Annotated in this window: 38 protein-coding genes; 10 read left to right on the top strand and 28 right to left on the bottom strand. The window is 48.1% G+C overall.

Going from position 1 to position 49,302, the window contains the following annotated elements; all coding sequences use genetic code 11:
- The coding region (locus tag Q366_RS15475; RefSeq protein ID WP_051958028.1) for an IS982 family transposase at window positions 1–793 on the bottom strand (793 nt) is incomplete at its 3' end.
- A 190-nt stretch (window positions 794–983) separates the two neighbouring features.
- Here Q366_RS15475 and Q366_RS15480 point away from each other — a divergent pair.
- From Q366_RS15480 to Q366_RS15505, 6 genes are all read left to right on the top strand, one after another.
- Complete coding sequence (locus Q366_RS15480) at window positions 984–2,423, top strand: alkaline phosphatase (protein ID WP_035240654.1); 1,440 nt, start codon at window positions 984–986, stop codon at window positions 2,421–2,423.
- Window positions 2,424–2,627: 204 nt separating this feature from the next.
- Entirely contained in the window at window positions 2,628–4,643 is a 2,016-nt protein-coding gene (locus Q366_RS15485; RefSeq protein ID WP_156968192.1) for a methyl-accepting chemotaxis protein, read from the top strand.
- Between the two features lie 118 nt (window positions 4,644–4,761).
- The gene (locus Q366_RS15490; protein ID WP_051958095.1) at window positions 4,762–5,925 is read left to right on the top strand and encodes a YibE/F family protein; all 1,164 of its coding nucleotides are present in this window, start codon (window positions 4,762–4,764) and stop codon (window positions 5,923–5,925) included.
- A gap of 126 nt (window positions 5,926–6,051) precedes the next feature.
- Window positions 6,052–6,912, top strand: a complete 861-nt coding sequence (locus Q366_RS15495) for a polyphosphate kinase 2 family protein (RefSeq protein WP_035240655.1) — start codon at window positions 6,052–6,054, stop codon at window positions 6,910–6,912.
- A gap of 73 nt (window positions 6,913–6,985) precedes the next feature.
- On the top strand, window positions 6,986–7,813 hold the full coding sequence (locus tag Q366_RS15500; protein WP_051958096.1) for a SulP family inorganic anion transporter: 828 nt from the start codon (window positions 6,986–6,988) through the stop codon (window positions 7,811–7,813).
- A gap of 195 nt (window positions 7,814–8,008) precedes the next feature.
- Window positions 8,009–8,872, top strand: a complete 864-nt coding sequence (locus Q366_RS15505) for an adenine nucleotide alpha hydrolase family protein (RefSeq protein WP_035240656.1) — start codon at window positions 8,009–8,011, stop codon at window positions 8,870–8,872.
- 67 nt (window positions 8,873–8,939) lie between these two features.
- Here the strand turns inward: Q366_RS15505 and amrB are convergent, their stop codons facing one another.
- From amrB to Q366_RS15535, 6 genes are read right to left on the bottom strand one after another with little or no spacing between them, the layout of a single operon-like run.
- On the bottom strand, window positions 8,940–9,824 hold the full coding sequence (gene amrB / locus Q366_RS15510; RefSeq protein ID WP_035240657.1) for an AmmeMemoRadiSam system protein B: 885 nt from the start codon (window positions 9,822–9,824) through the stop codon (window positions 8,940–8,942).
- 48 nt (window positions 9,825–9,872) lie between these two features.
- Complete coding sequence (gene hypB / locus Q366_RS15515) at window positions 9,873–10,538, bottom strand: hydrogenase nickel incorporation protein HypB (protein ID WP_035240658.1); 666 nt, start codon at window positions 10,536–10,538, stop codon at window positions 9,873–9,875.
- A 27-nt stretch (window positions 10,539–10,565) separates the two neighbouring features.
- Window positions 10,566–10,916 (bottom strand): hydrogenase maturation nickel metallochaperone HypA, encoded by a 351-nt coding sequence (gene hypA / locus Q366_RS15520; protein WP_035240659.1) that lies wholly within the window; start codon window positions 10,914–10,916, stop codon window positions 10,566–10,568.
- A 2-nt stretch (window positions 10,917–10,918) separates the two neighbouring features.
- On the bottom strand, window positions 10,919–12,049 hold the full coding sequence (tgt, locus tag Q366_RS15525) for a tRNA guanosine(34) transglycosylase Tgt (RefSeq protein WP_035240660.1): 1,131 nt from the start codon (window positions 12,047–12,049) through the stop codon (window positions 10,919–10,921).
- A 21-nt stretch (window positions 12,050–12,070) separates the two neighbouring features.
- Entirely contained in the window at window positions 12,071–13,174 is a 1,104-nt protein-coding gene (gene queA, locus Q366_RS15530) for a tRNA preQ1(34) S-adenosylmethionine ribosyltransferase-isomerase QueA (protein WP_035240661.1), read from the bottom strand.
- The gene (locus Q366_RS15535) at window positions 13,174–13,365 is read right to left on the bottom strand and encodes a DUF2065 domain-containing protein (RefSeq protein ID WP_035240662.1); all 192 of its coding nucleotides are present in this window, start codon (window positions 13,363–13,365) and stop codon (window positions 13,174–13,176) included. The genes queA and Q366_RS15535 overlap by 1 nt, the downstream gene beginning before the upstream one ends.
- A gap of 143 nt (window positions 13,366–13,508) precedes the next feature.
- Here Q366_RS15535 and gatB point away from each other — a divergent pair, with 143 nt between their 5' ends.
- Together gatB and Q366_RS15545 are read left to right on the top strand one after the other, a co-directional pair.
- Window positions 13,509–14,933, top strand: a complete 1,425-nt coding sequence (gatB, locus tag Q366_RS15540) for an Asp-tRNA(Asn)/Glu-tRNA(Gln) amidotransferase subunit GatB (RefSeq protein ID WP_035240690.1) — start codon at window positions 13,509–13,511, stop codon at window positions 14,931–14,933.
- 12 nt (window positions 14,934–14,945) lie between these two features.
- The gene (locus Q366_RS15545; RefSeq protein WP_035240663.1) at window positions 14,946–15,578 is read left to right on the top strand and encodes a hypothetical protein; all 633 of its coding nucleotides are present in this window, start codon (window positions 14,946–14,948) and stop codon (window positions 15,576–15,578) included.
- An 83-nt stretch (window positions 15,579–15,661) separates the two neighbouring features.
- Here Q366_RS15545 and Q366_RS15550 read toward each other — a convergent pair whose 3' ends face one another.
- The 5 genes from Q366_RS15550 to Q366_RS15570 all read right to left on the bottom strand — a co-directional run bounded on the left by Q366_RS15550 (window position 15,662) and on the right by Q366_RS15570 (window position 26,255).
- On the bottom strand, window positions 15,662–17,614 hold the full coding sequence (locus tag Q366_RS15550) for a flagellin N-terminal helical domain-containing protein (RefSeq protein WP_035240664.1): 1,953 nt from the start codon (window positions 17,612–17,614) through the stop codon (window positions 15,662–15,664).
- A 61-nt stretch (window positions 17,615–17,675) separates the two neighbouring features.
- Window positions 17,676–21,860, bottom strand: coding sequence for a flagellar hook-associated protein FlgK (flgK, locus tag Q366_RS15555; RefSeq protein ID WP_035240665.1), 4,185 nt, complete (start codon window positions 21,858–21,860; stop codon window positions 17,676–17,678).
- On the bottom strand, window positions 21,857–22,330 hold the full coding sequence (locus Q366_RS15560) for a hypothetical protein (RefSeq protein WP_035240666.1): 474 nt from the start codon (window positions 22,328–22,330) through the stop codon (window positions 21,857–21,859). The genes flgK and Q366_RS15560 overlap by 4 nt, the downstream gene beginning before the upstream one ends.
- A gap of 20 nt (window positions 22,331–22,350) precedes the next feature.
- Window positions 22,351–25,068: a flagellar hook-basal body complex protein gene (locus Q366_RS15565; RefSeq protein ID WP_035240667.1), complete on the bottom strand. Its 2,718-nt coding sequence runs from the start codon at window positions 25,066–25,068 to the stop codon at window positions 22,351–22,353.
- 71 nt (window positions 25,069–25,139) lie between these two features.
- Window positions 25,140–26,255 (bottom strand): FlgD immunoglobulin-like domain containing protein, encoded by a 1,116-nt coding sequence (locus Q366_RS15570; protein ID WP_035240668.1) that lies wholly within the window; start codon window positions 26,253–26,255, stop codon window positions 25,140–25,142.
- A gap of 594 nt (window positions 26,256–26,849) precedes the next feature.
- Here Q366_RS15570 and fliD point away from each other — a divergent pair.
- A complete protein-coding gene (gene fliD / locus Q366_RS15575; protein WP_035240669.1) occupies window positions 26,850–28,898 on the top strand; it encodes a flagellar filament capping protein FliD in 2,049 nt (682 codons plus the stop codon).
- Between the two features lie 142 nt (window positions 28,899–29,040).
- Here the strand turns inward: fliD and Q366_RS21610 are convergent, their stop codons facing one another.
- From Q366_RS21610 to Q366_RS15650, 15 genes are all read right to left on the bottom strand, one after another.
- On the bottom strand, window positions 29,041–29,199 hold the full coding sequence (locus tag Q366_RS21610; protein WP_169742976.1) for a hypothetical protein: 159 nt from the start codon (window positions 29,197–29,199) through the stop codon (window positions 29,041–29,043).
- Between the two features lie 14 nt (window positions 29,200–29,213).
- Complete coding sequence (qrcD, locus tag Q366_RS15580; protein ID WP_035240670.1) at window positions 29,214–30,470, bottom strand: menaquinone reductase integral membrane subunit QrcD; 1,257 nt, start codon at window positions 30,468–30,470, stop codon at window positions 29,214–29,216.
- A gap of 31 nt (window positions 30,471–30,501) precedes the next feature.
- Window positions 30,502–31,359 carry a menaquinone reductase iron-sulfur cluster-binding subunit QrcC gene (qrcC, locus tag Q366_RS15585; protein WP_035240671.1) on the bottom strand — a complete coding sequence of 286 codons (858 nt, stop codon included), beginning with the start codon at window positions 31,357–31,359 and terminating at the stop codon, window positions 30,502–30,504.
- 31 nt (window positions 31,360–31,390) lie between these two features.
- Window positions 31,391–33,511, bottom strand: a complete 2,121-nt coding sequence (gene qrcB / locus Q366_RS15590) for a menaquinone reductase molybdopterin-binding-like subunit QrcB (protein WP_035240672.1) — start codon at window positions 33,509–33,511, stop codon at window positions 31,391–31,393.
- A gap of 44 nt (window positions 33,512–33,555) precedes the next feature.
- Window positions 33,556–34,227 (bottom strand): menaquinone reductase multiheme cytochrome c subunit QrcA, encoded by a 672-nt coding sequence (qrcA, locus tag Q366_RS15595; RefSeq protein ID WP_035240673.1) that lies wholly within the window; start codon window positions 34,225–34,227, stop codon window positions 33,556–33,558.
- Window positions 34,228–34,876: 649 nt separating this feature from the next.
- Entirely contained in the window at window positions 34,877–35,215 is a 339-nt protein-coding gene (locus tag Q366_RS15605; protein WP_035240675.1) for an STAS domain-containing protein, read from the bottom strand.
- A gap of 281 nt (window positions 35,216–35,496) precedes the next feature.
- Complete coding sequence (locus Q366_RS15610) at window positions 35,497–36,312, bottom strand: hypothetical protein (RefSeq protein ID WP_035240676.1); 816 nt, start codon at window positions 36,310–36,312, stop codon at window positions 35,497–35,499.
- A gap of 207 nt (window positions 36,313–36,519) precedes the next feature.
- Entirely contained in the window at window positions 36,520–37,287 is a 768-nt protein-coding gene (locus tag Q366_RS15615; protein ID WP_035240677.1) for a succinate dehydrogenase/fumarate reductase iron-sulfur subunit, read from the bottom strand.
- Window positions 37,287–39,200, bottom strand: coding sequence for a fumarate reductase/succinate dehydrogenase flavoprotein subunit (locus Q366_RS15620; protein ID WP_035240678.1), 1,914 nt, complete (start codon window positions 39,198–39,200; stop codon window positions 37,287–37,289). Before Q366_RS15620 ends, Q366_RS15615 begins: the two co-directional genes overlap by 1 nt.
- A gap of 32 nt (window positions 39,201–39,232) precedes the next feature.
- Complete coding sequence (locus Q366_RS15625; RefSeq protein WP_035240679.1) at window positions 39,233–39,871, bottom strand: succinate dehydrogenase cytochrome b subunit; 639 nt, start codon at window positions 39,869–39,871, stop codon at window positions 39,233–39,235.
- 522 nt (window positions 39,872–40,393) lie between these two features.
- The gene (locus tag Q366_RS22420) at window positions 40,394–42,658 is read right to left on the bottom strand and encodes an NADP-dependent malic enzyme (RefSeq protein WP_035240680.1); all 2,265 of its coding nucleotides are present in this window, start codon (window positions 42,656–42,658) and stop codon (window positions 40,394–40,396) included.
- Window positions 42,659–42,741: 83 nt separating this feature from the next.
- On the bottom strand, window positions 42,742–43,560 hold the full coding sequence (locus tag Q366_RS15635) for an OmpA/MotB family protein (RefSeq protein ID WP_035240681.1): 819 nt from the start codon (window positions 43,558–43,560) through the stop codon (window positions 42,742–42,744).
- A gap of 28 nt (window positions 43,561–43,588) precedes the next feature.
- Window positions 43,589–44,350 carry a motility protein A gene (locus Q366_RS15640; RefSeq protein ID WP_035240682.1) on the bottom strand — a complete coding sequence of 254 codons (762 nt, stop codon included), beginning with the start codon at window positions 44,348–44,350 and terminating at the stop codon, window positions 43,589–43,591.
- 5 nt (window positions 44,351–44,355) lie between these two features.
- A complete protein-coding gene (locus Q366_RS15645; RefSeq protein WP_035240683.1) occupies window positions 44,356–45,738 on the bottom strand; it encodes an HD domain-containing phosphohydrolase in 1,383 nt (460 codons plus the stop codon).
- 25 nt (window positions 45,739–45,763) lie between these two features.
- Window positions 45,764–46,315, bottom strand: coding sequence for an HD domain-containing protein (locus tag Q366_RS15650; protein ID WP_035240684.1), 552 nt, complete (start codon window positions 46,313–46,315; stop codon window positions 45,764–45,766).
- 107 nt (window positions 46,316–46,422) lie between these two features.
- On the opposite strand from Q366_RS15650, the gene Q366_RS15655 reads away from it, so the two are divergent.
- Window positions 46,423–47,454, top strand: coding sequence for a LysM peptidoglycan-binding domain-containing protein (locus Q366_RS15655; RefSeq protein WP_035240685.1), 1,032 nt, complete (start codon window positions 46,423–46,425; stop codon window positions 47,452–47,454).
- Window positions 47,455–47,464: 10 nt separating this feature from the next.
- Here the strand turns inward: Q366_RS15655 and Q366_RS15660 are convergent, their stop codons facing one another.
- Window positions 47,465–48,976, bottom strand: a complete 1,512-nt coding sequence (locus Q366_RS15660) for a GspE/PulE family protein (RefSeq protein ID WP_211251906.1) — start codon at window positions 48,974–48,976, stop codon at window positions 47,465–47,467.
- Window positions 48,977–49,302 lie beyond the last annotated feature (326 nt).

Raw genomic sequence — 49,302 nt, forward strand, 5'->3', positions numbered from 1 at the left:
TTGTCAGATGCCACAAATCTCTTGCACGCACTTTCTCAATATTAAAGCGTTCGCAAAGTTGTCCGATTACTGTTTCGACTTCTCTGCGAACCGATGTCATAATTCGGACGGATTCTGGAGGACGGTCATCTTTCATATTCGAACGAAAAGGTGTCTGCAGATCAATGCCGTACAAAAGCAATTCGTTATGTAGAAAGTCGCTTATATAACCTTTATCCCCAATGACGAGCCCCCGGATGCCGCAAAGCATTTCCCACAAGGCATCCCGTTCCTCGGCGTTGGCAGCAGTCAGGGTGAAGGACGAAATTACACCAGAAAGGCTGATCAGCACATGGCCTTTGAATCCGTAATATTTTTCATCTTTGGCGGCACAATATCCGTATGTGGCATCACCTTTGAAAATTCGGGAAAAATAAGCCCGTTTGAAATGACATACAGGTAATGGAAAACCGTCAACAAGATGAATATTGTCATCAAAGGCTCCACATTCTTTTGCAAACCTGCGCTGAAGTTTTAATTTCCAATACCAGAGATTTGCGGCTTGGCGCGCAAAGGTTGTCCGGCAACCAAGATCGGGAAAAAAGTGTAGCCAATGACGCCGAAAGTATTCCCATATCCCCTTATCGGTGTCAATTCCGATGTATTCACCCACAATTTCCATGGTAATGACCTCGCTATCGGATAGCGAAGGAGGAAAACCCCGGCTGCGTAATTTTATACCCCGGGAAATTTCTTTCAAAGAATCATCTGTCCGACAATATATTTCAATTATAAAATCTTCTATTGACAACATAACTCTATCCTCCCTGTCTGATATTATCAGTGCCTATCGGGAATATAATCATGTTGTCAAAAAAAGTTGCACATCACGTTTGATCTAACAATTTTTTATTAAGTTTCACAAACAATCCTAATCCAAATACAATAATTTATCTGCGTCAGTTTTTCCACGGTGTTTAACAATTATTAAAGGAGAAATATCCATGCAGTTTTTCAAACAGATTAAATCTATCTTGGCCGTCAGCCTGGTACTGCTTTTCATGGCGGCACCGGCTATAGCCGGACAACCCAAGTACGTATTTTATTTCATCGGCGATGGATTAGGCGCTGCCCAGCGCCAGTTCAGTGAATTTTTTCTTCAGGATCAACTTAAAAACCCGAACAGCCAACTGGTCATGGACACCTTTGAAGTCGCTGGCATTAATACAACGTATTGTGCAGATACGCTGATCACAGACTCAGCAGCCGCTGCAACTGCCTTGGCTTCCGGCGTTAAAACCAACAAAGGGGTCATTGGAAAAGATGTCAATGGCAACAATGTCAAAACCCTGGTCGAAGAAGCAAGGGACCATGGTATGAAAACCGGTCTGATCACCACCACCCGCCTGACCCATGCCACACCGGCTGCCTTTGCATCCCATAATATTTCCAGAAATAATGAGAATGAGATTGCCGATGATTTCCTCAATTCCGGTGTGGATTTCTTCGCAGGCGGCGGTATCCGCCATTTCATTCCGGCATCCATGAAAATTGAAAACGCAGATGCCCTGGGTAAAACCATCAAATCCAAACGCAAAGACGAAAAAGATCTGGTGAAAGGATTTGAGGGCAAGGGATATTCTACCTTTATCGGAATGAAAGGGGCAAAAGCGTTCAAATCAACCGATTTTTCAAAACAAGACAAAGTATTTGCAGCGTTTACCTATACCCATATGCCCTATGAAGTCGAACGGATGAACCAGTATAAGAATGTGCCCTCAATTGCAGACATGACCAGGGCAGGCATTGATGTTCTGGCCCAGGGTGACAAGGGATTCTTCCTGATGATTGAAGGCGGCAGAATCGACCATGCGGCCCATGCCAATGATCCGTCCGGCGTTATCTGGGATACCATTGCCTTTGACGATGCAATTAAAACAGCCTATGAATTTTTTCAAAACCACAAGGACCAGACCCTGATTGTGGTTGTGGGTGACCATGAAACCGGCGGCATGGGACTTGGCATGGACAGCATGGGTTACAAACTGAACATGGCGGCCCTGAATGATGTCCATGTTTCCGTGGAAGACACCCTTAACGATGGTGCAGGTCAGTATAAAGGGGATAAGGCTGCCTACCTAAGCTATCTTTCTAAAAATTTCGGTCTGTCCAACTTAAGCGATGCTGAAGCCGCAAGCCTGAACAAAGCCATGGTGTCAGCCGATGCCGGGGAAACACTGGGATATTATAAACTGAACCCGGCTGCACTGACAGCCGCCCACATTTTATCAACCCGGGCCAATATCAACTGGACCACCACCATCCACACCGCCACCATGATCCCCATGTCTGCCACCGGTGCGTATGCCGGCAGGTTTGGCGGATACAAGGACAATACACAGATTGCAAAAGCAATGGCCCAGACGCTAGGTTTCACCCTATAAGCTTAGGATCGCAAATTTTATAAATTAAACGAAATGACCTGCCCTCTGGCTCATCTGCTGCGTTGCATCAAAGACCTGATCTTTGCCTGCTATTGAACCTTTGATGCGCCTTGTATATGAGCCAGAATCCGGCACAGTTAAGGAATAGCTGCTAAAATAAAGGAAGCAACATTGTTCAAGAATTTAAAGTTAACGAGTAAGTTAGTGGCTTCCATCGGATTCGTGGTGGTGATCTCATTTGCCATCACTGTCAGCCTAATTACCACAAAGACTGCAAACCTTTCCAATAAAGAGGCCCTGGATAAAATGGATTCCCTTTCCAGGGAATATTCCAATCAGATCCGGGTGAATATTGAAAATGCCCTGGATTCGGCAAGGACTCTTTCCTATTCCATCCAGAATATGGAGAAAACCCGCACACTGGTAAAAAGAGACAGCATTCTGACCATGATACAAGGAATATTGATTAACAATCCAGAATATCTGGGCATGTGGACGGTGTGGGAACCCAATACCCTGGACAAACTTGACAACAATTTTCAAGGGGCAGCCGGCCATACGGACAAGGGGAGATTCGCTCCTTACTGGAACCGGGTGGGCGGGATTCACCTGGAAACATGCATTGACTTGGATGGGGAATGGTATACACGGGCCAGGGACACCCAAAAAGAAGTGATCATGGACCCCTTATCCTATGAGGTAGGTGGAAAAACCGTTATGCTGGTCAGTGTCTGCGTTCCCATCATAGTTGATGGAAAGGCGCTTGGTGTGGTGGGCGTGGACTTTTCCATGGATCAAATCGCAAATTTGGTAAACACGGTCACCCCCTATGAAGAGGGATATGCCATCCTGGTGACATCCAGCGGTATGATTGCCGCCCATCCGGATAAAGAAAAGGTGGGAAAACTGATCACAGATCAGTATCCGGAGGCCGTATCCGGGGCAGTCAATAAATCAGATACCAGTCATATTGATTTTGTACTGGAAACTACCGGAAAAAAAGGCATACTCACCATTTCCCCCATAACCATCGGGACAACCCAAACCCCCTGGTCCATTCTCATCACCGCTCCGGTAAGCCGTATACTGGAAGGGGTGTATAAGATGAAAAATATCAGTATTATGGTTTCCGTTTTTTTTCTGGTGCTGTTGGGTGTTTTGATCTTTTTTATCTCCCGCGTCGTTATTGTGGGACCGGTGAATAAAGTGATCGAAAGCCTGCGCGATATTTCCGACGGCAAAGGGGATCTGACCAAGCGGCTGGCGGTTCAAAATCGGGATGAACTGGGGCAGTTAGCAGATATTTTTAATGGGTTTATCGGTAAGTTACAGCAAATGATAACAGACATTACCCAAAGCGTGAACACCCTTTCGGACTCGTCCACGGAATTGTCATCCATTGCAGAGTGTATGTCCGTGGGGTCAGCCCAGACATCTGAAAAAGCAGGAACTGTGGCAAGGGCTGCCGAAGAGATGACCGCCAGCATGAATTCCATATCAGCGGCCATGGAAGAATCCAGCACCAATACCGGCACGGTTGCAACGGCGGCCGAGGAGATGAATGCCACCATTAATGAAATTGCACAACATGCAGAAAATGCAAGACAAATATCCGGCCAGGCTGTATCCAAGGTTACGGATTCCACCCGGAAGATGAATGAACTGGGGGACGCTGCTCAATCCATTGGAAAAGTGGTTGAAGCCATCACCGATATTTCCGAACAGGTCAACCTGCTCTCCTTGAACGCCACCATTGAAGCAGCCAGAGCCGGTGAAGCAGGAAAAGGCTTTGCCGTTGTCGCCAATGAGATAAAGGATCTGGCAAACCAGACATCCAAAGCATCCATGGATATCAAAGAGAAGATTGGCCATATTCAAGGAAGTGCCGCAAGTACCCTGGGCGGGATTACTGAAATCAGCGAAGTGATCAATAATGTTGACCAGATCGTATCAACCATTGCCACGGCGGTGGAAGAACAATCTGCCGCCACCCGGGAGATTGCCGAAAATATCAACCAGGCATCCTCCGGTATCCAGGAGGTAAACCTGAATGTCAGCCAGAGTTCCGCTGTGGCTGATGAGATCACCAAAGATATTTCAGAGGTGAATCAATCTGCCGCCGACATGGCAGGCAGAAGCAACCAGGTCAAACTAAGTGCAAAAAATTTGTCGGCCCTGGCAGAGGATCTCAACAATATGGCCAGCAGATTCAAAATCTGAAAAAAAGCATGATAATACCAGCGCCCCCCTGCCAGGGGCACGGCTTCAAAAGATATTCCAGACGTTAGTCATTACCTATTAAACTGAACCTGAACCCTTGGAACCCTTGCATTCTACCATGGATAAATCTTTCATTTTTTCGACGCTGACGCTGGCTGCACTGACGGCAGCCATTTTTTTTTACTTCTGGGCCCGGGAACCTGCCATGGACCCATCCACCATGGAAGCCCGGGCCAGGGTCATGGCTGTTGATGATTCCGAAGTTCATACCTCATGTCTTTCACACATAGGGTTTCAGACCCTTGAGATTGAAATTTTAAACACACGGTTTAAAGGATTGAAAACCCAGGCTACCAACAGCCTTAACGGCCAGATTGACCTTGAAAATCTGTACCATGTTGATGATACCATCATTGCAGCAATCATCATGGATAAAGACGGAAAAATTGAGCATGTCAAAGCAGTTGACCTTTACCGGCAGGACAGCCTTTTGTACATGTTTATGGTTTTTACCATTGCATTGCTGGTCTATGCCGGGGCCATTGGTGTCAAGGCCCTTCTTTCTTTTGTTTTGTCCATCTTCATTATCTGGGAGATTCTGGTTAAACAGATCCTTGCCGGTCATCCGCCCCTGATCACAACCACCTTCACCCTTATCCTGCTGTCCGGGATCATCATTTTCATGGTGGCCGGATTCAACCGGAAAGGCCTGACCGCATTTTTAGGCACCATTGCGGGCCTTGCCGTGACCCTGGGGGCCACACTTGTTTTCGGAAAAGGGGCAGGTCTTTTAGGAATGACCCAGCCCTATGTGAATGCGCTGATCTTTTCCGGGTACTACAATCTTGACATCCAGCAGATTTTTTATTCCGCCATTGTCCTTGGAGCGTCGGGGGCAGCCATGGACATTGCCATGGATATTGCCGCATCCATGGATGAAATCAGAATTAAAAAACCGGATATCCGTGCAAAGGAACTGATAAAATCCGGATTTACAGTGGGACGCCAGGTGATCGGGACCATGACCACCACACTGCTTTTAGCTTATTCAGGCGGGTATTTGACGCTATTGATGATTTTCAGGGTTAAAGACCCAAGTTTCATGCGCATGATCAACCTGAAAATCGTGTCCGCTGAAATTATGAGAACCCTGATCGGCAGTATCGGCCTGGTCATGGTGGCACCGATTACCGCTGTACTTGGCGGGATTATCATTGCAGGTATTACCACATCCGCCAACGATGGGCACAAAAAGCGTGCCCACCCTGCCGGCCCGGATTGATTTTTTACCATAACGTTTCCATCAAATTTAGAATTGCGCGTCTGTTGGGACTGTTCTTGACAAAAGGCATGGTTCTGTTTTACCTCCTATTCTGAAGCATCATTTAAAACTGCTAGGGGGATCGTCATGAATTATGTCAAGAGGTTTCAGGTTAAAGCGGGGGACAAGGTAAATTTAAAGGAGATAGATGCCGGGTTCAGGGATCGGCACAGATCCCATGAGCATGCATTGGCCGAAATTGAGGTGTACAACAATAAACTGAGAAAACTTCAGTATCTGCTGTACGCGGAAAACAAGCACTCCCTGCTCATCTGCCTCCAGGGCAGGGATGCCGCCGGGAAGGACGGCACCATTAACCACGTACTCGCGACCCTGAACCCCCAGGGCTGTACCGTGAACGGGTTCAAGGTTCCCTCTACCGAAGAGGCTGCCCACGATTTTCTCTGGCGCTATCACAAGGCAGCGCCCGCACGGGGACAGATCGGCATTTTCAACCGCTCCCACTATGAGGATGTGCTGGTGGTGCGGGTGCATGACCTTGTGCCCAAGGAGGTCTGGTCAAAGCGTTACGACCAGATTAACGATTTTGAGAAAATTCTTCAGGGCAACGGCACCCACATACTCAAATTTTATCTGCACATTGACCCGGACGAACAACTAAAGCGGTTCAAAAAGAGAATTGATGATCCCCGGCGCCAATGGAAAATCAGCGAAAGCGACTACACGGAGCGGCATTACTGGGACGATTACACCAGGGCATTTGAAACTGCCATGGAAAAATGCAGTACCAAACAGGCCCCGTGGTTCATTATTCCTGCCAATTACAAGTGGTTCCGCAACCTTGCCATATCCAGAATCATTGTCGAAACCCTGGAGTCTCTGCACATGAAGATGCCGGATCCCACCGTTGACATTAAGGATATCAGGAAAAAATACCACGAAATCCTGAAAAAAGAGGGAGAGGGCAAGCCGGAGAACGGGAGCTGAAACGGCCGTGGCAACAAGGCGGGCAAAGGGGTCTGAAAGGATTTGTGGATGTGCATGGTTTCAGGGGTGCTGAATGATACAAAAACAAGAGGGCCCGGGCAGATTTAAGATCTTACAAGGTATTCTGCCGGTCCATCGGCATCAGATTCCCGGGGAAATTATCGCCGGAATCACCTTGGCGGCCCTGGCTATCCCGGAAGTCATGGGCTATACCAAAATCGCTGGTACGCCCGTGATCACAGGGCTCTACACCATGCTTTTGCCCCTGGGCATGTTTGCCGTATTCGGATCATCCCGCCACCTGGTCGTGGGGGCGGATTCCGCGACTGCGGCCATGCTGTCAGTCGGCCTTGCAGGTCTTGCCCCTGCAGGCTCCGCAGACTATGTTGCCCTGGCCGGGGTTCTATCCCTGATGGTTGCCGGTTTTTTGCTGATTGCCCGTGTTTTTAAACTGGGATTTCTGGCAAATTTTCTCTCCCGGACCGTACTGGTTGGATTCCTGACCGGTATCGGTATCCAAGTTGCCCTGGGGCAGATTCCGGGAATGCTGGGTCTCAGCTATGCGGGACATGCCCCTGTTTCCAGGCTTCTTGAAAGCTGGCGGCAGTTCGGGCATGCCCAGCCCTATGACCTGGGAATGTCCGCCGGAGTGCTTGTTATCATCATCGTTTCAAAACGGCTGTCCAAAAAGATTCCCGGTCCCCTGATAACAAGGAGCTGGACCGCTCCGGCCTGTCCCAATGCATGGATAAGGATGCATACGCTGCGTTCATTGGCGATGTTGTGGACAACTATACCCGGTGGGCAAGCTGACATCCGGGGAATCATCCACTGGGAATTTCATTTTTCATTACACCGGCCTTCCCGGACTCCTTTGGCATATCCATATCGAAATGCGTAAAAGATACAAACAGGCCGGTGATGAGAATATTTTGTTCTAATATGGACTGGAAAATCCTTTCATTTCAGCAAAAGCTGTATATTATAATGCCGTAACGTTTTTAAAGACGGCCAGCTTGTTTGATATCGGGGAATCCGGTTTTTGTCAAAGATTTTCCCGTCATTTAAATATTAATTGAAACAGGAAGGAAAAAAGATGGACAGACATTTTTTAATTACCGTTTCAGATCAGAAAAGCGCGCTATACGGTGCGCGTTTTATTGGTGATTTTTTTCCGGATAAAACCCATATCAAATCCACCCTTTTTTACTCAGCATCCCAGGCGCGTCTGCCTGGAGAAAAAGAGCAAAGCCCGGAATCCATAATCCTGCAGCAGAACCAGAAAAAGGAACTGCAGGCAAAGGGGCAAGAGGCACTCAAACATGCCGGTGCCATTCTGATGGAAAAAGGATTTTTGAAAGAAAATGTAATTTATCAATCCCACACCCCGGTGTTTTCAAAGGTGGCGGATATTATTCAGGAGGGGGAAAAAGGCGCCTATGATGCTGTGGTCCTAGGCCGAAGTGGGATCTGTATGCTTGAAGAGGCCTTTGAAGAAAGCGTCACTGCAAAGCTTTTTGAAGAAAAAGCAGCGTTTCCGCTGTGGCTGTGCAACACGTCGGAAGGGGTTGGGAAAGATGTTTTATTGTATCTGGACGGTTCTCCCGCCTCTTTTCAGATGGCGGATCATGTCGGATTTATCCTGGCTGACAGCAAAGAGCACTGCATTGACCTTTTGGCACCTGAATCTGTATTTTTAGAGCCCTCTTTAATGGATCAGTATATACAAAATTTATCGAGAAACAACCTGGATATAAACCGGGTCAGAACGCAATTGCCTGTTTCAAGCAATCCTGCCCAGCAGATTTTGAAACTAACTGAAAAAAAGGCTTATGCCTCTGTTGCACTGGGGAGGACCGGAAGCCAAAGCAATAATTTACTGTCTCGTCTGTTCAAAGGTCCGGTTTGCTCTGTTTTGTTCAAGGAAATGAAGCATGCTTCTTTATGGCTGTGCGGGTAAACCGGAAAATCATTTTTATGCAGGCGGACAGCGGAACATATTCTGAATACATTATCGCACAATCTCTTTATGCACCAAAAATCACGCTGCAATATCCCACAAAATCGGCGGTGGGCTGTAACGGATCAAAACTTGAGGCGTAGTCAAGGCAGACACCTTTGACCGCGCCCATTTCTTTTGCCGCAACGGCAGCCGCACAGGCAGCCCCGGCACAGCACATATTGTGACGGGACAGTCCCTGGTGAATAATCTGCTTTTCATCCATGGCTGTTAACGCTTTAATGGCAGCCGCATCATTTTCCTTGGCAACCCATTCAAATGCAGCCTGACCTGATCCAGCCGGTTCAAATCCGAATCGCGGACCGTAATGGGTCATGTCTGTGGAACCGATCACAGCCAGGGACCGGCCCAACGATTCTGCGGCCCCGACGACGGCAATTCCCAATGCTTGCGCCGCATCCGAGGGCGGCACGGCGCATACCACAATCCGGGCCGCGGGAAAAAAATATTTTATAAACGGATATTGCAGTTCCAGGGTATTTTCTTCGGGGAAGCGGTCAAGTGTCAATTGTTTCAGGTTCTCCCCTGCGTCTGCGGCTCGCCGTACCAGAACATCTGTAAGTTCCCGGTCAATCTCAATGGCTCCCAAAGGCGTATCAACGGCCGTGCAGTCCAGAACACAGGCCGGGGAAGCAGTATGCATGTGAACCCCGAAAAGAATAATGGTATCCACGACCCGGATGCCATGGGCCAGTGCAGAAAATACCCGGCAGGCAAGTTTTCCGGAATAGGCCCAGCCGGCATGGGGAACAATGCCCGCCACAGGCGCATTCAATATTTTTCCATCCTCTCCTGCCCCCGGATCATCGTCATACCGCTTAATGGCAGACCGGCACTGTTCAGCTGATCCCGGATACCAGGATCCGGCAAATGCCATTTTCTTTACACCCATAATTTTCTCCAAATCTAAAAAACCATTCTTTTGTATGAACCGGCGCGATCACCCCAGTTTTTCCTTGACCCTGGTGCGCAGCCATAAAAGCCAGGGCTCAAAGCCTTCCCGGGTCTTGGCGGACAGCTCAAACACCGGCATGCCCGGATGCACCTTGCCCATATTTTCCACAGCCAGGGCCGCATCAAAATCCAGATAGGGCAAAAGATCGATCTTATTTAAAATGGCCGCATCAGCCACCTGGAACATGAGCGGGTATTTTAAAGGCTTGTCCTCACCTTCGGTGACGCTTAAAACCACGGTTCTTGCGTCTTCGCCAATATCAAATTCCGCAGGACAGACCAGGTTGCCGATATTTTCCACGATGAGCAGGTCAAGATCATCGCAACCCATGGCCCTGGCCGATGAGTCAATGAGATGGGCAGCCAGGTGGCAGTCTCCCCCGAACTGGTCCGTGTTGATCTGGGTCACCTTGGCGCCGGTTACAGAAAGCCGGTCCGCATCATTGGTGGTGCAGATATCACCCACAATCACCCCTACCCGGATATCGGGCATCAGCTTTTCCAGGGTCCGGCACAGGGTTTCGGTTTTGCCGGATCCCGGCGATGACATCATGTTCAGCACAAATACCTGTTTCTCTTTAAAAAAGGCTCTGTTTCTATCTGCATCGGATTTATTTTTTTCCAGTATGCGTCTTTGTATTTTGATCTCCATGGATTATTCCTCTTAATTTAGCGTATTTTAATCGTCGGCCAGTTCTATGGATGAGATCTCAATTTCCCGTCCCGAAATCAGGGTCACCTGCCCGGTTTTGCATGCAGGACACCCAAAGGCAGGGGTGTCGGTCTGCCATTCATGTTTGCAGCTTTCACAGCGCAGACACACCGGCACCTGTTCAATAACCAGTTCAGCGCCTTCAAGGGGCGTGTCCTTAGTGATCACTTCCAGGCAGAAAGAGAGGCTATGTTCCACCACGGCAGCCAGTTTGCCGATCCTTAAATTCAGCGTCTCCACCCTGGGATTTTTAATATCATCGGGAATGGCATCCAGGGCGATGGTTACCAGCTGTTGGGCAATACCCATCTCATGCATGCTTATTGATCCTGCCTTGCCTTAAAAAACTGCTGTTTAAATTCAGGGAACCTGTCTTCCTGTATGGCTTGGCGCATTTTAGCCATCAGGCCAAGGTAATAATAGAGATTATGAATGGTGTTCAACCGGTAGGACAACAGCTCCCGGGATTTATACAGATGGCGCAGATAAGCCCTTGAATAATTGCGGCAGGTGTAACAGGTGCATGCGTCATCAATGGGACGTGCGTCTGTCTTATATCCGGCATTGGAGATATTGATGGTGCCGGTATGGGTAAAAAGCTGGCCGTTTCTGGCATTTCTGGAGGGCATCACACAGTCAAACATGTCGCAGCCCATACCCACCAGGGTCACAAGATTTTCAGGCGTTCCCACCCCCATAATGTACCGTGGCTTTTGTGACGGCAGAAGCGGCAGGGTGTGATCGGCCATCTCATACATCACTTCGGTGGGCTCTCCCACGGAGAGACCGCCAATGGCAAAGCCGGGAAAATCAATGGCGGTGATCTGTTCGGCGGATAAAGAACGAAGTGCCTTGACCATGCCGCCCTGGACAATGCCGAATAGATTATTGACCGCGCCGTTTTCCTGCCAGAAGTCAAAGCCTCTTTGGGCCCAGGCCGTGGTTTTGTTCAAGGCCTCAGCCACCTGCTGATCCGTGGCCGGGTGACCCTGGCACCAGTCCAGGGACATCATGATATCCGATCCCAGAATCATCTGGATCTCAACGGCCCGTTCCGGGGAAAAAAAATGCCTGGAACCGTCAATATGGGATTGGAAATAAACCCCTTCATCGGTGAACTTGGCCAGTTTTGCCAACGAAAAAAACTGGAATCCCCCGGAATCGGTGAGCATGGGTTTATCCCAGGCCGTAAAGGCGTGAAGCCCTTTCATGGTTTCAATGACTTCGACGCCTGGCCGCAAATATAAATGATAGGTATTGCCAAGAATAATCCGGGCCCCGCAATGTTCCAGGTCTTCCTTTGATACGGCCTTCACTGATCCCACAGTCCCCACGGGCATGAAAATAGGGGTTTCAATCACACCGTGATCCGTGATGAGCCGCCCCAGACGGGAACGGTCCCGGCCGTCACCTTTTGTATAATTATCTTTTATCAGGTCAAATTTAAGCATTTTTTGTAAGCATTTTAATTTTTACTCAATAAACATGGCATCGCCATAACTGAAAAACCGGTACTTTTCAGCCACAGCAACTTGATAGGCATCCAGAATCCGTTCCCGGTCATAAAAGGCGGAAATCAACATGAGCAGCGTGGATTCAGGCAAATGAAAATTGGTGATCATGGCATCCACGCATTTGAACCGGTAGCCTGGATAGATAAACAGATCACACCGGCCCTGGCCGGGGCAAATTCTGCCCCCATCGCCGGCACAGAACTCCAGGGTCCGTACCGCCGTGGTGCCCACGGCAATGATCCTGCGCCCTTGCCTCCGGGCCTGGTTGATCTGTTCAGCCGTCTGCTCAGTTACAATAAAATATTCCGAGTGGATCTGATGATCCCGGATATCCTTTACCCGCACCGGTACAAAGGTGCCATACCCCACATGCAGGGTAATCCGGGCCAGGTCCACGCCCCTGGCACAAAGCGTTTCAAGAAGATCTTGTGTAAAATGAAGCCCTGCCGTGGGCGCGGCCACAGCTCCCTCGGCTGCGGCATAAACCGTCTGGTAATCCTGCCGGTCTTTTTGCTCATACAATTGCGCATCCGTTTGGGCCTGTGTGCCGCCCCCTTGACCCGGATTCTGATCCCGTCTTATATAGGGCGGCAGGGGCATCTTACCTGCTTTTTTCAACCGGGATAAAAATTCATTGCCCCCGTCAAAGGAGACCACAGAAATCCGGTCCCGGTGTTCAATCACCGTGGCCTTGATATCTTGACCCAGATCAAGCACAGTGCCCGGTTCCGGCCTGCGTGACGCCCGGATCAGGCAGTCACACTGAAACCGTCCTGTATCAGTCAGGTGTTTCATGCCGGCAGCATAATCAATAATAAGAACCTCTATACGCCCCCCCGTGGGTTTATGGCCTAAAAGTCTTGCCGGCACCACCCGGGTGTCATTGACCACCAGCAGATCACCGGGACGCAGCAGATCGGATATATCAAGAAACCTGTGATGGCTGATGCTGTGGCGCCTGCGGTTCAGGTGCATGAGCCGGGACAGGCTTCTGTGTTCGCAGGGTGCCTGGGCAATCAGGGATTCGGGCAGGCCATAGCCGTAATCAGACAAATTGTACATCAGCCGGCCCCCATGGAAAGATAGACCACGGCCAGGCCCGCCAGCATCATAAAGAAGCCGAACCGCCTCAGGGTGCCTTCGGGCATTTGCAGGATCATCGTTATCATCTGCCGCATCTTGTGCGGCGCGATGAAATAGGGCACGCCTTCCACAATCATGACCATGCCCATCACACCGAAAAAAAATTTCATTGAAATGATTTCCTTTTGTCCTTTATTATTAGAGGTACCCTTGATAATTAAAAATATCAAGGTTATAAAGGAAGGCTGGTAAGAACTCAACCCCGGACATGGACATCTTCATGCGCCGGGTACCCAAAGGAACCAAACATCACATGATATTTGAACCTGTTATCGGACTTGAGGTCCACGCCCAGCTTAAAACAGAGACTAAAATTTTCTGCAACTGCTCAACCGCTTTTGGCCAAGCCCCCAACGCCAACACCTGCCCGGTATGCACAGGCATGCCAGGGGTTTTACCGGTCCTGAATAAACAGGCCGTCACCTTTGCAGTCAGGGCCGGCCTTGCCACCCACTGCACCATCAACCGGGAAAGCCGGTTTGACAGAAAAAATTATTTTTACCCGGATCTTCCCAAGGGTTACCAGATCACCCAGTATGCAAAGCCCATTGCAGAACACGGCTTCTTGGATATTGAAGCAGAGGCAGGGCAGAAACGCATCGGCATCACCCGCATTCACATGGAGGAAGATGCCGGAAAACTGATCCACGATTCCCTGCGGGGAAAAAGTATGGTGGACTTGAACAGAACCGGGGTGCCCCTCATCGAAATTGTCAGTGAACCCGACCTTCGCACGGCGGCCCAAGCCGGGGCATACTTAAGAAAACTGCACGCCATTTTAAAGTACATTGACGTATGTGACGGAAACATGGAACAAGGCTCATTCAGATGCGACGCCAATGTCTCCCTGCGGCCTGCGGGCCAGGCGCAATTCGGCACCCGGGCCGAGCTTAAAAATCTGAACTCCTTTAAAAATGTGGAAAAAGCCATTCTATACGAAATTCAGCGTCAGACCTACGTACTTGAAGAGGGAGGACAGGTCATTCAGGAAACCCGTCTGTGGGATCCTGACAAAAACCGCACCGCATCCATGCGGGGCAAGGAAGAGGCCCATGATTACAGATATTTCCCGGATCCCGACCTTGTGCCGCTGATTGTGGATGATGCCTGGATCCAGGAAGTGAGCACCAGCATGCCGGAACTTCCGGATGAAAAAAAACAGCGGTTTATCCGGGAATACAGCCTGTCTGAGTATGATGCCGGTGTTTTAACCGCCGGACCGGACATGGCCAATTTTTTTGAGGATACCATTAAACCATTAAAAAACATCAAGCAGGCCGCCAACTGGACCATGACCACACTCATGGGCATGCTTAATGCCAAGGGCATTGAAATCTGTGATTCACCTGTGTCCGCCCATGGCTTTTCAAAACTTCTCGGACTTCTTGAATCCTCCCGGATCAATGCCAATGCCGCTAAAACGGTTTTTGAACAAATGGTTGAAACCGGTAAAGATCCTGAATCCATAGTCAAAGACAAAGGCCTTGAACAGGTCTCGGACCAGGGTGAGCTCGAAGCAATGGTGGATGCGGTTATTCAGGAAAACCCGGAGGAGGCAAAAGCGTACAAAGAAGGAAAAACCAAGCTGTTCAGCTTTTTCATGGGTCAGGTTATGAAAAAAACCCGGGGCAAGGCTGACCCCAAAGTGGTCACGCCCATGCTCAAATCAAAACTGTAGCGGGAGAAGCAAATGAAAAAATCGCCTACATTTTTCAAAGGCATGATGTCCGTTTTTATCCTTGCCGGATTGATCTTTGCACATACAGCCTTTTCAAACACCCCTGAAACCCTTGCAGTCCTCTCTTTTAACATCAATGCTGACAAGAATCTGGACTATCTTAAAAAAGGCATCTCAACCATGCTCTATTCCAGGCTCACCTGCCCTGAAAAAGTCGCTGTTGTGCCGCCCCAAAAAATGGCAGCCCTTGAAGCCAAATTAAAAAAATTTTCCGGCAAAGACCTGGTCCATGAAACTGCCCGGAGAACCGGATCCAGATATGTGCTTTACGGCACCATCACCAGCCTTTCAGGCGCTTTCAGCATTGATGCCAAGGTATTTGACACCACTGAAAAACAGTACATGGCGTTTTTTGAACAATCCCAAAACAGTGACGACCTGATAAAAAAGATGGACTGCATTGCCGCAGCCATTAATCACAAGGTGTTCGACCGCACAACCGTCACCTGGGAACAGATGGAACAGGAAAAGCAGAAAAATCTCAATAAACTGAAAAATCAAAATCCGGAGAACCTTATGCAGATGCCGGCCGGGTGGCAGCCCGAAGAAAAGGTGGGCTGGAAAGTCTGGAAATATCTGTTCTAACGCGTGAAACCCGCAACCCAATTGCCCCTCCTCATTTTCTTGTTTTTTTTTGACAGAAACTGGGGAGTAAGGCACTAAAGCGATTACATATAATCCATCAAACTTCTTAGGCTCATAACAGAGGAGGTCGAACTCAACGCCGCTTCATAAATGGTCTGGGTGGATTTAAGCTCCATAATGGCCTCCACGGTATCTGCATCCCGGACCGTGGAGCGATGGGTGGTCAGTGTCAAATCCGATTTCGAGATAGTGGCTTCGGCAGTGGTGGTGGTGTCATATGTTGTTCCGATGGAAGAGACGGCAGAGGTAATGCTCTCATAATGGTTTTCCAGCCGGGTCATGGCCCGCTCGATGCCGTCCACATCGTCATTTTCCAGCGCCTCTTTCAGATCAAAAACAGTATCCCAGATACTCCAGGAGGCAGCGGCGCCTTCCACGGGACCGGATGAGACATCTTTGTCACTAAAACCAAGATCCGATGCGGCACTGGAACCGGTATGGGTGCCGGATGAGAAGCGCAATTCAAAGGATTCAAGCTGGCGGCCGGTATCAAGATCCTCGCTGATGGTAAAGGTTTTTCTGTCTTCGTCATATTCAACCGAGTAATTAACCCGGTTGCCGTTTTCAGCAGATGCGCTTTCAAGGGCTTCTTCCACGGCCTTGGCATAGGATTCGGAATCCGCGTAACTGCCGGCTTCTATAGTCGCTGTCAACTGTACGCTGGTATCTTTGTCCTCGGTAGTTTCGATGAAATCAATGGTGTCATTTTCCCCGGCCACCACCGTAACACCACCACCCACTGGCGTATCGCTGGACACCGGTGAAAGCGTCACGGTTTCCGAATCAAATCCAAGATCCGCCAGGATGCTTGCGTTTTCATACCCTTCCACAATGTCAAAGGAGATGCTGGTACCCTGTTCCGGGGTTTTATTCAGATCAATGACAATATCAGACTCCCCGTCATCATCCACATCTATTTCTATGGTATCGCCGCTGGCCTCAATTTCAGCAGCAAGTCCGTATCCGGGGTCATTGGTGACCTCCCAGGAGCCGTCTTCGGTGTAGGTCAACGTCAAGGGTTCCGAATCATCATCCGGTGTGTATTTGGTCAGGGCTGAATCATTTATAATTTTAATTTCAACGCCATCAAAGTCCTGGCTCGTGGATTCAAAGTTGGAGACCCTTGCTGTTTCGGTCTCAATGTTCTCAAAGGTCACTTTGGCGGTGGTATCACCGCCGTTTGTACCCATGGAAAAAGTATTGGTATCTTCATCATATTTCACTTTATACACAACACCGTGTCCATATTCTTCGGACGCGTCATTCAATGTATCTTCCACAACGGCAGCAAGTTCTTCTTTGCTGTAGGTACCGCTGGTAATTGTCGCCTCAATGGTGAGAATATTATCTTCTCCGGCACCGGAATCTTCGGTAAAACGGATCTGGTTATTGGTGGTATCCACAATGATTTCATCTTCATAAAACAAATCACTGCCGCAACAGCCCAAAGATATCCTGGTGTTCTCGGAAATGCTGATGTTTACGGCATCACTGCTGCCGTTGTAAATAACACGGGTGGGATTGTCATCATCATCATAGGTAAAAGGCGTTGTCCGGTTATTGTCACCGCCGAATACATATCCGCCATAAGCTTCTGTATTGGCAAGGTCCAAAAGGCCGTCAAGGTAAACCTGCATGCTCTCTGCAGCGTTGGAGCGCTGCTGGTAAGAAGACGACGCATTGGCCAGAGACGAGCATAAAAGCTTCATCTCAGACAACTGATCCACCATGGAGTCAAGGGACGTTTCAGACGTGGTGAGCATGTTCTGGGCCTGATCAATATTCACCTGATACTGGTCCAACGCCGCCAGGGTGGAATTGATGCTCAGCACCTGCTTCATACCGGACGGATCATCGGATGCGGAATTGATTTTCAGATTGTTGTTTACGACTTCATTGGCCTTGTTTAAATTCGAGGTGAGCCGTCCAAGCTGGTATGTGGCCTGTTTGTATATGCTTATACTTGCTACTCTCATGGCAGATCTCCTAAAGGGCCGGTGTTGTTTATTGATCCCAAAAGAATAAACTGTTTAAAAATCAACGCGTTGCCAACAGGGCATCAAACATGTCCTGCACAGTTGTCATCAATTTGGCTGCTGCAAGATATGCCTGCTGCTGGGCTGTCAGGTTAATCATTTCTTCATCCAGAGACACGGCTGATATTGAATCCCGTTGCTGCGTAAGCTGGTACACCAGGGCTTCAGAATAGTCCAACGCGGAATTAATGCCGGCTGCTGTGGACCCGATGGTTGATACCAGGGAGGCCTGGTAATCATCCAGTGTGGTGGCGCTTACCGTGACCGTAACGCCCTTTCCCCGGGTATATGTATACTCTTTCATATCCAGACTATCGTAACGGGTGTCGGCCATGGCATTGGCATTGGCGTTGGCGCTGGATGAAAGCGTTCCTGTTGACTTATCTATGATGCCTGCCGCCAGCAGGTCGCCGTCGGATACCACATCATTTACACCGATGGTTGATGTACCCGTACCGGTAAAAAAAGTATTCACCCCAAGGGCTGCAGCAAGTCCGCTGTCCCCGTTTTCATCCCCTGCAAAGGCATAGGACAGATCATCCGCATCCCTGGATTCCATATCCATGCGGATATATCCGTCACCTGAAACAGACTGGTCAAAGGTAATTTCAATATCCCCGATACCGTCTCCGTCCATATCAATCTGAAACCCGTCATCATCACCGCCTTCAGGAATAATGGCAAAGGTGCCGCCAGTGGGATCGTTGACAACGCGCCAGGTGCCGTTCCTACGCTCAAATTCAAGGCCCTCAGCCTCAATTTCAAGGGCGCTGTAGTTTAACACCGTGATGTCGATATTTTTTTCGTCAATGTTGTTGCTGCCTGAACAGGTAACATTTTCAATGGCGCAATAGTCATCATGGGTATTAAATTTAATGGTATTATCTTTGGTGACCGAAGCAGTCACACCGCCTGCGCTCCGATTAAATTCATCGGCAAAGGAATCAAGGGTCCAGTGCCAGTCCGAAAGGGTCTGTATGGTATTTCCACCGGCATCGGCCACGGCTTTACCATTATCATCGGTGGTGACATAAAAGACATCGCCTTCCACAAGAGTGCCGCTGTCAAAGGTCAGGGTCATGCCGTCCACTTCCACCGAAATCTGGGTGTTTTCTTTCTCATTGCCCTCCAGTTCAATGGTGCCTGAGCCGGTTTCGGATGTCCATTCGATCACAATCACACCTTCATTATCCGGCAGGGTGCCGCCGGAAACCACAGTAAACTCATAAGTATCATCGACACTTGCAGCTTTTCCTGTAACTGATGCGTCAAGAATATCGGCCCGGCCGTCGTCATCCGTATTGATCCGAAGCGTATTTCCAGCCACAAGACTGCCTTCTGACAATTCAAAACTCAGGGTTGTCTTCCCGTTTTCAACGATTTCAACCATACCGGCCTCATCCACTTCAACATATCCGGACTCGCCGATGGCGTTGCCTTCACTGTCAAAAATTTCCCAGTAAATCGTAGCAGGATCACCAAACGTGACGGCCGTGGTCGAATTTTTTGTACTTGAGCCGGAAATCAGGATATCATTTTCAGGCGACTCACTGCCGGACCCAGTGCCTGTGGATACGCTCAACGCCGCATCATCATCCCCATTATCGCTGAAATTTGAAATCTCAATGGCATCTTTATCATCCTCGTCTATTTTCACGATGGTCACGGAACTACCGTTTTTGATGACCGTATAGCTTTCCGAAGGCAAACCGGTTGCTGCGGATGTTAAGGCATCGTATAGCTGCTGGGCCTGCTCTTCATCCGTGGTGCCGGACGGGGCTGATACCGTGTATGAAATCGTGTGGCCGTCCAGTTCAAATTCAATGTTTTCCCCATCATCAAACCCTTGGTACCCGCCTTTTCCGCCCAGGGTGATCATGCTGGTACCGGACCCGGATTTTCCACTGGTGCCGAACAGCCCGGCAGTGGAAGTCTCATCGGAACTGATTTCCATACCCGGATCCATGACAATGGTCACGGAACCGGTAATCGCCAGGGCATCGTTTGCCCCGGAGCTGGTTTCAGCCAAAGATTGAGTTTCAGAACCGCTGGAATCCTGTGAAACGTATAGTACATCTCCTGTGGAAGCAGCCGGATTTGCTCCCTCCACGTCTGATCCGTTAAAATCGAATTGTCCGCTACCTGTCAAAGCTGAAGTACCGACACCAGCAACATCAATGGAGGCATTATTGCTGGTATCACCGGAGCCGTTGGACAGGGACAAACTGGATCCGTCAGTTGTCAAAATGGTCAGTTCGCCTGTGCTGTCATCCAAGTTTGCGGTGAGCGTATCATTCTCTGCCAGGGTCGCTGAGATGGCACCGTAAAAGGCCTGGGACACGGCATCAGAATCTGTGGTATCCACACCAGTCAGGTCCACGGTAATGTCTATGGACTGTGATGTTGTCCCGCTGGTGGACAAGGTAAATGTAACAGAATCATCCGCATCAAAATTTTGAAAATTGGAAAGGGTGATGCCGGCATTATCCACGACATTAAAATCGTATACCCCGATGGTGGCACCTGCCGCACTTTCAATGGAAGTGCCGTTCACGGCCAGGTCAGTATTCTGGTTGGTCTTATTGATGGATTGGGCCGCTGCTTTAAGCGCATCTTCGAACTGTTCATCAAGGGTGCCTTCGGAAGAATCCACAGTAAAGCTGACCTCTTCCGGCACCCCGTCAACATACACGGTAAATTCAACAATATCTCCGTCGTTTGCCGATGAAATACCGGAAAGATCAAAATAGGCTGACGTAGAAGATGCATAGGCATTTATGCCGTCTATACCGGAAAGTTCTTTGGCAATGTCGGCGGCGGACCGGGCCGCACCGGATCCACTGTCTGAAATGTCCAGGGTCTGGGTGTCGGAACCATTGGTAATGGTAAGGGTCTGTTTGGCCAATGCCGCATCCAGGGCATCCAAAAAGCCTGATGCGCTGGATGACACACCGCCCAGAAGTGATCCGCTGGACTGAACAACGGTCTGGTCTCCCAGGGTACCCTCATCAATAACTGTAAACTCATAGGTGCTGTTATCTTTTCCTAACCCCAGGATATTTAAGAGTTCAGATGTGGAGATGGCCATATCCACGGTCACGTTCTGGTATCCTGAAGTGGAATTTGACGCATCCCGGATCATCATGGAAAAGTCCTTGGTGTAATCGATCTTATCTCCATAGAACAGACTGGCAAACGTCCCACTGTCCCCGGCCTGGTAGGTACCCTCAAGGAGACCTGAAAAATAGGTCTGACCTGCTCCCTGGGAATGCTGATAATTCAGGGTCCAGATCAGGTTTGTGGCCAGTTCGTTGAATCCAGCCTGGGTTCCGGGGATGACCACATCCCTGACCCCAAGCCATCCGGCAATGGAACCACCGGAAATATCATCGGTTATATCAAAATTGTTTCCGGAATTACCGTTCCAGTAAACACTTCCCTGTTTCATGGTTAAATCCCATGAAATTCCATCTTCCGCCAGCGGCAGGCCGTTGGTGGAGACCAGATAGCTGCCGTCCTCTTTAACTGTGATGTCAAAGTCGATGAGTTTTCCAAGATCATCCACCAGGGCATTTCGTGTGTCCTTAAGGTCATTGGCACTTCCGCCTGTACTTTCGGCATTGATGATGGCCACGTTTAACGATGCGATCTGCTCGGAAATAGTGTTGACTTCAGAAACGGCAGAAGAGATTTCATCATTCAGCGCAACAGCCAGATCCGACAGGGTCTCTCCGATGGTATTGATGCGTTTTGTTAACGCAACGCCTGCATCATAAACTGCATTTTGTTCGGTTTCACCGGACGGGTTACTGCCAAGATCTTCCCAGGCAGACCAGTAGGCATCCATGAGCGTATTCAGGCTGTCATCACTGTCTTCGGAAAACAGATCTTCAATGGAAGACATATAGAGCTGTGCCTTTTCCAGGGCAGACTGGTTGGATAATTCGGAAGTGAGCGCATTTTCAATAGCCTGGTTTACGGATCTGGTTACTGAAGAAACCGTAACCCCTGTACCATAAATATGTCCACCTGAGTTCACCGAAGATGTGGTGGAAAAATTTGCAGACTGGATGCTGTAATTCTTATTATCCGCGTTGGAAATATTCTGACCTGTCACGCTGATGGCAGCCTGATAGGCCCTGACGGCATTAGACGCAGTGTTTAATATGGAACCTAGGCTGCTCATGGCACGATGACCTTTCCTTGGTTAATATACTTGGATGCCACAGACATACGGTCCAGCGCATTTTTAAACAATACACCGTTGCGACGGGCTGTTTTCATCAGGTCCAGATGTCTTTGTTCAAGATCTCTTGCAAGCGGGAACAGCACATCCTTTTGCCGGCGGGTCAGTCCCGGAATCATTGTCATCCAGTTGACGAGAGTTCCGGGCCTGGCGGAGGGCATTTCCCGGCCTGCCATCAGACTCAGTTGCTCATCCATGGCACGTACAAGATGCTCAAACCGGTTAACGCTGTTTTGTTTTCTCAAGATAAGCTTTTTTAAACTTTTGGAATCATAGGCCATACCGGCCTCATACTCAGCGTCTAGCATACGGTTTAATTCATTAAGCAGGGCCCGGATCCTGATCATTTTCCTTTCAAGAACCGCCACAAAATCGGTTTGTGTTTCTGCTTTAACCAGAGGAAGTCTCATGATGCGCCCCTCCTTGCTTGCTAACGTTTCATGCCTATAACCGTACCCATCATTTCATCCACAGTACTGATGATTTTAGCATTGGCTTCATAGGCACTCTGCAGTTCGATCATTGAAACAAATTCCTCGGAAATATCCACGTTGGACATTTCAAGGGAATAGGATGACAGGGTGCCAAGCCCGTTTTCCCCGGGCTTATTGGTGATGGCTGCCCCGCTGTCTGTTGTTTCTGCATAAAGATTGCCGCCCATACTTTTAAGTCCGTTTACATTGTTAAAATCTGCCAGAGCAACCTTAAACAAGGCGATCTCCTGGCCATTTGAATAGGTGCCGGTAACCAGGCCATCGGACCCCACCCCAATTCCGGTCAGATCCCCTGATGCATAACCGTCTGCATCCTTATATGTAGTGGAAGAAGATTTAGAGTACTGGGTGGTGGATAACGAATCATTAACCCAGTTGTTACCGTTAAATTTTGACCCGATATTGAATGAAATGTCGGTTTCTGTTGTGCCGAACTGTCCGCCGAGAAAATCAGCCGTAAACTGATAATATCCTGTACCTTTCGCCTCATCGGTTGTAACCTCACGCCACGAAGTGGATCCTTCAATGTCAAAGGTGATGACACTTCTGTCTGCCAAAGGATCAGTGTCTGTCCCGGATTTAAGTTCTTTTTCAAATGTGAAGACAATGTCTTTCCTGTCATCCTCACTGCCGGACCCATCAAGGTCTATGTAACAAGATTTGGAATCGCCTGTAAGGGTTGCATTCTCGTATTTGGACGGAGGGGTATCGGGATTCACATCAAAGCTGAAGTTTGTCCAACTTGTCCCGGTCGTATTCGTGATATTAAGATCATTAGTGCCATCGCCGTTAAAATCAATGTCAAAATCGTCTTGTGTCGTGGTTGAAATTGTAGCGTTCGCATATTCTTCAGGGGGGGTAGATGCAATTTCAAAGACAAGACTCTGACCAGAGACAGTGTTATCCATGGCTTCATCAAGGGAAATTTCTATGGTGGCAGGATCGCCCGAACCCGTATCAATGGTCAGCACATAAGTGTCATCCGCGCCCGTAACGGTTAGGGTTGGGGCACTGGGGTTGGTCGTTGTGGCAGACCAGGTTTCGGTGATTTCGTCGTAGTCAAGTGTATACTGACCAGCCAGCACCGCAGCGCCATCCGAACCGGATGCGGTCACGGTCACGTCAGGACTGGTGTCACTCTCAATTGAGCTGGCATCTATATTAGTGATATCATCATTTTTTAATGCATCGTTCCAAGCCCATGCCGTTCCATCCCAATATAAGCTGGTATCCTTGACCACCATAGTCATGGCGTCCGCATTGGTCACACTGTAGGTGCCGAGCCCAGCATCATCGCTTACCAGAGTGCCGGCATCACTTGCTCCTTCGGGGTTGCTCCAGGACCAGGTTTCCGTGTACGGGTTCCAGATAATGGAAACGCCTTCAACATCGTCTGTCATGACACTGGGATCATTAATGGAGAGGCTCGTGTTGTTTTTTGTACCGCCGTTTTTGCCATCCAGTGTACCGTAATCCACATTTGCAAGATTCTGGACATGGAGCTGTTTCGGATCATTGATATCAAAGGAGAGGGTATCCCCGGACATGGCACTCTGATCCAGGGAAATCTTTAAATCAGCCTCTGTTTTTCCGCCGCTGGAAGTCGGATCAAGCACGATATTAACGGTTGTCGCATCAGAATAGATAATCTCTGCGTCTTTGTATGCGTCCGGCAGGGAACTGGTATCAAGGACCCATTTGTCACCGTCATATGCCATTGAAATGCCATAACCATCCAGTTGGATGACTTCGGAATCTTCGATTTCAAAATGAACATCGTCCACTGCATTATTTCCGAACGATTCCACGTTGCCGACGATGCCTGTAAGCTCCTCCATGGTCATGGAAACAACTTTACCGGAACTTTCGGAAAAGGTAATCTTGCCCCTTGCCAGAAGTCCTGCAGCGTCAGTATCTGCGACAAGGGCACGACTGTCTTCGTCCGGATCACAGGCGATAATGTATTCCCATTCAGTATCGGATTTCTTACTGTAGTAGACAGTGACTTCATGGGAAGAACCCAGGGAATCATAGACCGTGAGCACAGTCTGGTATTCATACTGATCCGAATCCATTGTGGTGCCTTTATCCTCATTATATTTAAAAAGGTTGGACAAAGCCTCGGCAATGGGCTCGGCATCGGAATCCAGGTTGGTAATTACGATCATTTCCTCCGTATCATCCGGCGGGCTTGTAAACTCGGTCAATATCAAGTCTGTAACAGCCCCGTATTCATCTCCTGTATCCCCTTCAACATACCAACCCTGGAGAATATACCCTTGGGAAGAGACAAGCGCGCCGCTTTCATTGAATGAAAAATTACCAGCCCTTGTATAAAAGGATTGTTCAGACCCGGCCTCGGAAACAATAAAAAAGCCATCTCCGCCAATGGCAAGGTCTGTGGAATTGCTTGTGGTTTCAAGGGAACCGTCGGTGAACACCTGGGCAACATTGTCAACGTTCATGCCAAGCCCCACCTGGGACGCACCGGCATTGGTGCCTATGGTCTGGTAAAGGGTATCGGCAAAGGTGGCAGTTCCCTTTTTATACCCAAGTGTATTGATGTTTGAAATATTATTACTTGTGACCTGGAGTGCATTGCCGGTGTTGCCCAGGCCGCTGGTGCCGGCATAAAGGGAACTGGTTAATGACATGGGGTCCTCCTTAGGATAGGTATAGTTTTATATTTTGAGGCAGATTCGGTTTTCCACATCTGCCTGTGCGTCTACTTAACAGAAGTTATGCTTGATACAGAAACCAGACGTCCGGTATCTCCGATTTCAAGGTATTTGGTGCCGTTCACAGTCGTGATGGCACTCACCTCACCGGAAATGGCGGTGGAGGCAGTTCCTGTATCCGCTGTAACCGTATAATAATACACTCCGTCAGGGCTCGCATAGCCTTCGCTGGTCAACCCGTCCCAGGTGACGCTATTCTCTCCGGTGGTTGTGTCGTCAGCTGAGATCTCAATGGTCTTAACTTTTTCATTATCGGCGTTGTAAATTGTCACCGTAACATTGGATTCGGCTGTCAGGCTGAAGCTTAATGCATCCCCCTGGACCTCGCCGTCTTTCTTATGAATAATCGGATAATTGGAAGATACCGTGGTGCCAAGATATTCAAGAATTGAAATTGATTCACTGGGAGACGAGGACGAAGGCGCGGTTACGGTGGTAACATTGTCCGGGTCAACCAGCACACCGCTGACAACCAGATATTCTTTTCCGTTCTGGTAAGACACTGCGCTCACGGTTCCGGACAGATAGGATTCCACCGCTTCGTACCCATCGCCGGAGTCAGCCATAACCACGTAGGAATATTCACCGTCATCCAGATTGTTGCCCTCGTCATCTGTGCCATCCCAGGAGACCAGATAAGATCCGGCATCGACTTGACCCTCGGACAGCGTAGCCACCTTGGTACCATTGGAATCATACACATACACCGTGACCTCAGAAGGCTTACCCACCTCATAAAAACCAGGGGTTACAGAACCGTCATCAATGGTCATTGAGGTCACTGTTGCGGTAACTGTCTTTCCGATATATGAATTCGCATCAACCTTTCCGGAATCATTCACATTATTATTCATTTCCTCAAGCTTGTCATTGACATTGATCAGCTGTTCAACCTGGGAGAACTGGGCCAACTGGTCTGTAAACTGGCTCGTATCTGCCGGATCAAGGGGATTTTGATTTTCAAGCTGGGCCACCAAAAGAGTTAAGAACTGATCAGAGCCCAACGAAGTGGATGAACTGGTATCGCCTGTTTTCGAAGTCTTTTCAGTACCATGAGCCTCGTAGCCGTTAATCAGTGACGAAAGGATCGAATTATCGGACATGCCTGCCTCCTCTGGCTTTTACTTTTTAATAATCAGGTTGGTGCTTTAATATGCCAAAGGCACCTTGCCTGACTGTGATCATTTCCAAGAAAGGTGCCTAAATGATCCTGCAGTGGAAAAAACAAGGTTATAAAATATAATATATCTCAAATGATTAGTTGTAAATTATGGATTTGCAAACAAATAAATATACCAAAAATAATTGAAATATTAATTATATAGAGAACGATCATGTATAAACTAATATCATGATACATATATATAAAAATATACTTCTAAGATCCTGGGCACTCAGAATGATGGGTTTAATAGATGGAATTTTTTACCTATTCTACTGTTTTCATTTGACTGTCAGCCGAAATCGTCCTGATACTCAAATATATTTTATTAAAATTTTATTTCAGATGTTTATATTTTATTAATGTGTTGAAATATATATTAATTTTAATTAATAATACTATTAATTAAATGATATATTACAGAAGAATCTATATCAAGCTATCTAAAGGATATACAATCATAGGGCGATAAGAAATTTAATCACTCGGAAGAATTTGCCTGTTATGGCTGATAATATTTTTAAGGAGAAAAATCATGGCAACCGGCACAGTAACCTCACTTGGACTTGGATCAGACATTGATCTTCAAGGTCTTTTAGACACCCAGAAGGAAGCTGATGAAACCATTGCAGGACTGGCGCTGGACGAAATTGAAGAGCTTCAGGCACGAGAAGAAGCACTGTCTTCCGTCCAAAGTAAACTTTTGACCATGAAATCCAGCGCGTTGAACCTGTCTTTATCTTCCACTTATCTTTACAGGAAGGTAACTTCATCCAACGACGACGTGGCAACCGCCACAGTACTTGACGGAACCGGTACCGGCACCCACAAAGTTGTCACCTCCCGCCTTGCATCTTCCAGTTCATATATATCAGACGGATTTGAATCTGAATCCGCCACCGTGTATGTCCCAACCGTCCGGCAGTCTACCGACAGCTACAGCACCCTTAATGATACGGTCCTCGAAGAGGGCCAGACATTGACGGTCAATTACGGGAACAAAGATGATCCTTTAAGTTTGACTATCACCGGTACTGCAGGCGGCATGAGTGTACAGAACGTACTGGATGCTATAAATACTGACGCGACCATGAGTCCATATGTTACCGCGTCCACCTACGAAGATGAAGATGGCATACATATACAGATTGAGTCTACCACAGGCGAAACAGGAGAAGATGGGCGTGTACAGGTAACAGGCTCGGATGATGTTACCTCTTTCACGGCACCTGCAGAAACGCTCTCATTCACCGTGGGAGATGGTGAGGTCTTTACAATCTCCGTACCGGGGGAAACCCGCCTGGATGGGTTGGCCAAGCGTATTAACGAAGCAGACGACAACCCCGGGGTCACAGCCAAGGTGATTTACACGGGCACAGGCGATACCCCCTATCAGCTTATTCTGGAAGCCAATGACAGCGGTGAAGACAATAGAATCACCATCATCAGCCAGCCGGACAGTTTAGGTTTCACCGAATCAAATGGAAAAGGATACACCATGACAGGGGATGACGCCATCTCCTTTGCAACCCCTGTAACCATTGATAACACCAACAACGCCATTGTTTTTGAAGAAGTGAATGAAGACGAAGAAACAGTTTCCCTGACCGCAGAAATTGCTGCAGGGGATTATGAAACCGCAGAAGAACTTGCAAACGCGGTTGAAAAGGCGCTTGAAAACGTCTCTAAAGAGCAGGGAAATAATACGGATTACCAGGTTTCCATTGACTCCGAGACAGGCTTAATGTCCATCTCCGAGGCCGGAACCCTTAACAGCGTGACCATTGACTGGGAAAATGCAAGCAGCACAGCCGCTTCAACTTTGGGATTTACCGAAAATAAGACCATAACACCTATGGACTCCTCACTCAATGCCATGCTCACCGTTGACGGCAATACGTACCAACGCCAGGATAATACAGGGATTAATAATATTATTGAAGGCATAAACCTGAAACTATACTCCACAGGCACATCAACTATTACCATAGACAACGATACCGAAGACATTGAAACGGAGATCAAAGCGATTGTAGAAGCGTATAATACGCTTATGACTGAAATTGATGAAAATGACGATTATGACGAAGCCGAAGAATCCTGGGGAAGCCTGGCGCAAAGCTCCACCATCAGGACCCTGAAGCAGACGCTTCAGGACTTAATTACCTCTACTGTGGATACGAATGGTTCCATCACCAGCCTTTTGGATCTGGGTATTGAGATTAAAGATGACGGAACGCTTACCTTGGACGAAGACGCCCTGAATAAAATATTAAGCAACAATTACGATGAAGTCGTTTCCTTGCTAAAGGGCACGGATAATGTAGAAGGGCTGGGGGATAGACTCAATGATTCCTTTGGCAGTTATGCCTTGTCAGGGGGATATCTTCAGGATGAAATTGATACTCTTGGAGATAGGGTGGACCGTCTGGGAAAAGATTACAAAGAGAATATGGTGCGCATTGAAAAAAAATATGAACTTATGGCAACGGAATACACCAAACTGGATTCTTATCTTTCAGAACTTGCCAACATAGGAAACTACATTGATTCAATGATGTCCACGAATAAATCCAAAAAATGATGTCCACAGACTAGGACGAATCGCTTTCTTTAATCACGCCAGTGAAACAAAAGAAAAGGCGGACATTCCATCTTTTAATGAAGGAAAAGTCCGCCTTCCTTTAGGATCCTGCTATAATTCAAGCAGGATTAAAATTCAAAACTCAGTGATGGGAGCCGCCTTTATCATTAACCGTGTCGTAGGCTGCCTTAAGAACGCAATAGGTCATGCCTGCCCCTAAAATGGAAATGGCATACCAGAACCCACCGAAAAAAATTGCATGGCCGATGTCCCAGGCCCATTCAAAACAAAAGGGAAACATTAAAACCTCCTTTATCAGTTTTGAGCTGCCGCGTCGGCAGATTTGTTAAGTTCCAGTTCCTGGGGGAATACCGGCAGGTACCGGTATGCAACGGCAATCAGGATAATTCCGTAGGCAACAGGCAAAATGGTCGTTGCCACTTCCTGCCAGCTGGGAATATACAATGCCCAGGTGTCAAAGGACATCACAGGCACGGCCATAATCTGAAGCACCATCACCCACCGGTTCAGGCAAACGCCAATGACGCCCAGAATTATGGCAATGGTGCGGGTGGCCGGATTCTCCCGGGTGCTTTTATTAATCAGGAGCAGCCCCGGCACAACACCGCACAGAATCACTTCGGTAATCAGAATCCAGTAACCGTAGAACCCGTTGTTGCTGTAAAAATGGCTCAGTTTGAATCCCATTGAAGGCACGGTGACCCATGCCCAGTAAATGGTATCAATGATCTTGGCAATAATATAGGTGGTGATCATCCACCCGGAAATTTTTGCCAGCAGGTGGACGGTTTTATCTCCCACCAGCTTTTTACCTGTGATTATTTCCGTGATTTTGGTTACCAGCAGGGTAAAACAGGGGCCAAATGCTGCGGCAGACCAGGTAAACAGGAAAAAAGTCCAGGGCCAGATCAAAAGGCCTTCACGATAGGCAAACGGGCGGCCAAACATAACGCCGGCCACACCGCCCAGGGACCCTTGGTGGAAAAAACTTAAAAAAGCGCCGGTGGCGGCAAAGACCGCCATCACCCCGTGCATGTTGTGGGCCAGGTGGTGAAAAAACGGCACCTTGTTGGCCTGGCGGTTTTCCAGGATATTGGGAATAAACTCAATGGTCAGCACTGCAAAATAGCAGGATAGACAGAAGGCCACCTCCGTAAGCATTGAATGCACATTGGCATGCCAGAAAATAAACCAGCCGCGCAACGGCTGTCCAATATCAATGGCCAGGATCAGCAAAGCGGAACTGTAGCAGATAAATCCAATGATCACGGCAAAGTTGATGATATTTTTCAGCTCATCAACCTTGAAAATGTATTTCAAAAGACCTGTGAAAAAAGCACCGCCGCCAACCGCAATGACAGCCAAGTCAGCCCAGATCCACAGGGCAAATCCGTAGTAGTCGTTCATGTTGGTCTGGTTCAGGCCTTTAAACCAGCACAGGAACATGGCGTAAACGCCCCAGAGCAGAACAGCACCCACGATGACGATCCCAATCATGAATGTCGGGAATCCACAGCGTTTAGCGCCTTCGGGTATTAATGCATCATCCATATCTAATTACTCCTGAATAGTTTTATGCAAGTTAACCATGGGATGAAGACGCCCCATGATGGGTTTTAACATTTTCCCATTCACCTTTAAGATAGTTGTCTCCGGCCTTTCTGACCCATTCCCGGTCAGACATGTAATACACCTTGGTGTTGGTGCCGAGACGTTCAAGCAGCCTGAAAACTTTCGGGTTTCTGGATTTGCCCACTACCTTGTGATTCAAGGGGTCAGGATGGGGATCAGGTTTAACAATCTGATGAACCTTATGGGCAGGGTTGTTCAGGTCTCCAAACACAATGGCACCTGCCGGGCACGCTGTGGTGCATGCGGTCTGGTACTCCATTTCTTCGATTTCACGGTCTTCCACAATGGCCTGTTCCCGGGCCAGCTGGTACCGGTGGTAACAAAAGGAGCATTTCTCAACCACCCCGCGCATACGCGGGGATACATTGGGGCTTAAATAATTTTCCATACCCTCGGGCCATTTTGGATCCCACCAGTTAAAGTATCGGGCATGATACGGGCATGCTCCCATGCAGTACCGGCAGCCAAAACAGCGGGTATAGATCTGGCTGACAATACCTGTATCATAACCATAATCGGTTGCCGTGGCAGGGCATACGGATACGCAGGGAGAATGGCCATGGTCACCGATTCCGCCGCAGTGCTGGCAGGGACGGGGAATATAAGCGATTTGCGTTTCAGGAAAGGATTTTCCATTGGTCAGTCTGTACACCCGCATCCAGGTGATGCTGTCCTTTTTGTTGGATTCATCCTCCTTAAACGGAACGTTATTCTCGGCCATGCACGAGACCATACAGGCACCGCATCCCGTGCATTTGTCCAGATCAATAACCATTCCGAACTTATGGGCTTTTTTATTTTCTATCATCAGAACCTCTTAAAAAGATTTCGTAAACAGTTTACGCCTTGGAAAGTGTCGCTTTAACTCCAAAGGCAGCATCCAGTCCTGAACCAGGCTCGATGACCGGGCCGATCAGATCATTGACATTGACACCTTTACCGGCCACGTAAGGATTGTTGAAGGCATGTCCAAGCCCCCTTGGCATACCGATTACGCCGGGCATAATACCTTCATTAAAGCCGATTTTCACCTTTGCGGTACCCATGGCGGTTTTCAGAACAGCAACATCACCGTCTTTCAAGGCCCCTGCAGTGGCCGGATTGATTTCAACAACACTGTATTTTCCTGAAATGACCTTGTCGGAAACGGTTTTAACAGCAAAGGGAGAAGATGCCATTGAACCGCCGGCAAGCCGCATCTTATCAACGGGCACCAGGGTGTAATCGCCTTCACCCATGACCTCAGCAGCTTTGGGACCGGAAGCAAGGAAGGAAAAATCCGTTGCAGGGGTTCCCGCAGGCGGCCTGTCATCAATGACAACATACCCGTCGCCGGACAGGTTCTCCCAAATTTTTTCCGCCACTTCCCCAAGGCAGGAATCATAGGATTCCCAGGCAAAACTTTGTGCAATGCTGTGGCCCATGGCCTGGGCAAGAAGGATCAATGCATCACCAGGATGCTTGGTGTCAAATACGGGCTTAACCATGGGCCGGCACAGGCCCACGACTGTTTTGGCAAGACCTGCGCCGGAAACGACATCTTCGAGGCGTTCAAGAAAGATGGATGCAGGCAGAATCACATCAGATCTAAGCGCGGTTTCATCCATGAAAGAACTGAAGCTGACCTTGAATCCGACCTTGTCCATGGCAGCCTTGACTTTTTCAGGGTTGCTCAAGACGTAGCAGGGATTGGCATTGTAAATAAACAGGGCTGAAAGGCCACCGTTCTTTTCAAGCGTGTCAACCAGCTCATTAACGGAACCGGCAAGTTGGTCTTTGCCTGCGCCCTTTTCAGCGACCTCATCCATTACATTTTCGGGGAAATTTAAATAATCGGCCGGCCCCATGACAAACACACCACCCTCTTTGTTCAGGCGGCCTGCCAGTGCATTCAGGGTCTGAACGGCAGCGAACTCACGAAGGCTTTGACCAACATCCCCCCTGCCCTTTCCCGGCACGGCCACAGGTGCCTTGGCCTTGATAAATTCCATGGCAAGGGCCTCAATATCCGCAGCTTTGACACCGGTGATCGCTTCTACCTTGGCCGGTGTGTACTCTTTTACGACCATGGTGGCGAAAGCGAACTTATTTACATCCCCGAAAAGCCTGCCAGTTGAAATCTGGGCCTTTGTGAGCAAAACCGCACAAAGACCCAATGCCAGGTCTGCTTCGGTGCCTGGTTTCACAGCAATTATTTTATCTGCTGTATTGGCTGTGTTGGACAGTCGGTAATCAACCTGTACAAGTTTTGCCTTGCGTTCACACCTTGACGCATTGGCCTGGATACAGGCCACAGGAGCCCCCCAGCCCTCAATAAGTGCCGCACCGAAACTTAAAATAAAATCGGAATGATCAAGATCAAACCCAAGGCGTCTATCTGCACCGTGAAGAGCAGCAGCCGTCAGCGCCAGGTTGGATTCAAGGCTTGGCATGGTATAGGTATTTGGAGAGCCAAAAGCATCCATAAACCGTGCAAAAAGCTGGGCCATGGAACCGCTGTCAGCACCGGTGATCAATCCTAGGGATTCGGGTGTGCCGCTTTCACGGATTTTACCCAGTGTCTGGGCCACAAGTGCGATGGCCTCATCCCAGGAAATCTTTTCAAATTTGTTCCCGGTTTTCTTTAACGGGGTTTTGATCCTGGCAGGATCATAAAGATACTGCAGACCGGAAATGCCGTGGAGACAGGCACCTCCGTTGTTAATGGGGTAATCGTCAAGGCCTTCGATTTTAACAGGCCGTCCGTTTATTTTTCTGACGCTGATACCGCAGGCACCTGGGCACAGGCTGCATACGGACCGGTCATAGGTTATTTCGCCGTCTTCAGGGACAGGGGTCCAGGGCCAGTTCTGGGTCCAGATGGAAGAATCATCTGTCAGTTTGACACCCACAGGGGAAAGCGCGATGCCAGCTGCCGCGCCAAGCCCCAATCCCAAGAAGCTTCGTCTGTCAATTTTCATAAGTCATCCTTTATAAACTTTGAAATTCTTGTCCTTGAGGTATCTTACTTGTGGCACTGGAAGCAGTAGCCCTTGTGACCCATTTTGTCCAGGTGGCATTGTGCACAGTCATCCATCTTCATACGATCCCAGGAATTCTTTTTGATTCCCCAGATATTCTTGCCCCAGATATCACGGCTGTAGCCGGTGATTCTGTTTTCTTCATAGGGCCGTGAAGATGAGGACTCACCAATGTGACCATGGCAGGTCTTACAGTCCATGCCGTCTGCACCTGTATGGGCGGCATGGGAGAAGAAGACGCAATCAGGCTGTTTGGCGTAAATCAACCATGGCACTTCCTTTCCCTGGGCCACATATTCCTCTACAAACACGGCTTCATCGTCGGTCTCTCCCATGGGTTCATCTGTATGGCATTCCATACAGGCGACCAGGCCCGGGATTCCGGAGAAGGTGCCGTCTTCTCTGAGAAAATGGCAGGTTTCACAATCACCTGTTTCTTCGGCATGAAGATTGTGATCAAAATTAAAAGGCTGCTCCTTTTTTGAATAAAGCAATTTTGGAAACAGCAGCCAGCCCGACAGGAAGCATATCAAAAAAGCCCCCATAAAAAAGACGACACCAAGTCCTAACCCCTTGTCATCTTTTGGGCCGTTGTTGGTGCATTGGTGCGCACCATCCCCAGGACCATCGTTTGCATTGTTTTCTATCTCGCTCATGAAAACTCCATCAATGTTAAAATGTTGATGTTACCATACCCTTACGGCCACAGGATAAGCCCCAGGCCAATATTTTTCGCAGAACAGCATTTGCCATGCCTATTTTCTGCAATACGTCCAGAAAAAACACCCAGAAAAAACACAAATCGCTCAATCTATATTAATATATGTTTTTCTTGTCAAGCTTAATTGAAAAGCCCCGAGGTCAATCGCATGTGACTTGCCTGCAGTTTAATAGTAATTTTGAATGACTCATGCGGATTATAGAGTATAAATCTTCCTGCAAAGTTGAAATCGGTCCCGGACACAGAGCAGACAAACGGTGGGAATAAAAAGCGTGCCCACCCTGCCGGCTGCCGGGTGGAGCGTAACGGTAGGGTGGGCAAAGGCAAAACGTTGCCCACCATTGTATGAATAAGATTTTCTTCGATTCCGAGCGAAACGCCGGTGTAACCTGGGACCGGTCTTTGGGCCGTTTTTTCCTGCTGCCTTGGCGTCCCCTGGGAAATCACCCGAATTGTGTTCGGAAAAAGTCAGGCCCTATCCTTCTGAATGCTGGCCGCCTTAATGGAAAGCACTCCGTATTACAAAATTCAGAACGGTTATGATCCGATATGGAAAGCACTCCGTATTACAAAATTCAGAACGGTTATGATCCGATACTGTTCAAAGCCTCTTCAAGGGTTGGAAATATTTTAAAAATGGAATAAAACCCTGATAGTTCAAACACATCTTTTACAGGTCCTTGCAGACCTGAAATCAACAAATCCTGCTTCTTTGCCTTAAGATTTTTGGCTGATATGAGAACTACCCGAAGGCCTGCACTGCTCATGTATTCCAGTCCTTGCAGATCCAGAATCACAATTTTCTGAACAGTTGCCGTAGATGCCGCAATCTCTTTTTCAATTTCTGTGGAATTAGATGCATCTATTTTCCCTGCAACGGAAATAACAAGTGCGTTGGAACATTCGTCTATGTGGATATCCATTTCATACTCCGAATTGTTTATATTGTAATATACGTTAATGCGTATAGCACATTTCAAATTACTTGGGTATAGAGAAGTCTTTATAGCAAAAAGGATCACTTTTAAGAACCGTTCCCAAATGCAAAATTGGGGGCCTTGATCACAACCTAGGCCACTGTGTGTCGAGCTTTTCGGGAATGAATTTGAAGTGTTTTAATTTCAGGTAGTTGGAGTGTTTGTGAATCGGGTTTCGATATAGGTGGCCCATCTTATGATCAAAGCCAAAGTTCCTGACTCACAAATTAGGACGGCGGTGGCTCTTCTGTCTCTTCGGGTTTATACTCTATGATTGCCGGATCTGTATCAGACGGCCCTTCAAGCTGAAGCGGCTGGTCGCCCACGGCATGATACTCAAGGCTGATGCGGTGTTTTTGGATCTCGGTCTGGCTTTGGATGCTTTTTTTGGCAAGCAGGTAACGCAGATAAATAATCCAAAGGCCTACGCAGACAACGATTCCTAACAAAACAAAGAACACCCATTCGTACTGAATGAAAAGATCAATACTAACGTGTCCCAGGTAGGTAATCATATTGGGAATGATCCAGTATGAAACCACTCCAACGAAAACCAAAAAGCCGATGTTAAAAATATTCATGCGGCTGATGCGGTTCAACGTTGACTCCAGCTGATTCCCGACACCTGGTTCATTTACAGGACCTGAATTTTCATAAGTCACCGTATCACCATGAAAGATCACCAGATATGCTTTGACGACAAAGGCAAAAAGCATCATGGCCCCAATGGGAATGCATATTGCCGCCACAAACCAGGCCCGAAAGGGAAACGGTACTTCGCGCGTATTGAGTCGCACCGTGTACTTTTCAAGGGAACCGAATACCTTCTCAAAATTAGCTTTATGAAAATCGCTTAAATTATTTCCACTGGTTTCGTGTATGACATTGCCCTGGTTATCGAGGACCTGAAGGACAGATTGTTTGCCCGATTTCATGGCCGCCAGGGCAAAAATTTCGAGTTCAAGTAAAAAAAGACCCACAACAATAATAATGAAAAGGGTCTTATTTTCCTGTAATAGTTTGCTGATTGGAGATGATTTCACGGCATCACTTTTTAATAATTGCGATTATACATAGGGCGTAAGAATTGATTTGAATAATTTTAAAAATGGTCGATGCCACTTAGCTTTTATCATTTTGCCGTGTCTCTTTTTTCAAAATTGGATTAATATCGCTATTTAAAACTTAAAAAGGTGGGACAAAAAAATCCCGTCCCACCCTGTAATACCCTCTTTATCTCTTACTTAGTTTTACATAGCAGTAGAAAGGACGCCTGCTGCCAGGAACTCTCTGTTCAAACGAGCAATATTGGTAATTGAAATATTTTTCGGGCATGAGTTTTCGCATTCTCTTTCGTTAGAGCAGTTGCCAAACCCACACGCATCCATAGTTCTTACCATAGCCAATGCGCGTTTAGCTGCCTCAGGTCTACCCTGAGGGAGCAGAGCAAGATGGGAAATCTTAGCGCTGACAAAAAGCATTGCAGAAGCATTCGGACATGCAGCAACGCAGGCGCCGCACCCAATACATTCTGCTGCATTCATGGCAAGTTCACCAGTTTCATATGTAACCGGAAAAATATTTGCTTCAGGAGCGCCCCCGGCCTTGGCAGTTATATAACCGCCAGCCTGGATGATCTTATCAAAAGCACTTCTGTCAACAACAAGATCTTTTACGACCTTAAACGCTTTTGCTCTGAAGGGTTCAATAAAAATTGTGTCGCCATCTTTGAAACGTCTCATGTGAAACTGGCAAAGGGTGGTGCCTTTCTCTTCTCCGTGAGCATACCCGTTTACAACCTGGCCGCACATTCCGCAAATTCCCTCGCGGCAGTCATGATCAAAGGCAATAGGCTCAATGCCGGCAATTGTCAGATCATCATTCACGATATCAAGCATTTCAAGAAAGGAGGCGTCAGTGGAAATATGTTTTGCCTGATAGGTTTCAATTTTCCCTTTTTTCTCACCCCGTTTCTGGCGCCAGACCTTTAGTGTCAGATTAATAAATTTTTCTTCCATCACTTGTAGCTCCTTTGCGTTAATTTCACATTCTCAAAAACAAGTGGCTCTGTGTTGCGTATCGGGTCTTTACCTTCACCCGCATATTCCCAGGCAGCTACATGGCAGAATTTTTCATCATCTCTCTTGGCTTCGTTTTCTTCTGTCTGGGACTCTTCCCTGAAATGGCCACCACAGGATTCTTCGCGCATCAACGCATCACGGGCCAGAAGCTCGCCGAATTCAAGGTAATCAGCAAGTCTGTAGCCTTTTTCCAGAGTCTGGTTAAAATCTTTGCGGCTACCTGAGACACTAACATTTTCCCAGAATTCTGCGCGAAGTGCTTGAATCTTCTGGATTGCCGTTTTAAGTCCTGCGTCATTACGGGCCATGCCACAGTAATCCCACATAATAAGGCCAAGCTCTTTGTGCATATCATCAACAGTTCTCTTGCCGTTAATGTTCATAAGCTTGTCCAATTTCTCAGTAAGCTGTTTCTCTGCATCTTTAAATGCCTGGTGAGAAGTGTTTACATTCGTCAGGGACTGGGTTGCAAGGTATCCGCCGATGGTATAGGGAAGAACGAAATAGCCGTCTGAAAGGCCCTGCATCAGAGCACTTGCACCAAGACGGTTTGCGCCGTGGTCTGAGAAGTTGGCGCCACCCAGACAGAAAAGGCCTTCACGGCTTGTCATCAGGTTATAATCAACCCATGTCCCACCCATGACATAATGGATCGCAGGATAGATTTTCATGGGCACTTTATACGGATCTTCGTCCTGAATCTTATGGTACATCTGGAAAAGGTTGCCATATTTTGCTCTGATGACATCTTCCCCGTCACGTTCAATTGCTTCGCTAAAATCCAGATATACAGCAAGGCCTGTATTACCGACACCTCTTCCTTCATCGCATGCCAGTTTTGCATTACGCGACGCAACATCGCGGGGAACAAGGTTACCAAAACTGGGATATTTACGCTCCAGGTAGTAATCCCTTTCGGATTCAGGAATTTGATCCGGACTGCGTTTATCTCCCTTATTCTTCGGAACCCAGATTCTACCGTCATTTCTAAGACTTTCGCTCATAAGCGTCAGTTTAGACTGATAGTCTCCATGCACGGTAATACATGTGGGATGGATCTGGGTATAACAGGGATTGGCAAATGCAGCGCCTTTTTTGTAAGCTGCCCAGCATGCAGAGACATTGGAATGCATACCACTGGTGGTCAGAAAGTAAACATTGTCATATCCGCCTGTAGCCAAAACTACGGCATGGGCTGAATGACTTTCGATTTCTCCGGTTACCAGGTTACGGCAAACAACACCTCTGGCACAACCGTCTACAATAACGATATCAAGGATATCACGTCTGGGGAACATCTCCACGCCGCCAAGACCGATCTGACGACAAAGCTGGCCGTAAACGCCGAGAAGTAACTGCTGCCCGGTCTGTCCTCTGGCATAAAACGTACGTGAAACCTGGGCACCGCCGAATGAACGGTTGGCATGGAGTCCGCCGTATTCTCTTGCAAAGGGAACACCTGTGGCAACACAATGGTCTATAATGTTATTGGCATTCTGGGCAAGACGGTAGACGTTTGCTTCTCTTGCGCGGTAATCGCCGCCTTTGATTGTATCATAAAAAAGGTTGAATATACTGTCGCCGTCACCGGGATAATTTTTTGCTGCGTTGATACCGCCCTGGGCAGCAATACTGTGCGCTCTTCGCGGACTGTCTTGGATGCAGAAATTTTTTACCTTATACCCAAGATCTGCCAAAGTTGCCGCTGCAGAACCACCGGCAAGACCTGTTCCTACAACGATGACTTCAAATTTTCTTTTATTTGCAGGATTGACTCGTTTTAACTCAAATTTATGTTTATCCCATTTATCCTTAAGCGGACCTGACGGAACATTGGAATTAAGTTGCATGTATCCCCCTGATTAATTGATAATTATAGCTATTAAATCATATTTAAAGCGATTGGAATAAAACCAAAGCCCACGCCGATAACCACACTAAAAAGTATCCCAAATCCTCTAACGATAGGCGTATATTTCGGATGGCTGGCACCAAAGGACTGAAAAGCACTCCAAAAGCCGTGATTTACATGAAATGCCACTACGACCATAGCTACTATATAAAACACAAGAGTCGCAGGCTGGGAAAGGACGGAAGCTGTGAGATCGAATGTTGTCGTAGTAGAATGATCAGCAAATTTAAGACCAACCAGATGAACAACTATAAAAACCAATATAAAAAGACCTGTGTAAGGCATAGTTGCCGATGCCAATGTCCGGCCGCCAGCGTTTGACTTTTTCTTATATCTAACAGGTCTTGCAGCAAGGTTCTGAAAATAGAGAATAATTGCCATACCGATATGAATCAGGGCAAAAATAATCAAACCTGCCTCAGCGACGTGGATAAGAATCCCAAGGGCATGAAGATGCTCAACATAAGCATTAAAAGCATCTTTTCCGCCATAAACAAACAGGTTTCCAATGAGGTGGGTTGTCAGAAAGCAGCAAAAGGCAAGACCGGTTACTGCCATAAACTGCTTTTTAGCAACAGAGCAGCTAAAAGTTCGTACCAGCCAGTTCATAATTTAATCCTTTCTAAATTCGGCAACACTACATAATTTATGCAGTATTACCTTAAATTTTAATAAAATTAAATACTAAATCGTATTCAGCGAAAAAGTGCCAATAATTTTTCCCTCCTTTTCCCTCCTTTTTTGTTTATACTATTAACATATACCGTTGCAATACCCATAAAAATCAAGCTTTGTCGAATGCATACGAACCAATGAATTTTAAAATGTATAAACAATACATATAGAATTGTCAATATAAAATTTTTAATTCTCCTTTCTACAATTTTGGTAATATTTTCAAAGACTTTACTTTCATTACAAAATTTTCAACACGCTGTTTTTAATGGTTTTTAATGAGCTTCTTCTAATGCCATTCTAATACTGTTTGCTCGGTTCGCTAGGGTTCCCGATTTCCTCTTGATAAAGGATGAGATAATGGATGAATTGATGGCAGCAATTCATTCACCTGTTTCAACAGAACAGCACTGGCCTCTCCGCATTTTTCGTTCACATGGCCGATTCCTTAAATAATTATTGTCCCGCCTTGATCATCTGCGCGTCGTTAACGGCTACTGCCGCCATATTGACAATGTCTGAGACATCATCTGCACGCTGCAGTACATGAATGGGTTTTTTCATCCCCATGAGGATGGGGCCGACAGCAACGGCATTGCCGAGTTTGGCAAGCATTTTATATGTGATATTACCCGATTGCAGGTCCGGAAAGATAAAAATATTTGCATCCCCCTTGAGGTTGGAGAAGGGATATTGGTTTTTGACGATTTCCGGGTCCAGGGCAACATTAGCCTGGATTTCTCCGTCCACCCTCAGCTCCGGAGCCCATTCCTTGACCAGCTCGGTTGCTTTTTTCACTTTCAGGGTCAATGGGTGCTGGGCACTGCCAAAGTTGGAAAAGGAGAGCATGGCAACGCGTGGTGTGATATCAAAATGCTGTGCCTGTTCAGCAGCCAGGATGGCTGTTTCCGCCAGCTCTTCTGCAGTCGGTTCAATGGTAACGGTTGTATCGGCGCAAAAGATCACCTTTTTTTTGAACACCATCATGTACAGGCCATGCACTTTGGATAAGCCGTCCTTTTTACCAATCACCTCTATAGCCGGCAGGATGACATCCGGATAATGCGCGTTGATGCCGGAAAGCAGGGCATCCGCATCTCCTTGTTCCACCATGATGGCGCCGAAATAATTTCCATCCTCCTGCAGACGGCGGCGGGCATCATAGCGTGTCATGCCCTTGCGTTGACGTTTGGCAAAGAGTATTTCCGTATACGCTTTGAGTTTTTCACTTTTGCGGGGGGTGATGATCTCCGTGGTGCGCAGGTCGACATTAAGTGCCCTGGCTTTTTCGCGGATGATTTCATCATCGCCGATAAGAATCGGGATGGCAATTTTTTCGTCCAGCAGCACCTGTACCGAACGTAGAATTTTATCTTCTTCACCTTCCGGAAAGACCACCCGTTTAGGTGCTGTTTTCGCTTTGTTGATCATGGTACGCATGATCTCTTTTGAGCGCCCCTGGAGCGCCTCCAGGTGTTCAATGTATTTCGCCATGTCTAAGATGGGTCTGCGGGCGACACCGGAATCCATGGCTGCCTGTGCAACGGCGGGTGCAATGTGTAACAAGACCCGCGGATCAAAGGGTTTTGGAATGAGATATTCCCGCCCGAATTTGATTTCACTGTTGCCATAGGCACGGCGTACGGAATCCGGGACATCTTCTTTTGCCAGCCGGGCAAGGGCGTGGACTGCCGCCAGTTTCATCTCATCATTAATAGCGCTGGCATGGGTGTCCAGAGCGCCACGGAAAAGAAAAGGGAAACACAGGACATTGTTTATCTGGTTATTATAGTCAGAGCGTCCGGTGCCGATAATGACATCATCGCGCACCGCTTTTGCTTCGTCCGGGGTGATTTCCGGGTCAGGATTAGCCATGGCAAAAATGATCGGGTCTTTGGCCATGGCGCGCAGCATGCCGGCGGTGAGCGCCCCTTTGACTGAAACCCCGAAGAAAATATCCGCACCGTTCATCGCATCTTCAAGCGTGCGGGCATCGGTTTGCGCCGCCAAGCGCTCTTTATACTCGTTCATGCCCACGGTGCGGCCTTTATATATGACCCCCCTGGAGTCGCAGAGGATAACGTTGTTTTTGTTAATGCCCATGAAAATTGCAAAGTTGGCGCAGGCAATCCCGGCGGCTCCGGCTCCGTTCACGACCATCTTGACGTCTTCAATTTTTTTCCCGACGATTTCAAGGGCATTGACCATACCGGCGGCGGAAATAATCGCTGTTCCGTGCTGATCATCATGGAATATCGGGATGTTCATGGTTTTTTTCAACGCTTCTTCAATATAAAAGCATTCCGGACCTTTGATATCTTCCAGATTGATACCGCCAAAGGTGGGCTCAAGCAGCTGCACTGTGCGGATCAATTCATCCGGATTTTTGGTGTTCAGCTCAATATCAAAAACATCTATATCGGCAAAACTTTTGAACAGGACGCCTTTCCCCTCCATAACCGGCTTACCGGCAAGGGCGCCGATATCTCCAAGGCCGAGAACTGCCGTTCCGTTGGAAACAACGGCAACAAGATTTCCCTTGGCTGTATACTCATAAGCCATATCGGGATCTTTTTCAATTTCCCGGCAGGGTTCTGCAACCCCAGGGCTGTAGGCCAGAGCCAGGTCCCTGCTTGTTGCGCATGGCTTTGTGGTGATAACTTCAATTTTACCTTTACGGCCGCTTCGGTGGTATTCCAGAGCATCAGTGAATTTTGACATTGTTCCTTCCTTTAAAAAGGGACGAAAAGTAATCATGGTATGATTGAACTTTTTTCAGAAAATTATCCAACCCCCTCTTGTTTCTAGTTTCCTATCCGATTCTTATACATATCTTCAAACTGGCGGGCAATACTGTCACGCTCATAAACAATCTCCACCCGTCGGTTCCGGGCCCGGCCCTGGGCCGTATCATTGGAGGCCACGGGGTGATACTGGGCATAGCCTTCGGCAGAAATATAAAAAGGCGGCACACCGGTTGCCACCAGCAGGCGCGCAACCGTAGATGCCCTGGCCGAAGACAGTTCCCAGTTGGACGGATAAATGGGTGACGTAATAGGCTCGGAATCGGTATGTCCCCGGACCTTTACATGGTAGGCAAGCCTTGATAAAACCGACGCTACTTTTTCAAGTATCTCCATCCCCTTGGGCGACAACTGGGCCCCGCCTGCGGGGAAAAGCAGCAGGTCGGACAGGGTAATGACCGCACCAGCCTCGGTTTTGGTCACACTGACCTCCCCGCCCAGTTTATTGAAAAGGACCAGTTCCCTGACTTCGGAAACAATATCATCCAGCTCCTTTTCAATCATACCGCCAAGCTCGTCAATGGACTGGCTGTCCACTTTTTCTTCCGAAGGTACCGGGTGCATGGTCAATCCCTCCCGGGTACCGGACTCAGGAACAGTCTGGGCACCCAGGGCACTTCTCAAGGATTTGACCAGTTCCTTGTAAGTCTCCTGCTGGGTAGTGCTCATGGCAAACAAAAGAACAAAAAAGCACATCAAAAGCGTTACCAAATCCGCAAAGGTTGCCATCCATGCCGGGGCCCCCTCTGTGACATTGATAATCTCTTCCTTGACGACTTTTTGTTTTCCGCGACCTGAGTCTTCGTCGTTTTCAGCCATGCCTTTATCCTTCTACCTGAACCATAGATTACTTCTTGGCTTGCTTGCCGGCATCCCCCAAATAGACCTTGAGCTTATCTTCCATAAGTTTGGGATGTTCGCCTTCCCGGATGGATAAAATGCCTTCGTAAACAATATTCATGTTGGTGATTTCTTCTTCGGTACGCCCTTTGAGCTTATCACTCATGGGAATAAAAAAAAGGTTGGCCATGATGGCCCCGTAAAATGTGGTAATCATGGCAACGGCCATTTTCGGACCAATGGTGGAAGGGTCATCCAGATTGGCCAGCATCTGCACAAGACCGATCAGCGTACCGATCATGCCGAATGCCGGTGCATAGGCCGCCATGCTGGCAAAAATGGCTGAACCGGTATCCAGATTCTTTTTGGTCAGTTCCATCTTCTTTTCCATGATCTGACCGATATCTTCGGTCTTAACCCCGTCCACGGTCATCTGCAGGGCCTGGGCCAGATAGGGATCAGGTGTACTCTGAATATCGCCTTCAATGGACAGCAACCCTCCTTTTCTGGCCTTATTTGATATTTCCGCAAGGTTGGCAATGATATCTTCGGCTTTTTCAATCTTGAACATGAACACCTTAATGGCTGTTTTAAATATGCCTAAAATATCACCCAGGGGAAAACCGATCATGGTTGCGGCAATGGTACCGCCCACAACAATGAGAATAGAGGGGATATTGATGAACATAGTGATGGGACCACCCAGAAGAATGGTGCCCAGAATGAACCCGACACCGGAGACACAGCCGATTATTGAAGCAATATCCATTCGTTTCAGACCTTTATATAAACAGTTTCGTCAACAGGGTATGCCCTGTGATATTGTATTATCTTATCAATGGCTTGCCGGGTCAGGGTCTGGCCGGCAGGCAGCAGTTTGGTGCCGGTCCGGGTGAACAGCGTTGCACTGAGAATCATTCCCGGTTCCAGCTGTTCCACGCCGACACCACGGACCTTGAGCGTATCTCCTCCCCAATGCAGTAGCGCATACTTTTCAAGCCATCCGGCAACCATCGGATCAATACGGGTGCCGATTAACGGCTCAAGGTCTGAAAGCAAATCCCGGATATCAAAAGCCTTATTTTTCTCCCGAAGGGTCTCCAGTTCATCCGCAGCAGCCAGGATTCTTGACGCCAGAGGAATATGGTGGCGTTTCAGGCCGTCAGGATATCCTGTACCGTCCACATTTTCGTTCAAACACCGGATAATGGCTGCCGGCCGCTCAAATCCCCGGCAATGGCTGAGCAGTTCAGCCCCTTTAACCGGAAATTGCATGATCATCGTTTGATCATATACGGTTTGATCATATGCTGTAGGACGGCCGTCCGGATGTTGACCTGCGTCGCTCCCACCAGGCACGCGTTGACAAATATACTCCTTTGAAAGGAAAAGAAGTCCGGTTTCGTGGAGCATACCAGCTTTTGACAGATCCTCCAACTGTTTTTGGGGTAAGCCCATATGCGTTGCCATAAAACAGGCAATTTTCCCCACACGCTCGCCATGGCCGCGATTAAGCTCCACCCGCTGACGGATTAACGCATAAAGAATGCGGCTGAATCCTTCCATATCCGCAGTCATCTGTGTCTTGGCATCCAAAAGGCTTTGCTTCAAACGCCTGCGCTCTTCGGACATCTGCTGGATCTGTTTTAACGCCGTGTTCAGATTGCTTTTATCCTCAAGCAGCTCATCTTTGACTTCTTTTAATTCGCTTTTAAACCGATCCAGATATCCAAAAGATTTTTCAAGGGAACCGGTCTTGGAAAAAAGTGCCTGTTCAAGATGGAGCTTATCTACAGCCGCTTTGGCTTTAACTTCAAGCTCCTGTGTATCCAGGGGCCAGTCCACCACCTGATCAGCACCTGATGCCATAAGACTTAACCGGACACGTTTTCCGGTTTTTTCAGGTACGATAACAAAAACTGCCAAAGAAAATTTGAAATGATGACCATCCAACGCATCAAACCATGACCGGACCTTTTCCGGGTCAACACCGGCGTCATGGCCAAAAGGATCCATCAGCACAATATCCGGTCGCTGTTTCAGGGATTTTATGGCATCAGGCGTATGAACACAGGCAAGGGAAAGGTGTGGATCTGCAGACGCAAAATTTGGGGGGCACCGGGGGCCCACATATAAAATGGAAAGGCGCAAAGCCATAAATTAAAAGATACCTGTATCTTGTCTATTCCGAATATCCACGGGTCCACCATTCATCCCAGCGTGTACCAAGGACCTCCCGGGCAAGCTGTTTACCTGTATCTGTCCTAAGGCGGCCGACCACAAAGGGCAGCCAGGATTCAGGGGAGGTGGCGCCAAGGTCTTTTAATTTTTTAAGTTCAAGAATAAAGGAGAGTTGATCCGCATCATTGGCCAGCCGGGCTTCCCTGGTTTCTCCCCGGTTGAATTCATCAATAAGTTCAGGGATCTCTTTTGCCCAGTCAAGGCCCTGGACCAGATCTGACACCGCATGGGGTTCATCCACAGTATTATAGTGTTTGTTCACGTAATTCAAATCCCCTGTCCGGGCTTCGGCCGTATCATGCACCAGGGCCATGGAAATAAGCTTTTCAGCATCCACATCCGGTTCAAGCCGGGCCATGACAAAGCATAAGAAAGCTGTGGTAAAGCAGTGCTCTGCAATACTTTCCCCTCCTGTGCCCAGAAAAGCGTACCCGGTCCGGTTCAGGTCTTTGAGCATCCGTACTTCAAACAAAAGATCAGCAATCCGTGTCATTTCGCATCCATGTCCTGTGATTTAGGCAACAAATCTTGACAAGATATAGAACACTAGCTTAAATAAAGTCAAGATTTACAAGGATCAACACATCACTGGAGGTCCCGATGCCGGTTCACGAAAGAATATTTTCACCCCTGGTGTTCCTAATTATTTTTCTCATCTGTTCCTGCCTTTGTGCCTGCCTTTCCCCGCTTGGTGCCCGGGAAAGACTGGAAAAGTTTGACACAGATCAGGATACCGGCTTTTACTACACCATCAAAAAAGGCGACACACTCTGGGATCTGTCCCAAAAATTTTATAATTCCCAATGGGCCTGGCCAGGTCTGTGGGCGCTTAACAAGGATATTAAAAATCCCCACTGGATTTATCCGGGCAACACCATCAGGGTGTATCTGAAGACTGAATTGAAAAAACAACCCCTTGAAAAACAGGTGCTAAAAAAACCGGTCCCGATGGCGGTTGTCACCCGGTTTAATTATCCTGCCATTCACAAGACCGGATTTATAAGGGAAGCACAGGTGCCGGCCCTTGGCACGGTGGTGCGGGAAAAAGACGGCAATATCATGATGGCCACCGATGATATTGTTTATATCAGGCCCACGGGCCAGGCTCCTTTTATTCCCGGGCACAGGTACCAGATTTATTCCACCTCCCCGGTAGATCAGAAAGTCGGCTTAAGCCATTACAAAGGCATCAGGCACCTGGTCAAAGCAGATCTTGAAATTATTGAGACCAATACCCGGTATGCCACCGGAAAAATTAAAAATACTTACAGGGATGTGGTTTCAGGAGATCTGGTCATGGATTTTTATCCAAGACAGACCTCACTTGAGGTCAACGCGCACCCAGCTCCCGTGGATGCTGTCCTGCTCTGTTCCGAGGATGACAATGTTCTGGTTAACGATTACCGCATCGCCTTTATAAATAAGGGTATCCAAGATAATATCCAGCCAGGTAACATTTACACCATCAAGCGGGGCAATCAAACCGAATCAATTTACGACGTAAAAGCCGGACTGGATATCGCACCGGTGGCAGCGGGCAGGCTCATTGTGCTTCATACGGAACCGGCAAGTGCCACGGTCATGGTACTCTCGTCAACCCAGGATATACTCCCCGGCGATATCGTCAACTAGGACCCCGGTGTCACGCCTGCTCCCAGGTTACTCTCAAAATCTCCTGGTAGGTAGTTTGCCCCTTAAGCATTTTTTCTATCCCGTTTTCCCGTAAAGGAATCAGGCCTTGTTCACGGGCTGCCTTTCGCATATCACCAAGGTTTGAATTCCGGGTTGTCAACTGCTTTACTCCCCGGGTATAGGCAAGAATTTCATAAATCCCGGCCCGGCCGCTGTAGCCGGTATTTCTGCATTTCATACATCCCTTGCCGTGTTTGAGCTTTAACGGCCCGTCACCCGGCACAAAAAGCCCCAGGTCTGCAAGCTCCCGGCGGTCCATTTCAAAGGGCTGGACGCAATGGGGACAAATTTTGCGCACCAGGCGCTGGGCAACAACCCCGGCAAGGGCGGAATGAATCAGATAGGGCGGGATACCTAAATCCAAAAGCCTGAAAACCGTGGACACGGCATCGTTGGTATGCAGGGTGGACAGCACCAGGTGCCCTGTCAGGGCAGCCTGTACCGCAGCCTGGGCCGTTTCAAGGTCCCGGATCTCTCCCACCATGATGATATCCGGATCCTGGCGCATGATATTGCGTAAAACCGACCCGAAGGTCACATCAATGGCCGGCTGGACCCCAATCTGGTTAAACTCCTCATGGATCATTTCAATGGGATCTTCAATGGTGGTGATATTCACTTCAGGAGACGACAGCATGCGCAAAGAAGAATACAACGTGGTGGATTTCCCGGATCCGGTGGGACCGGTTACCAGCACAATACCAAAGGGCATGGTGATCAGTTTTTTATATTTTTTCAGATCTGCCGGAGTAAATCCCAAGCTTTCCAGGTCCTGGAGAAGAATTTCAGGGTCCATGATCCGCATGACCACCTTTTCGCCGAATGCCACAGGGATCGTAGATACCCGGATTTCCACTTCCTGGTCCTTTTTGAGCATTTTAATCCGCCCGTCCTGGGGCCGTCTTTTCTCGGCCATATCAAGGGCAGACAGATTTTTAATGCGGCTGACCACGGCATTGTGAAGTTTTTTGGGCAATTTGTACACAGTATGCAATGCCCCGTCAATGCGCATGCGTACAAGGCAGATATCCCGCTTGGGTTCAATATGGATATCACTGGCCTTCTGGTCAAAGGCATAGGAAAACAGATGATCCACGGCATTGACAATATGCTGATCCGTGGCCGGTGGTTCATCCATGTTGCCAAGTTTGACAAACCGTTCAAGATTGCCTAAATCCACGCCGCGTTGGGAAAAAAGATTTTCAGCCGCACTGATGGAATGATGAAACCCGAAAAATTCCCTGATAAACCTTGCCACATCCGTTTTTGAACTGACAATGGGGGATACCTTCAGATTGGTCACCCGCTGGACATCGGCAATAGCCTCATGGTTAAAGGGATCAGGGGTGGCCACCACCAGTTTGCCGCCGTTTATCTGCAAAGGCAGCAGCAGATGTCTCAGGGCAAAGGAGCGGGAAATGGTGCCGGTGACAAGATTGAGTTCGAGTTTTAACGGATCAATTTTTTCTGGCTATAACGGATTTGGGGGGTGACCTTTTGACTGGATTTTTAGAGTGCTTTCGTTCATGGTTAAGTTGCAAAGCATAACCTGAAAAATGAAAGGAGCAACGAAAATTCAGACAACAAAGCCAACTCCCCGAAAGAATCGTACAATTGTACTCCCCTTTGATCAAGAGAAATATATGGTTTCGATTCAGGATCCCAAAAAATTCAAAAGAATAGTGGACAATTTCATCGAAAAGCATTCCGAGCTTTTCCCCGATGGAATCCGGAACGGATACGGGTTGAAGGATATTCGGCGTTCTAAAAAGCTTAACGTGCCTACAA

It is taken from the genome of Desulfobacter vibrioformis DSM 8776, from assembly GCF_000745975.1.
GTDB classification, from domain to species: Bacteria; Desulfobacterota; Desulfobacteria; order Desulfobacterales; family Desulfobacteraceae; genus Desulfobacter; species Desulfobacter vibrioformis.

What these genes read in the sequence shown, in the direction of transcription:
- Q366_RS15480 (WP_035240654.1), top strand. Translation starts at nt 984, where the DNA reads ATGCAGTTTTTCAAACAGATTAAATCTATCTTGGCCGTCAGCCTGGTA.
- Q366_RS15490 (WP_051958095.1), top strand. Translation starts at nt 4,762, where the DNA reads ATGGATAAATCTTTCATTTTTTCGACGCTGACGCTGGCTGCACTGACG.
- Q366_RS15495 (WP_035240655.1), top strand. Translation starts at nt 6,052, where the DNA reads ATGAATTATGTCAAGAGGTTTCAGGTTAAAGCGGGGGACAAGGTAAAT.
- Q366_RS15500 (WP_051958096.1), top strand. Translation starts at nt 6,986, where the DNA reads ATGATACAAAAACAAGAGGGCCCGGGCAGATTTAAGATCTTACAAGGT.
- Q366_RS15505 (WP_035240656.1), top strand. Translation starts at nt 8,009, where the DNA reads ATGGACAGACATTTTTTAATTACCGTTTCAGATCAGAAAAGCGCGCTA.
- amrB (WP_035240657.1), bottom strand. Translation starts at nt 9,824, where the DNA reads ATGGGTGTAAAGAAAATGGCATTTGCCGGATCCTGGTATCCGGGATCA.
- hypB (WP_035240658.1), bottom strand. Translation starts at nt 10,538, where the DNA reads ATGGAGATCAAAATACAAAGACGCATACTGGAAAAAAATAAATCCGAT.
- hypA (WP_035240659.1), bottom strand. Translation starts at nt 10,916, where the DNA reads ATGCATGAGATGGGTATTGCCCAACAGCTGGTAACCATCGCCCTGGAT.
- tgt (WP_035240660.1), bottom strand. Translation starts at nt 12,049, where the DNA reads ATGCTTAAATTTGACCTGATAAAAGATAATTATACAAAAGGTGACGGC.
- queA (WP_035240661.1), bottom strand. Translation starts at nt 13,174, where the DNA reads ATGTACAATTTGTCTGATTACGGCTATGGCCTGCCCGAATCCCTGATT.
- Q366_RS15535 (WP_035240662.1), bottom strand. Translation starts at nt 13,365, where the DNA reads ATGAAATTTTTTTTCGGTGTGATGGGCATGGTCATGATTGTGGAAGGC.
- gatB (WP_035240690.1), top strand. Translation starts at nt 13,509, where the DNA reads ATGATATTTGAACCTGTTATCGGACTTGAGGTCCACGCCCAGCTTAAA.
- Q366_RS15545 (WP_035240663.1), top strand. Translation starts at nt 14,946, where the DNA reads ATGAAAAAATCGCCTACATTTTTCAAAGGCATGATGTCCGTTTTTATC.
- Q366_RS15550 (WP_035240664.1), bottom strand. Translation starts at nt 17,614, where the DNA reads ATGAGAGTAGCAAGTATAAGCATATACAAACAGGCCACATACCAGCTT.
- flgK (WP_035240665.1), bottom strand. Translation starts at nt 21,860, where the DNA reads ATGAGCAGCCTAGGTTCCATATTAAACACTGCGTCTAATGCCGTCAGG.
- Q366_RS15560 (WP_035240666.1), bottom strand. Translation starts at nt 22,330, where the DNA reads ATGAGACTTCCTCTGGTTAAAGCAGAAACACAAACCGATTTTGTGGCG.
- Q366_RS15565 (WP_035240667.1), bottom strand. Translation starts at nt 25,068, where the DNA reads ATGTCATTAACCAGTTCCCTTTATGCCGGCACCAGCGGCCTGGGCAAC.
- Q366_RS15570 (WP_035240668.1), bottom strand. Translation starts at nt 26,255, where the DNA reads ATGTCCGATAATTCGATCCTTTCGTCACTGATTAACGGCTACGAGGCT.
- fliD (WP_035240669.1), top strand. Translation starts at nt 26,850, where the DNA reads ATGGCAACCGGCACAGTAACCTCACTTGGACTTGGATCAGACATTGAT.
- Q366_RS21610 (WP_169742976.1), bottom strand. Translation starts at nt 29,199, where the DNA reads ATGTTTCCCTTTTGTTTTGAATGGGCCTGGGACATCGGCCATGCAATT.
- qrcD (WP_035240670.1), bottom strand. Translation starts at nt 30,470, where the DNA reads ATGGATGATGCATTAATACCCGAAGGCGCTAAACGCTGTGGATTCCCG.
- qrcC (WP_035240671.1), bottom strand. Translation starts at nt 31,359, where the DNA reads ATGATAGAAAATAAAAAAGCCCATAAGTTCGGAATGGTTATTGATCTG.
- qrcB (WP_035240672.1), bottom strand. Translation starts at nt 33,511, where the DNA reads ATGAAAATTGACAGACGAAGCTTCTTGGGATTGGGGCTTGGCGCGGCA.
- qrcA (WP_035240673.1), bottom strand. Translation starts at nt 34,227, where the DNA reads ATGAGCGAGATAGAAAACAATGCAAACGATGGTCCTGGGGATGGTGCG.
- Q366_RS15605 (WP_035240675.1), bottom strand. Translation starts at nt 35,215, where the DNA reads ATGGATATCCACATAGACGAATGTTCCAACGCACTTGTTATTTCCGTT.
- Q366_RS15615 (WP_035240677.1), bottom strand. Translation starts at nt 37,287, where the DNA reads ATGGAAGAAAAATTTATTAATCTGACACTAAAGGTCTGGCGCCAGAAA.
- Q366_RS15620 (WP_035240678.1), bottom strand. Translation starts at nt 39,200, where the DNA reads ATGCAACTTAATTCCAATGTTCCGTCAGGTCCGCTTAAGGATAAATGG.
- Q366_RS15625 (WP_035240679.1), bottom strand. Translation starts at nt 39,871, where the DNA reads ATGAACTGGCTGGTACGAACTTTTAGCTGCTCTGTTGCTAAAAAGCAG.
- Q366_RS22420 (WP_035240680.1), bottom strand. Translation starts at nt 42,658, where the DNA reads ATGTCAAAATTCACTGATGCTCTGGAATACCACCGAAGCGGCCGTAAA.
- Q366_RS15635 (WP_035240681.1), bottom strand. Translation starts at nt 43,560, where the DNA reads ATGGCTGAAAACGACGAAGACTCAGGTCGCGGAAAACAAAAAGTCGTC.
- Q366_RS15640 (WP_035240682.1), bottom strand. Translation starts at nt 44,350, where the DNA reads ATGGATATTGCTTCAATAATCGGCTGTGTCTCCGGTGTCGGGTTCATT.
- Q366_RS15645 (WP_035240683.1), bottom strand. Translation starts at nt 45,738, where the DNA reads ATGGCTTTGCGCCTTTCCATTTTATATGTGGGCCCCCGGTGCCCCCCA.
- Q366_RS15650 (WP_035240684.1), bottom strand. Translation starts at nt 46,315, where the DNA reads ATGACACGGATTGCTGATCTTTTGTTTGAAGTACGGATGCTCAAAGAC.
- Q366_RS15655 (WP_035240685.1), top strand. Translation starts at nt 46,423, where the DNA reads ATGCCGGTTCACGAAAGAATATTTTCACCCCTGGTGTTCCTAATTATT.